The sequence below is a fragment of the Alkalinema sp. FACHB-956 genome (assembly GCF_014697025.1).
Classification (GTDB): Bacteria; Cyanobacteriota; Cyanobacteriia; order Leptolyngbyales; family Leptolyngbyaceae; genus Alkalinema.
This window is the reverse complement of sequence record NZ_JACJRC010000038.1, coordinates 1-41,053: the sequence shown is the minus strand read 5'-3', so window position 1 is coordinate 41,053 and position 41,053 is coordinate 1. Positions and strand designations below refer to the sequence as shown.

Annotated in this window: 23 protein-coding genes, 1 tRNA gene and 2 pseudogenes; 13 read left to right on the top strand and 13 right to left on the bottom strand. The window is 51.6% G+C overall.

Annotated features, from left to right (window positions below; all coding sequences use genetic code 11):
* Positions 1–226: 226 nt before the first annotated feature.
* From H6G21_RS23265 to H6G21_RS23235, 7 genes and pseudogenes are all read right to left on the bottom strand, one after another.
* A pseudogene (locus tag H6G21_RS23265) lies at positions 227–523 on the bottom strand (hypothetical protein); the annotation flags it as partial.
* Entirely contained in the window at positions 522–6,293 is a 5,772-nt protein-coding gene (locus H6G21_RS23260) for an AAA family ATPase (RefSeq protein WP_190576569.1), read from the bottom strand. The gene H6G21_RS23260 and the pseudogene H6G21_RS23265, both read right to left, overlap by 2 nt.
* A 122-nt stretch (positions 6,294–6,415) precedes the next feature.
* Complete coding sequence (locus H6G21_RS23255; protein ID WP_190576567.1) at positions 6,416–8,191, bottom strand: lipoxygenase family protein; 1,776 nt, start codon at positions 8,189–8,191, stop codon at positions 6,416–6,418.
* 123 nt (positions 8,192–8,314) lie between these two features.
* On the bottom strand, positions 8,315–10,192 hold the full coding sequence (locus tag H6G21_RS23250; protein ID WP_190576565.1) for a lipoxygenase family protein: 1,878 nt from the start codon (positions 10,190–10,192) through the stop codon (positions 8,315–8,317).
* A gap of 557 nt (positions 10,193–10,749) precedes the next feature.
* Positions 10,750–11,754: pseudogene (locus H6G21_RS23245) on the bottom strand (AAA-like domain-containing protein); the annotation flags it as partial.
* 517 nt (positions 11,755–12,271) lie between these two features.
* A complete protein-coding gene (locus H6G21_RS23240) occupies positions 12,272–15,736 on the bottom strand; it encodes a hypothetical protein (RefSeq protein WP_190576561.1) in 3,465 nt (1,154 codons plus the stop codon).
* A 178-nt stretch (positions 15,737–15,914) separates the two neighbouring features.
* Positions 15,915–17,648 carry a hypothetical protein gene (locus H6G21_RS23235; protein WP_190576558.1) on the bottom strand — a complete coding sequence of 578 codons (1,734 nt, stop codon included), beginning with the start codon at positions 17,646–17,648 and terminating at the stop codon, positions 15,915–15,917.
* A gap of 1,040 nt (positions 17,649–18,688) precedes the next feature.
* Here H6G21_RS23235 and H6G21_RS23230 point away from each other — a divergent pair.
* Genes H6G21_RS23230 through H6G21_RS23215 form a run of 3 tightly spaced genes read left to right on the top strand, consistent with a single transcriptional unit; the run spans position 18,689 to position 19,499 of the window.
* Positions 18,689–18,889 (top strand): hypothetical protein, encoded by a 201-nt coding sequence (locus H6G21_RS23230; RefSeq protein WP_190576556.1) that lies wholly within the window; start codon positions 18,689–18,691, stop codon positions 18,887–18,889.
* Positions 18,856–19,155 carry a hypothetical protein gene (locus tag H6G21_RS23225; RefSeq protein WP_190576579.1) on the top strand — a complete coding sequence of 100 codons (300 nt, stop codon included), beginning with the start codon at positions 18,856–18,858 and terminating at the stop codon, positions 19,153–19,155. The genes H6G21_RS23230 and H6G21_RS23225 overlap by 34 nt, the downstream gene beginning before the upstream one ends.
* A gap of 11 nt (positions 19,156–19,166) precedes the next feature.
* Positions 19,167–19,499 carry a tyrosine-type recombinase/integrase gene (locus tag H6G21_RS23215; RefSeq protein WP_347278062.1) on the top strand — a complete coding sequence of 111 codons (333 nt, stop codon included), beginning with the start codon at positions 19,167–19,169 and terminating at the stop codon, positions 19,497–19,499.
* A gap of 121 nt (positions 19,500–19,620) precedes the next feature.
* On the opposite strand, the gene H6G21_RS23210 is transcribed toward H6G21_RS23215, so the two are convergent.
* A tRNA-Val gene (locus H6G21_RS23210) sits at positions 19,621–19,692 on the bottom strand.
* 289 nt (positions 19,693–19,981) lie between these two features.
* Positions 19,982–21,604, bottom strand: coding sequence for a murein biosynthesis integral membrane protein MurJ (murJ, locus tag H6G21_RS23205; protein WP_190576551.1), 1,623 nt, complete (start codon positions 21,602–21,604; stop codon positions 19,982–19,984).
* A 252-nt stretch (positions 21,605–21,856) separates the two neighbouring features.
* Here murJ and H6G21_RS26395 point away from each other — a divergent pair, with 252 nt between their 5' ends.
* Entirely contained in the window at positions 21,857–23,254 is a 1,398-nt protein-coding gene (locus tag H6G21_RS26395) for a histidine kinase dimerization/phospho-acceptor domain-containing protein (RefSeq protein ID WP_199307401.1), read from the top strand.
* A gap of 45 nt (positions 23,255–23,299) precedes the next feature.
* Here H6G21_RS26395 and sipA read toward each other — a convergent pair whose 3' ends face one another.
* From sipA to H6G21_RS23180, 4 genes are all read right to left on the bottom strand, one after another.
* Positions 23,300–23,533 carry a regulatory protein SipA gene (gene sipA / locus H6G21_RS23195; protein ID WP_190576549.1) on the bottom strand — a complete coding sequence of 78 codons (234 nt, stop codon included), beginning with the start codon at positions 23,531–23,533 and terminating at the stop codon, positions 23,300–23,302.
* A 285-nt stretch (positions 23,534–23,818) separates the two neighbouring features.
* On the bottom strand, positions 23,819–24,577 hold the full coding sequence (gene map, locus H6G21_RS23190) for a type I methionyl aminopeptidase (RefSeq protein WP_190576575.1): 759 nt from the start codon (positions 24,575–24,577) through the stop codon (positions 23,819–23,821).
* A gap of 209 nt (positions 24,578–24,786) precedes the next feature.
* Positions 24,787–25,929: an alanine--glyoxylate aminotransferase family protein gene (locus tag H6G21_RS23185; protein WP_190576547.1), complete on the bottom strand. Its 1,143-nt coding sequence runs from the start codon at positions 25,927–25,929 to the stop codon at positions 24,787–24,789.
* Between the two features lie 141 nt (positions 25,930–26,070).
* Positions 26,071–27,279, bottom strand: a complete 1,209-nt coding sequence (locus H6G21_RS23180) for a CHAD domain-containing protein (protein WP_190576545.1) — start codon at positions 27,277–27,279, stop codon at positions 26,071–26,073.
* Positions 27,280–27,524: 245 nt separating this feature from the next.
* Here H6G21_RS23180 and H6G21_RS23175 point away from each other — a divergent pair, with 245 nt between their 5' ends.
* From H6G21_RS23175 to H6G21_RS23135, 9 genes are all read left to right on the top strand, one after another.
* Positions 27,525–27,887, top strand: coding sequence for a PAS domain-containing protein (locus H6G21_RS23175; protein WP_190576543.1), 363 nt, complete (start codon positions 27,525–27,527; stop codon positions 27,885–27,887).
* A 139-nt stretch (positions 27,888–28,026) separates the two neighbouring features.
* On the top strand, positions 28,027–33,936 hold the full coding sequence (locus tag H6G21_RS23170; RefSeq protein ID WP_190576541.1) for a PAS domain S-box protein: 5,910 nt from the start codon (positions 28,027–28,029) through the stop codon (positions 33,934–33,936).
* Positions 33,937–34,002: 66 nt separating this feature from the next.
* On the top strand, positions 34,003–35,040 hold the full coding sequence (cbiB, locus tag H6G21_RS23165) for an adenosylcobinamide-phosphate synthase CbiB (RefSeq protein ID WP_347278061.1): 1,038 nt from the start codon (positions 34,003–34,005) through the stop codon (positions 35,038–35,040).
* A 29-nt stretch (positions 35,041–35,069) separates the two neighbouring features.
* The gene (locus H6G21_RS23160; RefSeq protein WP_190576539.1) at positions 35,070–36,185 is read left to right on the top strand and encodes a tRNA (guanine-N1)-methyltransferase; all 1,116 of its coding nucleotides are present in this window, start codon (positions 35,070–35,072) and stop codon (positions 36,183–36,185) included.
* Positions 36,186–37,236: 1,051 nt separating this feature from the next.
* Positions 37,237–37,866 (top strand): Crp/Fnr family transcriptional regulator, encoded by a 630-nt coding sequence (locus H6G21_RS23155; protein ID WP_190576537.1) that lies wholly within the window; start codon positions 37,237–37,239, stop codon positions 37,864–37,866.
* Positions 37,867–37,942: 76 nt separating this feature from the next.
* On the top strand, positions 37,943–38,584 hold the full coding sequence (locus tag H6G21_RS23150; RefSeq protein WP_190576535.1) for a hypothetical protein: 642 nt from the start codon (positions 37,943–37,945) through the stop codon (positions 38,582–38,584).
* Positions 38,585–38,587: 3 nt separating this feature from the next.
* Positions 38,588–39,490, top strand: coding sequence for a pentapeptide repeat-containing protein (locus tag H6G21_RS23145; RefSeq protein ID WP_190576533.1), 903 nt, complete (start codon positions 38,588–38,590; stop codon positions 39,488–39,490).
* A gap of 129 nt (positions 39,491–39,619) precedes the next feature.
* Positions 39,620–40,330, top strand: coding sequence for a Uma2 family endonuclease (locus H6G21_RS23140; protein WP_190576531.1), 711 nt, complete (start codon positions 39,620–39,622; stop codon positions 40,328–40,330).
* Positions 40,331–40,463: 133 nt separating this feature from the next.
* Entirely contained in the window at positions 40,464–40,847 is a 384-nt protein-coding gene (locus H6G21_RS23135) for a hypothetical protein (protein WP_190576529.1), read from the top strand.
* Positions 40,848–41,053 lie beyond the last annotated feature (206 nt).

Genomic DNA, 41,053 nt, shown 5'->3' with positions numbered 1-41,053 from the left:
GCCGCTAAGGCTACTTTGGCTTTGAAGTCGGCGCTGTATTGTTTGCGTTTATTGCCCATGAAATACTCCTATCACAGTTTGAGTTTTCAGAGCTTAACTACCTGTCCAGTTTTTGGGGTCCACCGTACTTTTCTGCTTTCGTTGGTTTGGCACTTGCTCATGATCTCAGCATAGACCCGCTCTCAAGCCGATTGAATCTTGTCAGGATCAGGACTTACGCAAAGCCCTAAATATGAGGAGTGGCACTGCTCAATCGCATGGGTAGGGTAGGTGACTTCAATTGCTCAATCAAATAGTTTGATAGTAACCGTGTCTTGAGTTGGTAAACTATCGTTCCCATTGCCTCTGCTAACTGTCTCAACCGAGTCCACACCAGCAAAGCACAGGCAATATGATTGCGCTGAATATGATTGCGCTGAATCCGTTGCTTACGACACTGACAGGCCTCAATGCCCGTTGTTTGCTTGACTTCCCGGTAAAACTGCTCAATCTTCCAGCGCACGGCACACCCCTTTTGTGTGTCATCCGAGCGATGCCAAAGTCACCGCAGACAGCGCGGCCTCAATCCAAGCAGAATTGAACACTGCGGCATAAATGCGATTACTGACCTGAAATTGCCCTTGCTGCTTGTTGACGATCCCCGATAACAACAATTCCGCAGTCTCTGGACTATCCGACAGCCCGATCGAGCCTGCCTCCAGAATTTGACGATACAAATTGAGCAGATTCGGTGCGGGAAGAGGGCCGTGGAGCAAGCGATCGGCAATCGTGCGTAAATGTTCTGGCTCATCCTGAGACTCCCAGCGATCGATGAACCGAGCCTGCACAAGGTCAGCTACCCACTCCGCTTCCTGGTTGGCGGGAATGGGCTCCTGGGCATTGCGGATCACCTGACATAATTTCTGGGTCAAAAAGGGTTGACCATTCGTCCAAAATAGCAATGCCTTCAGCAACGTTTGCGGATTACTAACCTGATCGATCAAACCATTTAACAGCGGCTGGGATTCGTGTTCTTTAAAGCCCTCTAGGACAATGGCCTGCCCGATATTAAAAGGCGTACGCTGAATATCCGTAATCAAGGTAGAAGGCGTTGCTACGCCCAACAGCGTAAAGGTGAGGCGATTCCAGATGGGGTTAAGGCTCCGTTGGTTATAGCAAGCCCGAATGAATCCAAAAAAGTCATTCACTGCAAACGGAAGGCCCAGCACACTGTCAATTTCGTCTAAGAAAATCACCAGATTGCGGGAATTCGGAATTTCGTCGGTTCCCACCTCCGTCAGCAGCACCTCTTCCAAAAACTGGCCCAGTCGCTGCACCGGCGAAAGATCTAAGCGATCGTTCCACCATTGCTTGAGATTCACCCGTCCCAGCAAATCAAACCCCTGCCAAAGCTGCACCACCAAACCTTTGTACCATTGTTCAAGGGTAACGGTTTCGCTGCCAATGAGGGTCAAATCTAGGGCCACGCAACTGTATCCTTCCTGTTGCAGTTGCCGCAACATCCGAACCATCAGACTCGATTTTCCCATCTGGCGGGAATTGAGGATGTAGCAAAATTGCCCTTGGTGCAGAGCCTTGTACAGATACCGATCGGCCGATCGGACGACATAGGTCGGTGCATCCATCGGCAAACTGCCCCCCACCTGATAGCAATAGGTATTGGGCGCTTCGGCACTACGGAGTAATTCATTTTCAAAGCGCAATTCTGCCTGCGTCGCCTTCAACACCTCCAGCGTTTGGGAAAGTTCTTGAGTGCGTTCCTGAACTTTTTGCTCTAGGGTTCGAGAATAGTCCGCCAATTGATTTTTAGCCTGTTCCAAGGCCCGATTCTGTTGGCCTAAGGTCACATAGAGTTGCGCATTTTGCAGGGAAATCGCAGCCTGACTGGACAGAATCTGGAGGACTTCCACCCGCTCCGGGGTAAAGGCTCCGGTGGTCAGATTGTTTTCTAGATACAAAATGCCATTCAGTTGGCCTTGGTTTAGCAATGGCGCACAGAGAATGGATTGCGAATGATGCATCACCACATAGGGATCATCCGTAAAAAGTCCTTCCTGCGTGGCATTATTCAGAACAACACTTTCTCGGGACTTAATCACATAATTGAGGATTGCGGGAGAAAAGTCTGCATCCGCCAACGTCAATGCCTCTACGCCCTCTGCGCCATCGGCAGCCACGACTTGCCAAGTGCCATCCTGTTCTAGGAACAACAATCCAGTTTGTGCACCTGCTGTTGCTAGAACCGTTTTCATCAGCGTTTGCAAAAGCTGTTCCAAAACGATTTCATTGGAAATTGCCTGACTGGCAAGAATAACCGATTCAAAATCAAGGGACAGGTTACTGGTTCCCGTGGTGGTGTCTAGGCTAATCCGTCGGGTGCCGATCGTTGGCCCGATCGCGCTATCCTCTTGGCGCAGGGCTGGATAGGCGTCATCTAACCGTTGGACTTTGGCGATCGCGCCCCATTGTTGGTAGAGATAACGGGCATCCCGCAAATAGGCCAAGGCCAGTTTGCCATAGTTGCGGCTGAGATAGAACCGTCCCGCCAATTCCGAGGCCAAGGCTTCGTGGTGCAGAAACCCATTTTGGCGGGCTAGGGCAATCGCCTGCTCATAGCAATCGATCGCGCGATCAAACCGCTTTTGCAACCGAGCTAATTCCGCATCGACGAGGGCCAACTGATGACCCAAATTCATCGGAGCCATGGCCGCCCAACGGGCCAACTTCCGCCGATTCTGCTGCATCCGTCGCCATAACTGGCGCTGCTCCGGAACGGGGGACTGGGCATAGACCTGGGCCTGACTCAGGATATCATAGGCAAAATAATTGGCGACATAAACGGTTGTTGTGGCTCCATTTAAATACTGGCGATTAGTATTGGCGGCTTGAACCGCTAAATCGTAATCCCCCAAGATCACATGCAGAAACGTTTTGGTGTACCAGTAAGTGGATAAATTAGAGAGATCTGAGGCTTGTTGATGGATCGGTACAGCTTCCTCTTCGTTGTAGGCGAGGCCAACCAATCGACTCGGATCGGTGCAGTCTCCCATGAGGTTAAAGACTGCTTGGCGATGGATTTCGTGGGTATAGAGGGATGTTCCCTGCCCCAGGTCGGAAATAATAGCGCTAAAAGCATTCATTTCCTGCTTCACCCTGTCCAACGGGTCTCCTTGGTAAAAGGCTATGGCGCAGGACATCATCCCGGAAAAGGCCGCAAATTCTACGTCGCCATAGTCTAAGCCCTGTTTATAGGTTTCTCGCAGGCCCTCCTTTGCATCTCGATAGGGATCCTTCCAAAAGCGCACATGGGAATTAAAAACATGGGCTGTACGGTTCCGTAGGATGGGATCCTGAATGCGCGATCGGATCTGGAGGGCCAGCTTCCCCATTTCATAGCCTTTGAGTTCATTGCCCAAGCTACATTGGATCACCCCCATTAAGGCAAAGGCATAGGCTGATTCCGGCGCAATTCCGTGGGTTAAGGTGGCGCGAATAATGCTAAAGGTAATCAGCGGCAGTAAGTTCGGTCGTGCATAGTAGGTGGGGGACACGATATTCCGCTGGAGTTGCATGATGGCTAAGGTGGCCGCATGGGTCATCTCTGGCAGGCTCAGTAACGTCTCCGTGGTTGTGCCCCGCAAAGCCCACTGGGTCTGTAGCAATTGCCCCAACACCTGTAACGTAGTGGGATGGCTGGGGATCTGCGCCCCCCAATCCTCCCGGAGCACCCGTAGGGTGTAGTCGATCGCGGCGTTTAACTGGTTCTGCGCAATTAATGCACCCACTGCCCCCTCATGCACCGAGAGCGCATCTAAGGGCTGCCGAACTTGATCCAGAATCTGTTGGTGCAGACGCTCCATGGTGGCTAACTCATTGGCGAGATAGGCGACCATGGCAGCCTCGGTATAGAGCCCGTGGGCCAGGGCATAATGCTGTTGCCAAGCATCGGCCTCCAGCAACTTCACCCCCGTGAGCAAAAATTCTAAAGCTACTTGGAAAGCTGCTGCTTGTTTCGCTTTGACCCCGGCCTGCAAATTGAGTTGAGCCAGGGTGAATCGATCGGAGGCCGATAAGCGCTCCTGAGCCTGATTCAGGTGGGTCACCGTCGCAAACAATTGGGCGTCCGGTTGGGCTGCGCTCTGTTCTTGGGCTTGGGCTAGACGTTGCAGACCGAGATGATAGTGCGCTTCCACCCGTTCTTCTCGACGGAGTAGGGAATAGGCTGCCTGTTGGACACGATCGTGCAGAAATCGATAGTGGGGATTGTAGGATCGATCGACCTCGAAGTCATAGACCGTTTCCAGTTCGAGGCTATCATTGACGCGCACAATTAAGCCTTGGTGCAAAGCCGGTTGGAGCTGGCTCACAACAAACCCAGGGGCCACCCCCAGCAACGTGGTCAAACTAGCGAGATCAAAGTGGTTCCCCACCACCGAAGCTTGTTGCAACGCCTGCACGGTGGTGGGCGGCAGATCGCCCATCTTGTCAATTAAAAAGGAAATGACATCATCGGTCATGCCTTGGGCTTGAATTGTCTGTAAATCCCAAACCCAGCAGCCTTGAGCGGGATCCAAGGTGAGAAGTTCACGGGTATACAGCGTTTCTAGCAATTGGTTGAGAAAAAAGGGATTACCTTGAGTGCGCTGAAAACACAGATCGGCCAACGGTGCAGCCGTCGCTTCTGACAATCGCAGGGTTTGCTGGATAAGTTGGTGGGTGTGGGCTTGGCTTAAGGGCGTTAAGGTCAGGTGGGTAAAGGCTTTGCCCGTCTGACGAATTTCTTCCAACGACAGCATCAAGGGATGGGCTGCACTCACTTCATGGTCACGGTAGGCCCCCACGAGGAGTAAATAACCGGCTTCTGGGTCAGTCACGAGCCGCTGGAGCAGGCGGACAAACGCGAGGTCAGCCCATTGCAAATCATCGATAAACAAGACGATCGGATGGTCTGCGGTCGCAATGGCCCGCAGCAGCCCCCGGAACAGGAGGGTCAAGCGCGTTTCAACATCTGTGTCGGATATCTCTGGCAGCGGGGGCGGGGTTCCTAAAATTTGGGCAAATTCAGGAATCACATCAACCAACAACCGTCCATTCGAGCCTACTGCGTCCAATAATGTTTCACGGTACTGGGCCAACTCCCGATCTCTGCGGGTGAGCAAGCGCTGCACCCATTGGGTCAGGGCATCCGCCAAGGGGCCATAGGGTTTGCTGCGGTTGAACTGGTCATATTTGCCCTTGATAAATTCCCCCCGAGCCGCAGTGACGGGACGGTGTATTTCGTTGACGAGGGAGGTTTTGCCAATGCCGGAATAGCCCGCCACCAACACCAGTTCGACCGAGCCTTGACGACAGCGCTCAAAGGCCGTCATCAGTTGCTGCAAATCCGGTTCACGACCGTAGAGGGTTTGCGGCAGAATCAAGCGATCGGGAAAGTCCGCTTGGCCCAAGTCAAACGGCGTCACTTGGCCTTGGGTTTGCCAATCCTGATAACAGCGCTGCAAATCCTGGACTAAGCCGTAGGGGCTTTGGTAGCGGTCATCGGCATTTTTAGCCATCAACTTCAGGACGATCTGCGCCACGATCGCCGGAATGTCCGATCTCACTGCCTGGGGTGACATCGGCGATCGTGCAATGTGGGCGTGAATCATCTCCAGCGGATTCGCCAGGGGAAAGGGTAACTGCCCCGTCAGAATCCGATAGAACGTGACCCCTAAGGCATACAAATCCGATCGAAAATCCACCGATCGATTCATACGTCCGGTTTGTTCTGGCGAAATGTAGGCCAAGGTGCCTTCCAGTACCCGGATATCGGTCAGGCTGGGCGTTTCCCGCGAGAGCTGGCTAGCAATGCCAAAGTCAATTAGCTTTAAGGTATCGGTTTGGGGATTCCAAACAATATTCGAGGGATTAATGTCTTTGTGGATGATCAAAGCCCGGTGCACCTCTCCCAAGCTTTGGGCCAGCCGCAGCATTAATTCCAAACATTGAGCCATGGGTAACAGCGGCTCGATCGTCAAAAAATGATCTAAATCCTGTCCACCGAAGTCCTCGAGCACCATGACAAACTGATTGCCACGATCGATGAGATCTAAACAGTGAATGATTCCCGCTTGCTGGAACTGGCGGGTCATCTGATATTCCCGCCGAAAGCGAGCCACTTCCGCAGGGCTGGGGTAGGGATCTCGCAGATGCTTCAAAATGACTGGCAACCCATCCGATCGATAGGCAGAGTAAATCGTGCAGCGACTGCCCTCACACCGAAATTTCAGATCACAGTAACCAGGAATTTCCATAGAAACAACAGAAAATGAAATACTAAATTTAATGATTCAGATCTGGTTTATTTAACTTGAGATTTATGCATAAGCTAGGTGATTCAAGATTGCTTTTTAAGATTTTTAAAGGCTTAAAATCTCTAAATGTGAATACTCTGGGGAATATGAGAGGGTAACAGAATCTCAAACGGAGCCGGACGGTGTAAATTGGCGGATTGAATCTCCTGCTCAATCTCAGCCAAACGGTTTTGTAAACGCACGACCAACGGACGCACCCGCCGATCGACAAAATGACAGAGCGCATAGGCTCCCAACTGATTGCAACGCAAATGCCCCACCACATAGACATCACTCAGGGTATCTAAGGCAACGGCCATGGGTGGCAACAGCGACAACAGATCATCCGGTTGATAGACATGGTTCTCGATCGGAGCCGGAGCATAGATTGCCGTGGGCATGTTGGGCATGAATCCCATGGCGGGAAACACCGTGTAATTAATCAGCGCGTGGAATACCGTCACCCGGAAGATAATTTGCGCCATGAGATCGGCCAGGTCAGCACGGGTGGCTAACTGGCCATCCCGTCCCATCCCCTTAATTTGTGCCCCTTCGCCGCTACCCATGTGGCGGAACCAATCCTGAAGTTCAAAGTCCTCCGTCACCTCCCGATCGGTACTGTAGTAGAGCGCCACATAGTCTCCCACAAACGATCGAATAGCTTGCCACTGGGGTAATGCATCATCCCGATAGGGGTAGACGGGCAAGCGATCTCGATCCAGAACCCCTCGGCGGCTGAAGTCCGTGGGCGGCGTTAAGGCATTCCAATCAAACTCCGTAAAGCCGCGCTTCAACAGCTGAATCGCACTCTCCAAACTGACCGCTTGCAGACGAGGCGTGCGGCCACCGGGCAACAACAGAGATCGAGTGGGCACATTCACCGCCAACGTGAACTGGAAGTGGGGCGTCAGCAACACCCGCAGCGGATGGTTCGGAGCCAAATGGCGGAAGGTATACAGAGCAATCCAAGCCGCCATAATGTGGCAGCGGCCCAAATGTTCAACCACCCCGTGATAATTACTATCCGCACTTTGTACCACCACCTTGGCCATTTCCCAAGCCACCCCATCGGCGGGGGTCAAAATGGGCGTCTGGGGATTGGGCACCTGGCCGCATTGGATGGCGACGGGCAGCAGCCGACCGGGCGGGCCTCCGGGGGGACAGGTCGCCCGAGGATCCCAGCGGAGCAGCACGATCGGGGCATAGAGGTACTTGCGATAGTGATCGGTAATGCCAGCGGCAATGCCCTGCAAAATCGCAAAATCAACGATGAATAGTCGCCCTTCCGCCAGCGCAGCCGCCAGACTATCACTGCCGCCCGTGGCTCGCTGCATGTGGGATTCCGTCACGGGAAAATTCTCCGGCAGGGCCTCTTGCACCGATCGAATCAAAATCGGGGCCGTTCCCGCAAGGCGTTGCCAAGCAAAGGCCCAATCCTGCTGCCAACGGTAGCGATTAGGTGGCGGGGTAATCAGTTGGAAGAGTTGCTCATAGTCCGTCATGGACAGCGGCGTGCGTTCATTAAAGGGGGGAACGCGAGGATCGCGGCTAGGCCCATACAGGGATTGCAATTCACAATCTTGCAGCCGCGATCGCACTTGATTGACCGCAAACCGGAAGCCCCCCTCCGGGGCGCTGTAGCATTGCTGAACGGTTGCCGCCGCTTGGTTGGCGTAGACGGTGCCCTGGAGTTTGGCAAAGGTTGCAAGATACTCCGGAGAGAACTGTTCCCAGAGGGGCACTTGCTGCACAAAGCCGATGTCAGCATAGCTGGTGTCGAACTGATAGATGGCACGACTCGCCGCTAGACAGGCCGCCCGTCGATCGGGACAGGGATCCTCTTGGGGCAGAGAGGGCATCAGTGGATCGAGGGAAAACAACATAGCGGTGATGGATGAATAAATAGAGCCGACCTTGAATTAAACCAACAATTGAAATGGAAGTATCAACTAAATCGAGATAAAAAGTTAATCAGTTACCTGTTAAATAAAAATGCTATTACCGATCGTCGAAGGCATCAGGTAGGGATAGGATAAAAATCGGTATTGATCGATATCTTTAATCGCAATTTCCACAAGGGCCAATTCCTGACGCAACTTTTGCGCCAAGGCATCGACCCGTCGATCCTCAAAGTAAAACGGCTCATACTGTCCCAGCACTGAGAACCGCACATTGGACAGCTGATAGAGAATGACAAACTGTTGCAGTGCCTTGGATGTGGGCGGCAGCATCGCCAGCCAACTGCTTTGATCCTGGGGCGTGTCCTGGGTAGGCGCAGGGGCATAGAGAGCCCCCGTCACATTGGGGACATAGCCCATAAACGGGAACTGGGCATAGTTGAGTGCAGAATGCTGGGCCGTTGCCGTAAAAATCAGGGTCGCGATCGTTTCGACTAATTGGTCACGGGTTGTAATCTGGGCTGGCACTCCGGGAATATTACCCTGCTGAGGATCCCCAAACGTCTGGATAAACCCTTGCAATTCCCAATCCTGCTGCACATCCTCATCACCGCCATAGTACAAGGCCACATAGCGCTGAACAAATTGGTGCAGCGGTTGCCAGACCCGCAGGGCATCATCGCGATAGGGATAGTCCGGCAAACCCAGACCATCATCGACCCCACGATCGGCCAACTCCTTCGGCGGGGCCGCCCGACTAAAATCGTACTCCCGCAGCCCCCGCACGAGCGCTGTCAGCGATCCCTCCAAGGTACTGCCAAACAGTCTATCGACCTGACCACCCGGCGCAATCAGGTGCTTCGTGGCGTAGTCGTTCAGGGCCAGCGTGAACTGGAAATGGGGCGCAAGCAAGATATAGAGGGGATGGGCTGCGGCCAAGTTACGGTAGGCGGCAACGATCGCGGCTTCGATCACCATATGGGTATAGCCCAAGTGATGCACCATTTCTTGTAACACGCCATCGGCGCATTGCACCACCGTTTGCGCCATTTGCCAGCGATAGCCATCCAAGGGCGTAAAGACGGGGTTCGTCTGATCCGTCGGCAATTGCTGACACTGAATCGCGACGGGTTTGAATTCCCCCAAAGTGCGATCGTCCCCCGGTTGCCAAGCAAACAGCGCTAACGGGGCATAGAGATAGCGATTTTGTGGGAACAGGCCATTCTGCCATTTGCCCTGGGGCAAGTTCATCAAGAGGCGATAGTCTGCAAGATACAGCCGCCGCTCCGCCGCTGCTTTTTCCAGGGAATCCTGGGAGCCCATGACCTGTTGGTACAGTGTATTGGTAATCTGAAAATTGGCAGGCAATTCCCCCGGTGGCAGGGGAGCCAGGATGTCTTCGTCATTGCAGCCCGTCTTCCAGGTGCGATCGTGCTGGGGTAGAGTCGTCACGGCCCGCAGCACCATGGGGTTCGCCCCAGCCAGTCGCTGCCAAGCAAAGGCCCGATCTCGGACGGCCTGGGATTGGCTGTAAATATTGACGATTTCCGGCTGGGCAATCACTGCAAAGAGAGCGTTATATTGCTCTAAATTCAGCGGAAAACTATCGGAAATGCGTCGAGCCGCTTTGGTGGGTTGCGCCAGAAAAAACGGTCGATCGGTCAGCGATTTCGCCAACCCCAACCAATCTGCCAGCGTCACAGACCCTTGCAACAACCCCGTCAAGAATTCCAAGTCGATCGCGGCATGGTTAGCCAACAGCGTACTATCCACCGTCAGGACCTGGGCCAAGTAAGGCAAGGTAAATTCTTGGTCGTAGGGCAAATTGGCCAGCAGACCCACCCCATCGGGGCAGTCATCGCTCCGATAGGCATGGACAAACGTATATTTCGCCCTAGCTCGATTGAGTTGAGCCTGTCGGGCAGCGGGAGCACGATCGCTTTGCGGCAGAGTTGGAAACACAGCACATTAAACAAATGAGGTTAACCCAAACACAGACCATTGACTGAAAGACTAATCGGTTCTCTACTGATCTTGCGAAAATACTCAACGTCTTTTTAGATTTTCTGGCAACTTACATAAATAGTGTGTTGCAGTTCCCAGAAATGCATCTTCTAATCTTTGATAATTGGATTCATCATGACTGGGATTAGAAAATAAATGAAATCCTAAAATACGTAGAGAGACGCAAGAACATTGAGCTATGACAGGGAAATTCAGAGGCTTCAATCACCACCAGGCTCCTCTGAGGGAGGAAACTCAAAGTCATTCGCAGACAAAGTTAAGCCAAAGGATTGAAAGTAGATCTTCAATGTCTGCTTATCGACCTTCCCTTCCCGCGCTTGAACCTTCATCAAGGTATCGACTGATAGCCCCGTCCGTTCACTGAGTTGTTCTAGCGTCAGCCGCTGTCCCCGATTTTCTTGTTCTTCCACCTCCCGTTTTTCTTTCTGCAACTTTTCAAGACCATGGGTTGTCAGAATCACCCCTCGCTTGCGGCGAGAGCTAGGGATGGGGGCGGCCAACGCCGATGGCGCAAAATAGCGCCGATAGAGTTCACAGCCCTGAGTAGCGCGATCGCCCACCAAGTTAATCAGCCCTAAACTGTGCAATTTGTAGGCTTGCATGGGATCCAGTTTGAGGGGAGCAGAGGAGGTCATCACGGAAATGAGTGCCTGAGCCAAATCCGGTTGTTCTTGCAGCACCGCAGCATGGCGTTGCAGATGATTGTTATAAATACCGCTAGAGGTCGCAGCGGTTTCCATGAACTGCTGGAAGGTCAGTTGGCCACAGCTCAAGTGATAAATGGCTAAATGCACGAGCGCAGGATGCCCACCCGACAACGCAATGAGAGACTCGGGGTGCTGGGGCAGCCAGTCCAGCTGATACCGTTGGGCCAACGCCTTGACCTGAGCTAAGTCGAACGGCTGGAGCTCGATCGGGCAGCCGACATTAAAGGGTGATTGGGTAATTTGCAGCGGCACATAGATCTCAGTGGAATGAACCACCACAAGACGAAGCTTTTGCCAGACAGGTAATCGTTTAGCTTCTTCGAACCAGGAGCGGAATAACGGTAAAACATCCTTGGCCACCTGGGGATGCTCAAACAGATAGTTCACTTCGTCGATCGCAAGAACCAGGGGCTTTTGGATTTGTTCTAATAAATAACCCCGAAAATAAAGCGTACAACTGACCTTACTTCCAATATCTTCATCCCAATAGTCATCCAAGCAAGGAACCAGCCCTAACTGCCTTGTTACACTGGCGCACAACCACCGCAAAAACCGGTTTAAATCATTGAGAATGGCGTCATCGACCTGCTCTAAGTTCAAGCTCACCGTGTGATAGGACTGTTGGTGGGCAAATTCCAGTAACCTGAGCAACAAGGACGTTTTTCCCATCTCCCGAGGGGCTTTTATGCGAATCAGGGAACCGGGCTTTTGGATTTCAGCATAGGCAGGTTGTTCAATGGTGGGGCGCTCCAGATAATAGGGCGAGTCTAGGGCCAGAGAGCCACTTGGATAAGAGGCTGACATATTCAAAGGAGGATAGGTATAGAGACGCACGAGGATCAATGTCTGTATAGAGTGCTGTGGAATCCTAAGACTCCATGCAGTCAGGATACAGAGCTTTCCCCAGCAATTCCTAGAACTTCCATGGTGCTGTCTCCATGCCGTAACATATTGACTCAATTCAGCGATCGGATGCAGGGAGCATCTGACTGGAGGAATCTAGAGAAATGCCACGAAAAATGCAGTCATCCTCGTGTGTGCATCATAATTGGTTGCCTCTTCACAGCAACAAAATGCAATAAACTTTTGCATTCAGAATCGTTCTCAATTTAGACTAGCGAGGTTTTCCAGGTCGCAGTACTCCAACCCAGCTTTCAGTTAGCGTTAGAGTACTGCAAAGAATCTGGATAGAAAGGACTCTAGGACTGCTCTACTCCGTCGATGAGTCCTAGAGTCTGTTTGAGTTGTAATTGTCTACTTACCACTCATTAACAACGGGCCATTACTGGAATTCTCGTTTGAATCATCCTTAGCCGATGGCGGCCTGAGCTGTTTGCAAGCCGGAATAAGCTACATTTGCCCCCACCATGACGCCAATCCCGATCGCTTTGGATAGGGGTTCGGGATCATTCACCGCAATTGTGTAGGAAACGCGGGAAATAAACGAGGTACAATTGCTGACTTCCTCAATAATGGCATCACTGCGATCGCTCCCCGCCGACTTTTGGGCCAACTCATAGAAATGCCATCCGGTGCAGGCGATCGCTGGAATAATCAAAATAGCATCTACAATGGCCCCGGTCGCCCGACCATCCGCCGCCGCTAGATTTTGCATAATCCCTTCCGAAGCCGCAAATTTACCCTGAATGGGGCTACTAAAAATGCCTTTGCACAGAAGCCGCAGGCCCGTTGTTACTGTACCCATGATGCTGATCGCTGTTTCTTCGATCGCAAACTTAGGCACCAAGAAATTTGCAAAGCCCACCGATCCCCCACTTAGCACCCCCAGAACACCAGAGAAGGTACTAAAGGGATTAGCTCCAGTTTCTGCCGCCGCCTCAAAGCTATCCACAAAGTTAGCATTGAACACAAAGAAGCCTGCCATCGCATGACCCATGATAAAGATGGCCGTCTGCACCGATTTGGGAATCGTGGGGAGACTTATCAGCGAGCTACTCCGAACCGGGCCAGCAGCCATGGCCATGGCCCTTGGGGTAGAAGTTGTGAAGCCCTGCTGGAGTTGCCGCAGGCTGGAGGCATTTTTCAAGAAGGTGGTGTACTCATTATCCGGGAAGGGAGCTTCTCCTTTAGCCAGCTTGTAAACCACGGTGTAGGCAACACTGGCAATCCAACAAAAGACATCTAGGAAGGACATATCCGGGATGCCAATTTCATTCAGGATGTCAGAGATGACCGGAATATGGATCTTCGTATCCAGAAAGTCGATCGCCGATTGTGCCAGATCCGTCAGGATATTAAAGATCGCATCTACAACCACTTGAGTACTGCTGAGCACCCCATCTAGCAAAATCCCTGCCAATCGCTTCAGAATGTCTTCTACACTCAAGCTGGCAAAGTCTTGCGCTAACTTAGACAGTTGATCAATCACACCGTCTAGAACCCGCCCTTCCTGTTTTAGCGCAGTCAGCAAATCATCAATCAGCGACTGAACTAGGCTAACTTCCGGAACCTTGCCTGTGATAGAAACATTTTGAGCATTGTTTTGAAAATGGTGGGAGAGATGCAGGGATGCTGCAGTTTGATTTTGCATGGGGTTGGCAGCCTGACTGGTAGCTGGCTTGTGGGCAATATCGGATCCAATGCCTGCCCAGTCCTGAATTCCAGCCCATTGATTAATCTTGTCTTCTACACCACCAATCATCTCGTCGAAGTCTTGCTTCATTACCTGAAGATTATCAACTTGGTGTTGCAGATAGCATTTAACCAAGTTATGCAGAACATCCTTGGTGCGGCGAATATCCTCCCATTCAAATAGGAAGGAGACATATTTGATGACTTCGGAGATGGCAGTCTTAATCGCCTGAAAGACCCATTCTACGGCACCGACGACGGCCTCAACGGTATCCAGTACAGCGCGATAGATTTTTTCGCCAATTTGAACGATGAAGTGCCATGCTTTGGTCGCAGCGTCTTCTACAACCTTCACGATCGCGTTCACACCCGACTTCAACCAGTTGAACAGGTCACCCGCAGCCACCACGATCGCATCTTTGAGGTTCATTGAGGCCATGGGTATAGCAACGGGTGCAACGGGCGCAAAGCTTGCCATGGCAGTTGTGGGCACAGGCGCTAACTCTGTATTCGCTTGGTCATAGCTTTTACTCAAACTAGTCAGAGCCGTCGCCACGGTCTGGAGTTGATCAGCATCTGTGTTACTAGCAACCAAGGAAGTCATATTCCCTTTCGCATCCCGCACTTGGGCAGCCTTGAGCTTCTCCGGCGTATTCAGTGCAGCGAGTTTCTTGAAGGGCGTTTCCATGGGGTTAATGACGATCGCAGCCCCACTGCCCGTCGAAACCGTGAAGGTTGTCCCCGTTAAAGTCTCTGTAGACTCTACGATCGTCACCATTCCCATGGCATTGGACTTCACATGAATGGGCGCATTGTCGATCACGTAGTACAACCCATTGATATAGACCACACAACGACTGCTGGCACTGAGGCTGAGAGAGATATCCTTCAGCGGCAGATTTTGTGAATCAGTAATCTGTAGCGTGGTGGTGTAGGAATTGAAGGAAATCGATTTGCCTTGGGGCGGTGGCGGTAGCGTGATTGCCTGGGCTTGCCAGAGGGTGGAGGTAGGCGATTGTGTAATTTTCTGGAGTTTGCCATCTCCCGCCGCAAAAATTGTATTTCCCCCGTCCACACCGTTAATATAGGGCGAAATTTGCTCAATGCTCGATAGAATCGGCAATGGAACGCTCCAAGCGATTGGATTGGCGGCTTCTGCCTGGGCACAGGTCAGGTAATAGACTTGATTACTGGCATTTTTTCCCCAGAGCGTAATCACGCCATCATGGGACATCGCCACCAGCTTGCTGGTATTGGAGAGGACTTCATGGGTAATCAGTGGTACGCCGATCGCACCATCGGCTTGGTTGTAACTAGAAAAGTAGTACAGCGTTTTGCCACTCATCACAAATAAGTCTGTGGATAAGTCAGCGTTTCGAGTGGCAGTAATGGCATTTGCGATCGTGCCACCGGGCAAATTCAGTCGAGCGGGCGTAGGTGGTGCACTGCCATAGACGTTGATCACTGGGCAAAACTCTAACTGGCCGCTGCTACCTGCTCGTCCTGCGGTATACAGACCATCTACGCGCCCTTTCCGCGCCCTGCCTAGGCAACTGTCATACTTGTCAATTTCGAGGTCAATGGGCAGATCTCGGCTGTTCCAATAGCGTCCCGTTTTCTTGCTGGGGTCGATGTAGAATCGTCTCACGGTTTTCACCGCGCTATTAGAATCACGAATCACATCCACTATGATGTACTGGGTTGCCCCCGTTGTCTCACAAAAGAAGACATTGACAATTTCCAGTTTAGGAAGTTTGGCTTGGGCATTGTCGTATTCGTAGGCAATCCAGTTCGGGGCGTCGGCCCAAGTGGTGTCTTTGTTGGAGTTCCCTAGACATAAATACAAATGGTCACCAATAGAGGTACTGACCACCATCGCCATCCCGATCGAACCATCCTGCACGCTCTGTCCCACCTCAAAGGTGCGGCAGTAAGCCTCAGGTTGGCCTGCAAAGGCTTTTTGAATCAAGGCGCTGCTCAGGTCTACTTTGTTCCAGCCAGTGGTGGAGGTGCCGCTTTCTTCGCGAATTAGGTAAAACGCCCGATCGGTTCCGATCGAAAACAGGAGGGAATGACCGTCGTTGGTTTGCAAGGCTTCAAACTTAGCTTGGGGCGAGATAATTTCAGCATGAAGATAATTCGTCATCATTTCTGATGAGTAGGTCAAATTAATATTCGACATAGATCAATGCCCGCTAATGGTAAATATGCTAGATGAATCAACGAAATAGAACGAATGCTGTTGAGACTGATGGTGAGAAACCTGAGGGACTGGAGCGATCGGGGCACAATCTTCCGGGAGCTAACCTTGTCTGCGCTTCCCGTCAGTGTGATCGATCGTGGCCAGTCCCCCAGTAAAATCAGCTAGGTTTGACGTAGGTAATGCGGCTCACTAAGTCCTGATGTTCGGAAAATTGGGCATCTTTGTAGGTGAAGACCCGCGCCCCCGGAAAGACAAAATTCTGTACATCAGCGGCAGGAATATCTCGGATCTGAGTTCCAACAAAATTGGTGATTTGCTTTTGGAGACTCTTAATCAAGTCATCAACTCCCGTGAAGGCATTGACAAACCAGCCCCGCTCTGGGGTTTGGGAGTTATCAATCATGGTGCTTTGAGGTGCGCTCACTTGCAGGGAGCCATTCTGTCCGACAGAAAGCGTGTAGACATCGGTGATCGTTTTATCGAAAACATTGCCCGAATTTTCCGTCGCATCCCAACGGACATAGCACCAAACCTTGAGGTTTTGCACGATCGTGATTGTATTACCACTAAAGGATACGGAGCAGGAATAGGGAGTACTCAGTTTGAGTTCACCCGCTGTCGCTCCCGATTTACCACTGTCTTGGGCATCGCTTTGATAGGAAATATTTAAAACCGTATTCCCACTGTCTGGGATTTTGGTTTCAAGCGGAAATTGACCCGGTTGAAGGGTGCCGCTATATTTGACTTTTCCACTAATCCAGCTATCTGAGTCTAACTCCACCTTGCAAGAGACTTTGATACAAGACCGACTCACGATCGGCAGCAGAACCGTTTTGTAGTAGGTGGCTAAGGTATTGCGATTAATCGCGATCGCGCCACTTTCGTTCAGGACATCAGCAGGCTCTACCCAATTCCAGTTAAAGCTAGCCGCGCCGGGTAAGGGATTGTTATTCGCCGCGCACAAGTAGGCCAAGGTCGTCACCTGCTTTTGCTCAGGGGTGGGATCCTTCACAACAATGCCATTGCCATCCACAAATTGTGCTACTTGCCGCTCCATTCCTGTCAGCCGCAAACTTGACCAATCCGGCGCATTCGCCACAGCATGAACGGCCAACACGGGCTCCCCATACTGTCTTACAGAATTAAAGTAGTAACTAATAAAGTATTTCGTCAGCACCAAATCAGCATTGGAACCTTTGACAATGCCTTCAATGGTGGGAATGGACTGAAGTGCAGCATTATCTAAATCAAATAGCAGTTGCTGCAAACTAAAAGCCCCTGAATTGAGATTCAGCAGTTGATTTTTGAGGGCCTCTCTCTGTTCTGGGTGTTGGTTGAAGTAGGGAGTGTTTAACTCTTTATCTAAGTCACCATACACTAAATTAACCTTTGTACTAAAGTACCAGGGTTGATCTGTGGGTTGCGATACTACCTGCCAAGAGCCCTTCCCGCCCCAACCGCTGGGGGGATTATTCTGAATGATTTCAAACTCAGAGGCAAATAGATTGAAGGTTACGTTATTAGCAGCATTCCCTAAATCAACGATCGGGGGTAAATTTTCTAACGGAACACTGGACGGTAGACCTAACTTCAGCTTTAGACCCACCGCAAACCGATTTTGGGTCAGTGTGGTAATTCGAGGATCGTTGTATTTTGTTTTATTGGGGATTGTGAAGGGATCAATCCCGCCTGTCCTTTGCTTCAACGTCTCGAGATCAATATATTCAGAGGGGTTTCCATCGTCATCCACAAGGAAACAAAGATAGGTCGTCGGTTGATCGATCGTATCGAGATATTCCTTCAGCCCTGCATTAATGCTAGCTTGGGTAGTTGCGACGACAAAATCATAACCATACTTGGGGCTAGAAAGATATGACTTGTTAGAGGCCATAAGAACCTACTGAATTAGATATAGATTACGTATTCTGTAGAGATTTATTCACTAACTTGATCACGAATAACTCACGATAATAATCATGAATAAGACCATTAGTATCCTAATAATTGGTTCAATTAACAATGCTGCAATGAAGGTTAAAAACCAATCCTGGCTCGACTATATCTAATGTAAACATTCTAATTTGAATGAATACCCATGGTATTAAAGAATTCATTCTCTTGATTTCCTAATCCTGAAATTATCAACCGATGTCTCTAAAATCAGAACTAGGAAATCCGTTACGTCTTGGAAAACTGCAAGAGCATTACATTAGATTTTGATCAGGCTCAGACTTTAGAGTTAATGGTTCATTATGATTCATTAACGTTAAACCGCCCATTCAAAGCATGAGGTTATTCGTAGGAATATAGGCCAACAGCTCTAAATTGGTCGGTTGATAGGTTATCCCCGAAACTCGAAAGCACCTATTCGCAGCCCTTAGCTTACAATGAGGCCAAAGTTGGTGGGGTATATGATTGAAGATTGGGACACGATAGATAAATTTCATAGAAAATCCTCGTCAACCGAGGGCATAGAGCACAAGACAGTTCCAAGATTTCACTAAGCTCAGTCTGCTCGATTCACCCTTCTGATGCAATCGGACTTTAGGAAGTTAACCAGGAAGTTAAGTAACGGCCCGATCGTCTAGACTGCAATGCGCCCAAAAAACTAGACAGGGGACTGCCCCTACCGAAATGACGCAGTGGGGCGTTTGCTCCTCATGGTGTGCCTTCCTCTACGCCGCAGACAGAAATTTCTCGATGGACTTTGTGATCGAGCTAGCGCTGTCACAGTTTTTAAATTTATGTCTAATGTGGATTAGACAAAAGGGTGAGAGAGCATGAAAATCGAAGTACCACCTTTACAACTCAGTTCTCCCATAACTAGCATAGACCTTCCCAGCCTGATGACCATCATGTTTGTTCTGGTAGACGATTGGTAGCAGCAGTTGTTGGATCAGAGTCAATTCAATCGCCGCTTACGCCAATTGGATGGGCTGCTGGAATCGGCTGCAACGCAGTTGGGTTGTTGCATTGGGAGCCGCCCAAGAAACGCACCTGCTGGTGGATACCAAACCCCTTCCAGTGCTGGGACTCAAGCGCGATAAAACCCGCAGTGATTTCTCTGGCAATGCTGCACCGGGCTATTGGCCCGCAAAATGTATTACTTCGGCTACAAACACGTCTCACTGAGTACCTGGAAAGGCGTTCTGATTGCCTATGATTTAGTCCCGGCCAACACCGATGAGCGGGTTGCCATAGTGCGTCAGCGAATTGAAGGGGTGTTCCATGAAATTCAAAACACCGGACGCAACCCCGAACGATTGCGCAACAAATATGACCAAACGCAAGTTACGCAGGAAAAAAGGTTCCGTCTCTATCAATGTTCGGCAAGGAATGCTTCGTTTGAGATGGACTTACCAGGGGAAACAGTACCAACTCTCCCTGGGACTCCCTAACACCCCACTCAATCACCAATCGGCACGGGCAAAAGCGTCTGAAGCTGCAAGGTCGTTTTAACCCCGCATTCAACCCCGACGCACTGGTGTTCACCACGACCAAGGGCACGGCGATCGACGATCACAACTTCTCCCAACGAATTTGGCGGTCAGTCCTAACCCAAGCAGGCATTCTGCACCGTCCCCCCTACACTTGCCGTCACAGCATGGCCAGTTACGCCATTGACCAAGGGGCAAGCTTGCCTGATGTGGCTTATCTCATGGGTCACCGGAACACGGCCATGGTCAGCAAAGTTTATGGGCATACCGTCAAGCGTCCCAAACTGCCTAGATTAGGGCTGTAAAAACACTGCCCTTAATCTGCCCTAATTTTTACCCCCAAACTTACCCAACCTAGTCCAAAGCCACCCAACCGATCTTTTGGGAAAGTGCTTCAAAACTGTTACGTAGAACCTGTATTACTAATGGGCAGTACAAGATTCGAACTTGTGACCCCTTCCGTGTGAAGGAAGTGCGCTACCACTGTGCTAACTGCCCGCGCTTGCTTAATATAGCAAACCCCGATCGTAAACACAACCCTTCCTCCCCAAAAAAATTGCCCAGCAACCCAGACAATTTCAGCCCAACAATTTCAGCCCAACAATTTCAGCCCAACAATTTCAGCCCAACAATTTCAGCCCAATTCTCAATTTTTCCGGATCACCCTCCTCCCCCTAGAAGAGTGGAGTGGTAGATGCACCCTGATGATGAACCCTGACTCCGGTCGGGGTTTTTATTTTTAGACCCGATCTTTCTAGCCAGAACTGATTCCGCCGATCGCCCACCATCATCCCTTGCGCCGCTGAAACCGCCCCAGCACCCGCCCCACAAACAAATTCAACTCCGGCAACCGCAACTGACTCGCGATCGCACCAAACACCAGCAAACCGCCACCCCCCGCGATCGTCAACTCCACCAACTGGATCCCCATACCTTCCGTCCCCAACAGCCGTTCCAACTGCGTCAGGATGCCCCAACTCGCCATCCCCGCCACGCCACTGGCGATCGTCAATCCCCCGATCGCAAAGCCCCAGGATTGCCAACCAATACCATTTAACTTACGGTTGAGGTAATAGGTCAGCGCCACCATCGAAATCACATTCACACTCACCGTCGCCAACACCAACCCCGGTGCCCCCAACGGCAACAGCAAATAATCAAACAACGCATTGAGAAAAATATTCACCATGCTAATGCGAAACGGCGTATTCCCATCGCCCAACGCATAAAACACCCGCACCAACACATCCCGGCCTAAATAAACAAACATCCCCACCGCATAGGCCACCAACACCGAACCCACAATATAGGACGCATTCGGATCAAACGCCCCCCGCTCGTAGACAATCCGCACGATCGGCTTCGACAACGTAATAATCAACGCCCCCAACGGCAACATCGCGATCGCCGTAATCAGCACCCCCTGCCGAATCCGCTGTTTTAACTCCGACCAATTCTCCGGACTCGCCAAGCGCGAGAAAACCGGCAAAAACGGCACCAAAATCATATTGGACAGAATCCCCAGGGGCGTCTGCACCAGCAAATTTGCATAGTCCAACGCCGACACCGCCGCCGCCGGATTGGGCAAAAAGGACGTAAAAATCATGTCCGTATAGACATTGATCTGCAACATCCCCGACGCAAACAGCGCTGGCCCCATCACCCGCGTCACTTCCTTCACCGCCGGATTGTGCCAGTCAAAGCGGAGCCGTAAATTGCCTAACCCCTCCCGCTTCTGGACGATCGCCTGGGCAACCCACTGCAACACCGTCCCCGCCACAAACGCCCCCGCCAGCACCATCCCGCTCAACAGCGCATTCTCCGGTGCGGCAATCTTGCTACCCAGGGCGATCGCCAGTCCCGCCACCGCCGCCACCACCGCCAAACTGGAAATCAGCGGACTCACCGACGGCAACCAATAGATATCCGACGCATTCAACGCCCCAAAGCCAATGCCAATCATTCCCGCAAACCAAAAGGTGGGAGCCATGATCCGCAACTGCTGAATTGCAATGTCCCGCACTTCCGGCGCTTTCGTCGCCAATCCCGGCCCAATCAGCGTAATTAGGTAAGGCGCAAAGATCACTACCAGTACCGTCACCCCCAGCAGCACCAACCCCACCATCGTGGACACCGTTTCCACGATCGGAGCCGCATCCTTCTTCTCTTTCTTAGCCAAAACGCTAACCATGGCGCTGTGGAATGGCCCGTTAATGCCCCCTAGCAGAATCAAGAAAAAGCTAGGAATAATCGTAGAGTATTGATAGGCTCCGTAGGCGGAACCCACCCCAAAGGCGGCAGCCAGAGCCACTTGGCGCACCAAGCCAAAGACTTTACTAATCAGAGTCGCGACGGCAACAATACTGGCGATGTTGACCAGCGATCGCTTTTTGGGAGCTTCTTCGGACACGCGGGTTGAGGGGACTAAACTAACGACCTCCCTATTTAATCACCTCTCGGTCGGTTCAGCGTTCTTCCCAAGAATTTGCACCAATCAATGCTATTTACAGAATGAATGCTATTTGCAGCTAGAGAGGGGATTGATCGCCCAAAAAGTGTTTGTGGCCAAAAAATCTGCATTTCTCCCAGCCTTTGATCCTCTAGGAACCGAATTTGGGCACCGTAAGATCATTGATTTGCGCCGTTGTCTAGGGAGAAGACTGTGTCTGTACCAATTCAGCATCCACCAGAACCGACGATCGCAACCCCCACTGTGCTGGGAGGCAACGATCGACCGCTGACCCTAGACTCCACGCTCAAGGATTTGCCGCTGTACAGTTGCCCCGTGGAAATCCAAATCCTCGGACGGGATCTGGCCCAAGTCTTTGAAAATAACCCCGACTTACCCGGCGTGACCTTGCTCGATCGGGGCAATTGGGTGGGAATGCTCTCCCGAGGCCGATTTTTGGAATATCTACTGCGTCCCCACGGCGGCAAGCTGTTCCTCAACAAATCCCTCAAAGTCCTCTACAGCTACGCCCGCACCACCTGCCTCACCTTTCCGAGCAAAACCCCCATCTTGATCGCAGCCCAGCAAATGTTGCGGCGATCGCAGATCCTGGGCAACGAACCGATCGTCGTGCAGTTGGAAGACGACACCTACAGCCTGCTGGAAGCGCACCAGTTGAACTCCGCCTACTGGCAAATTCGCGGCATTGAAACCCAGGTCTGGAACGAGCGTATGCAGGTACAAATGATTCGCAGCGACAAAATGGCCAGCCTAGGGCGTCTGGTGGATGGCGTGGCCCATGAAATTTTGGATCCGGTTAGCTTTATCTGGGGTAACCTCAGTCATCTATCTGGCTATGTCAAAGATGTTTACAGCTTGCTAGAAGCCTACGAAAAAGTCCTGCCGACCCCTCCGCCCCACATCGTGGCACTCAGGGAAGAAATTGAAATTGACTATCTACGAGAAGATATTCCCAAAACCCTAGAAAGTATTCGCACCGGGGCCGATCGCCTCTCTAAATTAGCCTCCAGCCTGCAAAACTTCTGCCATATTGATGAGGTCTATCCCACCCCCGCCAACCTGCACGACTGTCTCGATGGGGTGTTGTTATTACTCAAAAGTCGTCTGAAAAATGAACTCACGATCGTCAAGCGCTATGGCCATTTACCGCCTGTGCCCTGCTTTATTGGCCAAATGACCCAAGTCTTTTTAAATCTTCTCAGCCAAGGAATTGAGCGTTTGCTGGTGCGGGCTGTTGCGGAAACCTGGCAAACGGAGTCCTTGAATATCTATGGAAAAACCCTGACTCCGGTGGATTCTTGCATTACGGTGACGACGGAAACCTGCTCTCTGGATGGCAGTGGCACCCGTTGGATTTCCATTCGGATTGGCAACAATGCCGCCCCCCTGTCGATCGAAGAACAGCAACAGTTACAAGCCAGTTTTTTGGATCCCCATTTAATGGGAACGGAAACCAGTTTGGTCACGAGTTACCGCATCATCACCCATCGCCACAAGGGAATCCTGAAAGTCCGTACCCGTGCCAATCCGGAGGATGTACTAGAGGAAGGCATTAACACCGAATTTGAAATGCTGATTCCCCTGCGGTAGAGCGAGGGGTCGGGGCGATCGGTCTAGGGCTTGGCGGGATTCGACCTAGCTAGACTGCCCAGGAATCACCAGCTCCAGGTATTGACTATCGAGTAGGAATGCTCCCCGCTCAAAGCGAATGCCCCAGGTGTCACTGGGATAGCGATCTAACACAATCCCCTCTTCCCCCAGGCAAACCACTTGGGGCGGCCTCAGCATGGGTTTAGGTTCTGCGGTTTTGATGTAGAGGGGTTGTTTAATTAGTCGAACCTTAGCCCCGATCGGAAATTCTTTGGACATGACAGGAGGTGACTCGGTAAGAGGTGTGCAGTGAGAACATTCAGTAAGGGGAATTTATTGCTACTAAATTGATTCATCAGTGCTACAGAGTGAATCCCGAATCGTATTCTGTAGGAATTTCTGATGGGTCTGTGAAATCGGCTATTAGATGACCCATTAAGTGGATCTGCTTATAGATCCATAAGCAGATCGATCACTGTTGATGCCTACGTTCGATCGGGAGGAATCTGCGGCACCTGGTCTGAATTGCACCGTCTGAATTGCACGGTCTTAATCGCAACCGCCTTAATCACACTGGGTCAGAATTTCTACCCCGTCTTCCGTAACCGAGATCGTATGTTCAAACTGGGCCGAAAGCTTGCGATCCTTCGTAATGGCCGTCCAGCCATCCTTCAGCACCTTCACTTCCCAAGTCCCTTCATTGATCATCGGCTCGATCGTAAACACCATCCCCGGACGCAGCTTCTTGCCATCGCCCCATTTGCCATAGTGGGGAATTTGCGGCGCAGTGTGGAAAATATGACTAATGCCATGGCCAACAAAATCCCGCACCACCGAAAACCCCTGGGATTCCGCGTATTCCTGAATCGCCGCACCGATATCCCCAATGCGATTCCCCGGCTTCACCTGCTCGATGCCCAACTGGCGGCACTTCTCCGTCACTTCCACCAAGCGCTTAGCCAACGGCGACGGCTCCCCCACAAAAAACATCTTGGAGGTATCGCCATGGTACCCATCCAAAAGCAGCGTCACATCAATGTTGATAATGTCGCCCTCCCGCAGAATCTGCTTGGCATTGGGAATCCCGTGGCACACCACTTCATTCACACTGGTGCAAATCGACTTGGGAAAGCCGTTGTATCCCAGCGGCGCACTCTTGGCTCCGTGGGCTTGGGTCCAGCGCTCCGCCTCGTTGTTCAAATCCAACGTGCTCACACCTGGTTTGACAAAGGGTTCCAGATGCTTCAGCAGTTGCGCCGCCAAGCGACCAACCGTCCGCATTTTCTCAATTTCGCGCTTTGAAAGAAGGGTAACTTGTTCCATAACCACTATTATGCTGTTCCGCTGGACTGGTCGGCTGTACGGGTGAGCGGAGATTCTGACGGCAGGGAAGGCCAGAACAACCACGATCGAAGACCCTGTAGAACCTAGAAACACAGCTTGCATTTCTTGATTGAGCAGGGTCTACCGTTGCAATAGATTGAGCGCGGGAAATACACGAACACGCCGAAAGTGCATTCAGAAAACGTACTCTACAGCACTTGCTTCAGAGCCGCAACTAAGCGATCGACACTTTCTGGCTTACTATTGTAGCCCATCAGTCCCACTCGCCAGACTTTGCCCGCCAGTTCACCCAGGCCGTTGCCCACTTCAATGTTGTGCTCTTGCAGCAGTTTGCCGGAGATGGCCTTGGCATCCACGCCCTCCGGCACGCACACCGTTGTCAACGTTGGCAGACGATTGGCCCGATCGACATGCATCTTGAGGCCGATCGCTTCCAACTGTTCCCAGAGGTATTCCGCGTTCTTTTGGTGTCTGGCCCAGGAATTTTCAACGCCTTCGTCGGCCAAAATCCGCAGCGCTTCCCGCAGGCCATAGTACAAATTCACTGGAGCGGTATGGTGATAGACCCGTTCCTGGCCCCAATACTTCATCAACAGCGTGCTATCCAGGTACCAGTTGGGCACTTTGCCCGATCGCTGTTGCAATCTGTCCCAAGCGCGGGGACTCATCGTAAACGGCGACGCACCGGGGGAGCAGCCCAGCCCCTTTTGGCTGCAACTGTAGGCCAAATCCACGCCCCACTCATCTAGGTGAATCGGCACCCCGCCCAGACTGGTCACCGTGTCGATCAGTAGTAACGTGCCAAATTCCTGACACAGGGCACTGACGCCTTCCAGGGGCTGACGGGCTCCCGTCGAGGTTTCCGCATGTACCAGGGCGAGAATGGCCGGACGATGGGTTTCCAACGCCGTTTTAAGTTCATCGAGGGAAAAGACCTGCCCCCACGGTTTGCTGATGGTTTTTACGTCGGCTCCGTAGCGGCCTGCCATGTCCACCAGGCGATTCCCGAAGTAACCCGTGACCCCCACCAGCACGACATCCCCCGGCTGCACCGAGTTGGCGATCGTGGCTTCCATGGCTGCTGACCCCGTGCCGCTAATGGCGATCGTGGTGGGGTTCTCCGTCTGCCAGACATAGCGCAACAGGGCTTGGATCTCGTCCATGACCTTGAGGAAGTCGGGATCCAAGTGACCTAGGGGAGCGGTGCTCATCGCTGCCAACACGTCTGGGTGGGCATTGGATGGCCCTGGCCCCAGTAGCAGACGCTTGGGAAGATTGAGGGCAGAGAGTTGCAGCCGTTGACGATTGTTAATGGAAACAGTCTGAGTCATGGTCTCGGGAATAATTCTGCAAATGACAGGTTAGCAAATCGATCGCCGCACGGGCACGATCGCCCGAATTCCATGGAACCACGAAATGGCATCGCCTTTAGGAAACGACACAAAAGTATGAATGAGCCTTGATTTCCTGGCTTACCCTTGGGGCTGAAAGAGCCATTGACGCAGTTCTGTCCGGTAGGTAATGTCCAGACAGGCGGCCCGATCGATCTGGAGTTTTTGCCATTGGGTCTGCAATTGCTGATCCAGCAGGGCATTGAGTTGGGTGAAGCGTCGTTTCTGCTTGGGTTTAAGCCGTTGGTCAAAATAGGTCATCAGAACCACCGTATCCTGCAAGTCTCCCAGCTTGCCTTGGAGGGCTTTGAGCGGTTCGATCGCCGTGAGCACTGGGCGGGGATAGAGGGCTTTGAAAAAGGTAATTTCGTAGCGCACCCGTTTAATGGCTTTGCGGAGGTCGTGGAGCGTGTGGAAGGCAGCGGCCACGGACGGAGCGGTCACCGTGCGGATCGTGGAGTGGTCGATCGGGTCGATCGCCGTTGGATCGATTGGGTAGATCGCAGCAGGAAGCGGCAACTCGACCCACCAGCCCGGATGGAGCCATAGAGCCGCCCAATGGGGACTCAGCAGTTCGGGCACCAGCGCGATCGCGGGTTGCTGAATCACCGGGCGATCGCAGGCTTGGGTGAGTTCCTGGTGGAGGTGTTGTTTCAAGCGATCGTGCCGCGTCGCTAACAACATTTTTTGAATTTTCTTCAGGTGCTTGGCCCGTTGCTGCGTCAACTGGTCAGTGACCTTGGCTAAAAAGAGTTGTTCCGGTAAGGAAAGAAACTGCGATCGTAGGTGATTGCTTTGCTCTAGCAAAACATCCGTATCCCGAATGCCACCAATGACGGTCGTGACTGTTTGTAGGTTTTTCAGCAGTTTGGGCTTGGACAGAGCCAGCACCGGACTCAGCATTTGCAGGATGACGCGCAGTTGTCGCCAAGTCACCCGCAGATCGTGCAAATCCTCAACCTCAAAGCTGCTTAATACTGCTTCCTCATACTTGTTGAGGTGCTTTAGGTTGGTCAGCAGGTGCGGCTGCACCACGTCCGCTAGGGTGTTGAGGGTTGTGCTGAGGGTTGTGCTGAGGGTTGTGCTGACGGTTGTTGCGGGAGGGCTGGCCTCTGGCAGTGGGGTATCGATTAGATTGCTGCTGGTGAGATTGCTGCTGGCCTGAGACTCTGCTGTCTGAGACTCTGCTGTCTGGGACTCTGCTGTCTGGGACTCTGCCGCATGGGACTCTATAGATGGGACGGAGGGCGGCAGGGACGGTGGAGAGGCAACGGGTTCCATCGATTCCATAAATCAGCCTCCAATGCAGGTGATCTCACCATAACAAACTCCTTAGAGAAATTAAAGGCAGAGAAATTAAAGGCTCTTTCTGGGCTGTAACTCAGGGGGCGAGTCGCCTTTGCCCTCGGCTCAAAGCCCGCTATGGAAAAGATATACATCAAAATGAACAGGCTAAAGACACGATCGCCACCAGCCCCCTCACTACGATCGAAACCACTAACCCTTCGTCTATTCGTGCGAATAATCTTTTTACGATGAAAACCCTAACGGATCTGCAACAAATCACCGATGTCCCCGTTGTGATCGCCAATCACCAAGGCTTTGTCACGTACATTAATTCTCGCTTCACCGAAGTCTTGGGCTGGGGAGAAGCTGAAATCATCGGCGAATTAATCACCAAAATTCTACCGAAAAATTTTCAAGACTCCCATACCCTCGCCTTTTCCCGCTTCCAGGCCACGGAACGGGCGACGGTGCTCAATCACCCCATTCAGCTAGCCACAGTGACTAAGGAGCATGGGGAAATTGAAACGGAGCATTTTATCGTGGCGGAAAAACGCGGTGAACAATGGTTGTTTGGGGCAATGCTGACACCGATCGCGGAATCCATCGCTTAATCCATACCCAAAGAATTCCCTGCCTGATGGACAACCCTGTGGTTCGGGAATTCTATGGATCACCCCAGTTGATGCGCTGCATTCTGTTCGATCGAACTGGGTTCTCCTGTTGGCTCCGTGATTGGTTCAGTGAATCCCCATGACCCCCGATAACTCCGCCCTTATCAAACAGCTACGCACTACCCTTGGCAAAATGGAAGTGGCGTTAGATTCTGTCTCTAACGCGATCGTCTGGACGGATAGTGAAGGAAATGTGCAGTGGTGCAATGCCATCTTCCTGCGTCTGATCCAGCGTAATAAATTAATGGTTTTAGGTAAACCATTATTGTCCCTGCTGCCCCTCGAACAGGCGGGACAGGAGATTGCCGAGGCCGATCACCCGATCAATCTGGCTCTCCAACAAAATGTCAATGGATTTGGGGTTTATGTGTGTCAGACCTCCGATCGGCCTTGCTTTTTAGAAATTAGTTGGTCTCCCGTTCCTTTTGAACAAGATCGCCCAAGTGCCGTGCTGGTCCTTCGGGATATTACGGTAGAACACCAAAATCATCTTGACCTGAAGCAATACCGAGAACACCTAGAGCATTTAGTGGAAGAGCGGACCTTGGACTTACAAACAACGAACCACCAACTGAAAGACGAAATTCTAGAACGCCAAACGATCGAAGATAAATTGCGCGAGAGTGAGTCTCGCTTTCGACTGCTGGTGGAAAATGCACGGGATTATGCCATTTACTTACTAGATATTGAAGGGCGGATCGCTAGTTGGAATGCGGGGGCGGAACGGTTAAAGGGATTCACTGCGGAGGAAGTGATCGGCCAGCCTTTGGCATCCGTGTTTACCCCTCAAGATTGCGAACAGGGTATTCCTGAACAAATCCTACGCATTGCCCGCGAGCAAGGGGAGTACGAAGGCGAACACCAACAACGCCGACGGGATGGCAGCCTGTTTTGGACGCATACGGTGGTCACAGCACTACGATCGGACAACGGTGAACTCCAAGGCTTTTCCAAAATTTCTCGGGATATTAGTGAGCGCAAACAGGCAGAAGAATCGCTCTATCGGCGCAACAAGCTACTTCGGGCCATCAGCGTAGCCCAATCGCAATTCATTATTGATGCCAATCCTAAAATTCTCTTTGATGAATTGCTAACTAATTTATTGGAGCTGACCGATAGCGAATATGGCTTTATTGGGGAAATTTTGTTTGATGGCCAGCAGGCCCCCATCATGGAAGAAGCCTATATGAAAATGCGGGGGCGGCCCTACGTCAAAGCCCATGCGATGACAAATATTGCCTGGGATGAAGCCACCCAAAAACTCTATGCCGAAAATGCGGACAAGGGCATGGAGTTCCATAACCTCAATACGCTGTTTGGGGCGGTGATTGTCACTGGAAAACCGGTGATTGCCAATAGTCCCAGTACCGATCCTCGGCGCGGTGGCCTGCCCTCTGGCCATCCCCCCTTGAATGCCTTTTTAGGGATTCCCTTTTTCTCCGATCAACAACTGATTGGCATGGTGGGGATTGCCAATCGGCCCAATGGCTATGAGGAATCCATCATCGAAGATCTGCGGCCTTTTCTGTCTACCTGTAGCAATATTATTGAGGCCTTTCGTAACGATAAACGGCGCAAGCAGGCCGAACAGGCGATGCAACAGGCCGAGAAAAACTATCGCAGTATTTTTGAAAACGCGATCGAAGGGATTTACCAGATCACGCCGGAGGGGCAGTTTATTAGTGCGAATCCGGCTCTGGCGAAAATCTGTGGCTATGGGTCTGCCAGTGAACTCATGGCGCAGGTTACGAATGTCAATATGCTCTATGGGGATGCCGATCGCCGCCAAATTTTTCTTGAGCAATTAGCTCAGGAAGGTGCGGTGATGGCCTTTGAATCCCAAATCTGTCGCCAGGATGGTCGCTCCATCTGGATATTGGAAAATTCCAGGGTGGTGCGGGATGCCGACGATAATTTGCTGTACTACGAAGGTTCCATTACGGATATCACCGATCGGAAACGGGCAGAGGAAGCCTTAAAAGTTAGTGAATCCCAAATCCGTCAAGTCATTGACCTGATTCCCCATGTCATCGTGGCGAAGGATCAGACAGGACGCTTTCTGTTAGCGAACCAAGCCCTAGCGTCTACCTTGGGGAGACCAGTAGAGGACATCATTGGAAAACTTAGCGTTGAGGTCGCTCCCAACTTGGAAGATGCACAAGCCTGTCAGTCGGAGGATTGGCAGGTGCTGAGCACGGGCCAACGCATGGAAATTCCTGAAAAAATCTTGACGGGTCCCCAAGGAGAGCGTCATGTTATTCAGGTTACGAAAATTCCCTTCCAATTGGCAGGGCAAGAAATGCCCGCAGTGTTAAGTGTGGCGATCAATATTACCGAGCAGAAACAAGCGGAACAGGCCCTGCGACAACAGGCGGAACGCAATGCACTGATTGCGGCAATGACGGTGCGGATTCGCCAATCCTTGAATTTGCCGGAGGTCTTGCAAGCGACGGTGGCTGAAGTGCGGCAATTCCTGAATACCGATCGGGTCTTGATCTTCCAACTGACCCAACCGGATCAGGGGGAAGGCTGTGTGGCTGTTGAGTCCGTTCGCAATCAACAAAAAAGCATTTGGAAACAAGTTATTCGAGATAAATGCCTGAGTGATTCTGCTTTAGACTATTTCCAAACGGGACAATTTACGGCTCACAATAATATTTATCAGTCAACATTACAGCCCTGTTATATCGAATTTTTGGCATCCTTTGGTGTGGTCGCTCAACTGACTATGCCAATTCTCCAGGGCGATAGTCTCTGGGGTTTATTGGTTGCCCAACACTGTGAAGGCCCTCGGGAATGGCAACCTCTGGAAACCGATTTATTGCAACAGTTGGCGACTCAGGTGGGGATTGCAGTGCAGCAGGTGGAGCTCTATACCAAGCTGCGATCGGAATTGGCCGAACGAACCCGCATGGAAACGCAATTACGGGAAAGTGAAACGGCCATTCGTGCCCTCTACCAAGTCACGTCATCGCCCCACTTCAGCCACGAAGAAGCGATCGAACGCTTGCTGCAATTAGGCCGAGAGCAATTTGGCCTTGAACTGGGAGCTGTATCCAAGATCAATGGTAATTGTATGGATTTGCTCTACGCGCAACTGCCCAACGGCGTTACGGTTCAAGGGCTCTCCTTTGAAGCTAATAACACCTTCTGCCAAGAAACGATCAAAGCCCGCAAACCCCTGTGCATCACTTCCGCCAGCACCAGCCATTGGAAAGACTTTCATAGTTACCTCAATTTCAAGCTTGAATCCTACTTAGGGTTTCCCCTGTTTGTGCGGGATGAACTCTATGGCACCCTATGCTTTGCCAGCCTGTCTCCCCGCGAAAGATCCTTCAAAAATGTTGATAAGGAGTTACTGCGGTTGATGGCCCAGTGGGTGGGGAGCGAGATTGAACGCCAAGAAGACGCCCGTGAGCTAGCCTGTGCTCGGGATGAAGCCCTCGCTGCCACCAGTGCCAAGAGTGATTTTCTGGCGACGATGAGCCATGAAATTCGCACCCCAATGAATGCGGTCATTGGGATGACGGGATTGCTACTGGATACATTCCTGAATCCAGAACAGCGAGATTTTGTCGAGACGATTCGCAATAGTGGAGAATCGCTACTGAATATCATTAACGATATTCTCGACTTCTCAAAAATTGAATCAGGTAAGTTAGAACTGGAACAACAACCCTTCAACGTGACCCATTGCGTGGAAGATGCGCTGGACTTGTTGGCGAATCGCGCCTCTGAAAAGGGCTTGGAATTGGCCTGCCAGCTCGATTCAGCAGTTCCGTTAGAAGTCGTGGGAGATATCACGCGCCTGCGCCAGGTACTGGTCAACTTGCTCAGTAATGCGGTCAAGTTTACCCAAACGGGTGAAGTGGTGGTTTCAGTCACTGCGGAACTAGTTTCCGACGCTTCGATCGCCCATCGCTTCAACCAGCCCTACGAGCAGTTCCATAAACTCCAGTTTGCCATTCAAGATACGGGTATTGGCATTCCCCAGGAGCGGATGGATCGCCTGTTTAAGCCCTTCAGCCAGGTGGATTCCTCGACTACGCGGAAATATGGCGGAACTGGCCTCGGCCTCGTGATTTGCAAGCAATTGGTGGAAATCATGGGCGGTCAAATGTGGGTGGAAAGTACGATCGGGCAAGGAACGACGTTCTACTTCACGGTGATTGCCCCGGCCACCTCAGCGGACACCGTCAGCATCCAAGCCGCCGATTGGCAATGTCTCCAGGGTAAGCGGGCGCTGATTGTGGATGACAACGCCACGAACCGCAGGATTGTGGATAAACAAACCACCAACTGGGGCATGTTAACCCGCACGGCCAGTTCCGGCGCAGAGGCTTTGCATTGGTTGCACCAAGGGGAAGTCTTTGACATCGCTATTCTGGATATGCAAATGCCTGAAATGGATGGCTTAATGCTGGCGCAGGAAATCCATAAACTGCCGAATTATGCCAACTTGCCCCTGATGATGTTGACCTCTTGGGGTCGCCATGACCTGCACCGGGAACAGATTGACCAGCATTTTAAGGTCTTCCTCAGCAAGCCTGTTAAACAATCTAATTTGCTCAATGCGCTGAGCCAAGTCCTGTGCCATCAACCGATCGTGATTCAGCGGGCGAAGGCCAATACGATCGAAATTGAGCGGGATTTAGCAGAGAAACATCCGCTGCGGATTTTGCTGGCCGAGGACAATACCACCAACCAAAAACTGGCGTTACAGCTCCTCAAGCGCATGGGATATCGCGCAGATGTGGCGGGGAATGGGCTAGAGGCGATCGAAGCGCTGAAGCGTCAACCCTATGACCTGGTGTTTATGGATGTGCACATGCCGGAAATGGATGGGTTGACCGCCGCGCAGAGAATTTGTCGGCTCTGGTCGTCCCAGGAACGGCCTCGCATTGTTGCAATGACGGCGAACGCGATGCAGGGCGATCGGCAAAAATGCCTCGATGCAGGCATGGATGACTATGTCAGCAAACCGATTCGGTTAGAAGAGTTGGTCAATGCGCTCAAAAATACCCCCTCTTTGCAGAGTGGCGGGAGCTTGGCATTGGGCAGTCATTCTGGACAGGGACAATCTGCCGGGAGTCATCCTCGCCCTACTTCGCCGGTGGTCACCCCGCCTGCCGCCCCCCTGGCCAGGGCTTCGCAGCCGGTGACTCAGCCAACGGTTCAACCAATTGCTGCTCAGCCAATTGCTCAGCCAATTGCTCAAACAATTGCTCAACCGATTACTCAAACAACCGTTCAACCGATTACTCAACAAACCATTAAACTGGTTACTCAACCGACTACCCAATCTACTATTCCAACAACCGTCCAAATAACTAGCCAACCAATCACTCAACCAACTAGCCAGCCGATTACTCAACCAACTAGTCAACCAGTCAGCCAACCAATCGCTCAACCAACTAGTCAACCAATCGCTCAACCAACTAGTCAACCAGTTAGCCAACCAGTCAGCCAACCAATCGCTCAACCAACTAGTCAACCAGTCAGCCAACCAATCAGCCAACCCATAACAGTCTCGCAGTCCCCTATAAACCCCTCTCCCATTCCCCCATCTCTCCCACCCTCCCACCCTCCCACCCTCCCAGAACCTACAACCTCGATCGCCCCCCCGATCGATGAAACCGTCTTCGCAGAACTAGCAGAACTCTTTGGAGATGAGAGTGTGGAGCCTTTGCTAGAAACCATTCACTCCTATTTAGTGGATGCGCCTACCTATCTGGACGCGATCGCCCAAGGACTGACAGCAACGAATTCCAATGCAATCCAATGTGCTGCCCACACCTTAAAGAGCATTAGTGCATCCTTGGGGGCGATGACTACAGCACAGATCTGCCAACAGATCGAAGAACTTGGTCAAAACAATGACTTAGTCAATGCAGCCGCGTTCTTACCCCAATTGCAAACGACCTATGCAGCAGCGGAAGCGGCTTTACAGCAGAAACGGCAGGTCTTACTGGCCCAAAGTTCGCTCTAGGGTTCCGTCAGGTAACCGCTGAGTTGCTCGATTCATAGTTGATTTTCCTAGGATCTTGGGGTATTGGTGGAAACTGTCCTTGTTGCATTCATGCCTGTGACTGCTTTTTCCCTTCCCCTGCCCGATTCCTACCATGCCAGCCTCATTCTGCTGGGTGCGGCCTTCCTCGATTACGTTGTGGGTGATCCGTGGAATTGGCTGCATCCCGTGCAGGTCATGGGCTGGTGCATTTCCCGCTATAGTCAGTGGGCCTTCGCTCACCTGAAATCCCCGATCGCGCTAAAATTTGCCGGGATTGGCCTGACAGTGCTTTTGGTGATGGGCAGTGCTAGCATCAGTTACGGCATGATTCGGCTATTGCAAGCTATCCATCCCATTGTCGGCACGATCGCAGAACTGATTGTCTTAGCCAGTTGCTTTGCGGGAAAAAGTTTGCGAGATGCGGCGCAGGATGTATTGCGGCCATTGTTACAGGGAGAATTATCAGAAGCCCGATCGCGCTTGAGTCGTTATGTAGGTCGTGATACAGCCGATCTTGATGAATCTGAAGTTCTCCGAGCCGTTGTAGAAACCGTTGCAGAAAATGGAGTCGATGGAGTGATGGCTCCGTTGTTTTGGGCGATTGTCGGTTCATTCACGCCGATCGGAGCCGCGCCGATCGCCCTAGGCTTCAAAGCTGCGAGTACGTTAGATTCCATGGTGGGCTATCTCCGCGCTCCCTACACTGACCTAGGCTGGTGCAGTGCCAAGACCGATGATCTCCTCATTTGGCTACCCTGTCGGCTGACCGTTGTTACCCTAGGGCTACTTTCGGGAAAACCGGGGCCTGTCTGGCAACTGTGTTGGCGAGATGGGCGGCAGGATCCCAGTCCCAATTCTGGCTGGAGTGAGTGCGTCTACGCAGCGGTGCTGGGGGTGCAACTCGGCGGCAGCAACACCTACCAGGGCCAAGTGAAACATAAACCGTTGCTGGGCAATCCCGATCGACCCATGACCGCCGCAGTTGTGACCCAAGCTTTGCGGCTCAATCGTATAACCTTCATGATTTGGTTAGTGATCGCGATCGTAATTCATATTTTATTCCCTGATACAACTGCGTCGTAATACAATAATGGGATGCAACAAGTGATGGGATGCAACAAGAAGGCAAAGCGACATTTCAAATTGGTCACTCGTTTTATCGCCCTAGTAGCCAACTGTCGCGGGATTTGGGCGTGTTGGCCGCAGCTATTTATAAACAACAAACCGGAGAACTGCGGGTTCTAGATGCGATGACAGGGTGCGGGGTGCGAATCTTGCGCTATGCCCTGGAGTCTGGTGCGGATTACCTCTGGGCCAACGATGGCAATCCGGAGGTGCACTACACCCTGCGGCAGAATTTAGCTCCGGTGTTAGAGCCCGATCGCTACCAAATTACCCATGAGCCCGCCAACCGCATCTTTTGGCAATGCGCCCTCGATCGGGACTATTACGATCTGATCGATATTGATGCCTTTGGCAGTCCTGGGGATTTAATTGCCCCGAGTCTGCCAGCGCTGAAATATGGTGGGCTGCTGTACCTGACCAGTACCGATGGCCGTATCGTATCCGGGCATTTTCCCCAGGATAGTCTGCGCCTGTATGGAGCCTATGCCCGATCGCATCCGTCGGTGCAGGAGCAGGCATTGCGAATTTTGCTGGGTGCGATCGCCCAACATTCTGCTGCTCAACATTCTGCCATTCAGCCCGTATTTGCGTTATATTCTGGCCAGACCTATCGTGTGATGGCACGAGTGTTGCCTAAAGCATCTAATTTGGCAAAATTCTACGGTTTCCTTGGTTATTGTTCCCATTGTGGCCATTACGAATCCCTCGATTGGCGATACCTGAGCCGTGCCCATTGTGCTAACCATCATCCACCGCAGCCGATGAGCCTGTCGGGGCCGCTGTGGTTAGGGGCATTGCACGATCGAGCCTTTTTACGATCCATGGCAGATCTCGCGCAAACCTGGCAGTGGTCGAAGGTTGTGACATTGCTGCAAACCATGCAAGCGGAGGCTGATCTACCGCCCTACTACTTTCCCTTGGGGGAAATTGGCCGTCGGGGGCAGTTCGATATTCCACCGCGCGATCGCTTAATCCATGCATTGATCAATGCCGGGTATGCAGCCAGTAGTACCCATCTCGATCCCCAGGCGATTAAAACCACAGCTTCCCTGAAAACCTGTGTGGAAGTGGCTCAATCGCTCTCAATCTCTAGGGCTACCTGAATGCTGTAGGTCGTACGAGAATGATTAGGAAAATGTCCGATCGAACATGGTTGAGAAAATATATTTAAAGGCAATGGAATCTTCTATGGATTGACTGGGATATATGGACTACGATCGATGGAAGCATGAATGTCGAAGCTTTTATCAATCTCTCTAATTTGTCAAAATGGTTCACCTAGTTATGACTAGATTAATTTATGTTTGAATAATAATATGAAACGCAAAGGGAGCGTTGGGTCGCGTAGGGGGTGATTGAATTCCAATTTCCTACAGCGAACTCCGTGATCTGTCAGCCAGGGATCTGTCAACCCAGTTATTCGCGAAAAAGATGCAGGTAGTGCAAGAAAAACATGCAATAAAGACAAAAATAGACGATTTTGATAGTAAATAGTTCCGATCGCGGAAGACTGTCACTGTCCCCCCAGAATCAATGCAGTTCTTTAGAGGTTCGATCGTCCACATCAGTTCCTTATTAAAATAGAAAGAAAATTCCTAAGAGCATTGTATGGCAAGTATGGCAGGGGTTTCACTCATTGATAAGCAATTATTCCTAGGATGTATTTCTGTCGATTCATCAAATCTTTATCAAAAGTGCGACATATCATTCTGATAATTAATTTTTCTAACTCAAGAACGTTGCCATTTGTCCTATACTGTACAAGGGAATTTAATCCTCACTGGTTCATCTACACTTGTCTCAGTTGATTGATTTGTCTGAATTAATTTATCTGAATTGATTTGATAACGTTGATTAATAGATTGGGTTGCTCCATTCTATTAGGCGACTGGTTTGGCGAACCCTCGTTGATGGATCTCTAGTGGTCGATCGAGGATAGCTCGCTCCGATTGGAAAACCTATCCCTTAGTCTATCTATCTTTGATAATCTATCTATCTCTGATTAGTTGGATGGATTCTCTATATTAGTTAGATAGGTTTTCTATGCTACGCCACCTCTGCTGTGAGCGATTATTTTTGAGAGGTGCATTGCAGAAACCTCAGAATTACGCTCCACGATGCCCCGATCGTTAGAAAACACTCAAGGTAGGTCGTATGTCTTATACCCGTTTGATGACTCCCACCCTTTCTACTTCTGCTCTAGCCAATTCTGCTCTGGCCAATTGCGCTCTAGCCAACAGCCAAATTCGTTGGTTTGAAAAAGGCGCAACCTTCCCCCTCGAAGATGACACCCTCTGGACGATCGAAGAAGGACTGGTGCGCACCATGACCTGGGACGAAACTGGAGAAATCAGTTGCGTGGGCATTTGGGGGCCAGGGGATATCGTGAGTGCGGCCCTAACTCAAGTGAACCCTTACCAAATCGAGTGCCTATCTCGCGTGACGGTGCGATCGCTGAGTTCCCAAACGTCCCACCTAGACGAACTGCTGGTCACCCATGCCAAGCAAGTAGAAGAATTATTGAGCATCATCCATTGCCGTCGCATTTTTTCCCGGTTATTGAAGGCATTACAATGGCTTGCCTATAAATTTGGCCAACCTCACCACAGTGGCCTCTTGCTCGATATTCCCGTCACCCATCAATGTTTAGCGGAGTTAATTGGAACCACCCGCGTCACCATTACGCGACTCCTCGGGGAATTAGAAACCCAAGGCCAAATTAAGCGATTTAGTCATCGTCGCATTTTGGTTGAAAGCATAAGTTTTTCTAATATTTTACCCTAGACTTCCTAACGTCCCTTCCAACCCGTCCCCGCCCCCCCGTATACTGGGAGAGCTTTGCCGTTTCGCGAGAACTCCCTTGGGAATTGATCTGCGCAGCTACGTCTACATCGATCGCCTGCAACGCCAGCACGCAGCCTATTTGGGTACGGAAGCCCAGGGATTTTTGCCATTGCCGGGGGATGCCTCGCTCTGGATCGAGGTATCGCCGGGGATTGAAATTAACCAAATGATGGATATCGCCCTCAAATCTGCCCAGGTGAGTCCGGGGGTGCAGATTATTGAGCGGCTCTATGGCTTGATGGAGATCCATGCCAGCAGCCAGGGGGATATTCATGCAGCGGGGCGGGCCATGATGGATTACCTGGGGGTGCGATCGACGGATTGTCTGCGGCCTCGGGTCATTTCCAGCCGTATCATTCGTAACATCACTCCCCACCACACGCAACTGATTAACCGAACCCGGCGCGGCAATATGATTCTGGCGGGGCAGACGCTGTACGTTTTGGAAGTGGAACCAGCGGCCTACGCATCCCTCGCCGCCAACGAAGCGGAAAAGGCCGCCTTTATTAACATCCTACAAATTTCGGCGGTGGGAACTTTTGGGCGGCTCTACCTCGGGGGTGAAGAGCGCGATATTATTGCAGCAGAACAGGGCGTTTTGGCGGCATTGGAAAGCTTGCCGGGGCGAGCCTTCCCAACGGATACACGGCGAGAGTAGTCCATGGCGGATCTAGCAGCGCTATTGGCATTAGGTAAGGGCCCGATCGCTTGGTTACAGTGGCGATCGCAGCAGTCGATCGTGGATTTGCGGGAGGCGGAGTTGGCGGGGCGAAATCTGCGGGGTGCGGATCTACAGGGTGTGGATTTGCAGGGTGTGGATTTTTGCAATGCTAAGTTGATTGCTGCAAACCTCACGGGCGCAAATTTAAATAAAGCGCTGTTGCATCAGGCGGAACTGAACCAGGCGAATTTGACCGCAGTTGAGATGGTCAATGGTAGCGCGATCGCGGCTAACTTCCGCAATGCCAAGCTAGTCAATGCGAATTTGATTAGTTCTGATCTGAAGCAGTGCAATTTTTGTGAGGCGGATCTGACGGGCGCGAACTTAATTGGCACGGAACTGCGGCAAGCGAAATTTCGCCACGCAGATTTAGCCGAGGCGCAGCTTCAGCGATCGGCCCTCTGTTTCGCTAATTTTGTCGAAGCGAATCTAGCGAATGCTGATTTGACGCGGGCGACGCTGTATGAAGCTGAATTGCGGGATGCCCATCTCTATCGCACGCAGTTTTGCAAAGCGCAGTTAATCCAAGCCCATTTGGTGAGGGTGTACGCCTATGGGGCGGGATTTTGTGAAGCGGATTTGAGTCAGGCGGATCTGTCCTGGGCCAAGCTGAAGAAGGCTGATTTTACTGGAGCTAAGCTGCAACAGGTCAATCTGCGGGGGGCTGACCTACGGCAAGCGAAGTTACGGGGAGCGAATCTATCGGGGGCTTGTTTGGAAGGGGCGAATCTGGCGGGTGCGGATCTGTCGGGGGCACTGTGGGAAGGGGCGATTTTGCAGGATGCTAATCTGACGGGGACGATCGGACAGGCGATCGGGACACCAGCCAAAGGTGTGGCTTAATACGGGGCTTAGCCATTCAAGATAATTTGATTTATTTGTACTAGTCTATCTATGTTAGGCTAGGGTATTCCAGCCTAGACTTTCTGCTTTGCCAACACGCTCAAGCCCACTCTCTCGGGAATTTCAGCCATGGTTATTTCCCCAAAAATCACCTCTCCAACTGAACCAGATTCCGTAATCTATCCAGACAGTGACGGCCAGCCGATGGCAGATAATACGAAGCAGTTTGAATGGATTGTTCTGCTCAAAAAGAATCTCGATATCCTCTTTGCTGAGGATGCCAACGTCTTTGTGGCGGGAGATTTGCTGTGGTATCCCCTCCAAGGACGCAATCAGCGGCGTACCGCGCCTGATGTGATGGTGGTGTTTGGCCGACCCAAGGGCGAACGCGGTTCCTACAAGCAATGGGAGGAGGACAATATTGCGCCGCAGGTGGTGTTTGAAATCCTTTCCCCCAGCAACACGATCGAGGAAATGGAGCGCAAGTTACTGTTCTACGATCGCTACGGTGTTGAAGAATATTACATTTACGATCCGGAAACGGGGCATTTTCGGGGTTGGCTGCGGGGCGAGGAGGGACTCGATGGGGTGGAGTTTGAGACGGAATGGGTTAGCCCGCGCTTAGAGATCCGCTTTGACTGTTCCGGTGACAACTTGCAGGTGTTTTATCCTTCGGGGCTGCGGTTTTTGAGTCAGACGGAGTTAGCGGCTCAGTTAGAGCAAACAAATCAAGCGCTAGAGCAAACTAGCCAGGAGCTGGAACAGGAAAAAGCCCGATCGCAGCGGTTGGCTGAAAAACTGCGCGAGTTGGGAATTGATCCAGATACTCTGGAGCGATAGACCGTTACGCGATCGCGGGTCTGAGAGCGGCACAGGATTGGGCCGGATCACCACCATCCAGATCCCTGAAGCGGGGTGCTAGGATCAAAGTAGATCGGGGGGCAGAATTTTAATCCTATGGGGAAGGTACCCTATGAAAACTCGATGGGCCACTCAGTGGGAAACTCGATTGTCCAAAAGCGTTACGATCGCGACGACAATCGCTGCAATGGTTGCGGGGCTGGGGGTTGCTCTGGCGGGTTCGGCAGTCGCCCAAGGGTGTCCTCCTGTGACCGTGAATCTTGAGTTAAGTCGCTTAGAACGGGATTTGACGCCATCGGCTCCGACTGCGTTTTTTACCCAGGGTCGATCGCAGTTTGAGCGGGAAATTCAACGCTTGAACCAGCCTGAACCGAGCCAGCCGATTTTGCAGATCAGCACTACTCCGATCGAACAACCGAAGGATATTTTGCGGGAATGGTTTAAGTCTTCGCCCGATCGTTCGATGCGGATAGAAGGGACGGTGCATGTCCAGTAGGGCCAATTGCCCGTGAGGGGTGCCCGATCGCGCAGGGGGTGAATGGGTTGTGCGATCGGGCGGGGTGATTATCCTATACCAAATTGATTTATCAATGCTACAGATCCGATCCCCCCTAGCCCCCCTTAAAAAGGGGGGAATTTAGTCAAATTCTTTCAAAGTCCCCCTTTTTAAGGGGGATTTAGGGGGATCGTCATGGGTTGCAA

Excerpts from the sequence above, each read along its gene's own strand:
- H6G21_RS23170 (WP_190576541.1), top strand. The coding sequence starts at position 28,027 with ATGACCCCCGATAACTCCGCCCTTATCAAACAGCTACGCACTACCCTT.
- H6G21_RS23255 (WP_190576567.1), bottom strand. The coding sequence starts at position 8,191 with ATGCCCTCTCTGCCCCAAGAGGATCCCTGTCCCGATCGACGGGCGGCC.
- H6G21_RS23175 (WP_190576543.1), top strand. The coding sequence starts at position 27,525 with ATGAAAACCCTAACGGATCTGCAACAAATCACCGATGTCCCCGTTGTG.
- H6G21_RS23225 (WP_190576579.1), top strand. The coding sequence starts at position 18,856 with ATGTATTACTTCGGCTACAAACACGTCTCACTGAGTACCTGGAAAGGC.
- H6G21_RS23180 (WP_190576545.1), bottom strand. The coding sequence starts at position 27,279 with ATGGAATCGATGGAACCCGTTGCCTCTCCACCGTCCCTGCCGCCCTCC.
- sipA (WP_190576549.1), bottom strand. The coding sequence starts at position 23,533 with ATGTCCAAAGAATTTCCGATCGGGGCTAAGGTTCGACTAATTAAACAA.
- H6G21_RS23185 (WP_190576547.1), bottom strand. The coding sequence starts at position 25,929 with ATGACTCAGACTGTTTCCATTAACAATCGTCAACGGCTGCAACTCTCT.
- H6G21_RS23230 (WP_190576556.1), top strand. The coding sequence starts at position 18,689 with ATGGGCTGCTGGAATCGGCTGCAACGCAGTTGGGTTGTTGCATTGGGA.
- H6G21_RS23235 (WP_190576558.1), bottom strand. The coding sequence starts at position 17,648 with ATGGCCTCTAACAAGTCATATCTTTCTAGCCCCAAGTATGGTTATGAT.
- H6G21_RS23260 (WP_190576569.1), bottom strand. The coding sequence starts at position 6,293 with ATGGAAATTCCTGGTTACTGTGATCTGAAATTTCGGTGTGAGGGCAGT.
- H6G21_RS23135 (WP_190576529.1), top strand. The coding sequence starts at position 40,464 with ATGAAAACTCGATGGGCCACTCAGTGGGAAACTCGATTGTCCAAAAGC.
- H6G21_RS23145 (WP_190576533.1), top strand. The coding sequence starts at position 38,588 with ATGGCGGATCTAGCAGCGCTATTGGCATTAGGTAAGGGCCCGATCGCT.
- H6G21_RS23240 (WP_190576561.1), bottom strand. The coding sequence starts at position 15,736 with ATGTCGAATATTAATTTGACCTACTCATCAGAAATGATGACGAATTAT.
- H6G21_RS23140 (WP_190576531.1), top strand. The coding sequence starts at position 39,620 with ATGGTTATTTCCCCAAAAATCACCTCTCCAACTGAACCAGATTCCGTA.
- map (WP_190576575.1), bottom strand. The coding sequence starts at position 24,577 with ATGGAACAAGTTACCCTTCTTTCAAAGCGCGAAATTGAGAAAATGCGG.
- H6G21_RS23155 (WP_190576537.1), top strand. The coding sequence starts at position 37,237 with ATGTCTTATACCCGTTTGATGACTCCCACCCTTTCTACTTCTGCTCTA.
- H6G21_RS23160 (WP_190576539.1), top strand. The coding sequence starts at position 35,070 with ATGCAACAAGAAGGCAAAGCGACATTTCAAATTGGTCACTCGTTTTAT.